This is a genomic window from Curtobacterium sp. 260 (assembly GCF_030803485.1).
GTDB lineage: Bacteria > Actinomycetota > Actinomycetes > Actinomycetales > Microbacteriaceae > Curtobacterium.
Genome location: NZ_JAURUY010000019.1, coordinates 1 through 43760, shown reverse-complemented (window position 1 = coordinate 43760; position 43760 = coordinate 1). Strand labels below are relative to the sequence as shown.

45 protein-coding genes are annotated in these 43760 nt (G+C 72.8%); 23 read left to right on the top strand and 22 right to left on the bottom strand.

The annotated features are described in order from the left end of the window. Positions 1-146: 146 nt before the first annotated feature. Complete coding sequence (locus J2X59_RS15200) at positions 147-1073, bottom strand: SDR family oxidoreductase (protein ID WP_251159986.1); 927 nt, start codon at positions 1071-1073, stop codon at positions 147-149. A gap of 158 nt (positions 1074-1231) precedes the next feature. Here J2X59_RS15200 and J2X59_RS15195 point away from each other — a divergent pair, with 158 nt between their 5' ends. Further along, positions 1232-2029 (top strand): hypothetical protein, encoded by a 798-nt coding sequence (locus tag J2X59_RS15195; RefSeq protein WP_326497227.1) that lies wholly within the window; start codon positions 1232-1234, stop codon positions 2027-2029. 60 nt (positions 2030-2089) lie between these two features. Here J2X59_RS15195 and J2X59_RS15190 read toward each other — a convergent pair whose 3' ends face one another. From J2X59_RS15190 to J2X59_RS15175, 4 genes are all read right to left on the bottom strand, one after another. After that, positions 2090-2875: an endonuclease/exonuclease/phosphatase family protein gene (locus J2X59_RS15190; RefSeq protein WP_326497226.1), complete on the bottom strand. Its 786-nt coding sequence runs from the start codon at positions 2873-2875 to the stop codon at positions 2090-2092. A 55-nt stretch (positions 2876-2930) separates the two neighbouring features. Then, complete coding sequence (locus J2X59_RS15185) at positions 2931-4424, bottom strand: LCP family protein (protein ID WP_326497225.1); 1494 nt, start codon at positions 4422-4424, stop codon at positions 2931-2933. 82 nt (positions 4425-4506) lie between these two features. Further along, complete coding sequence (locus J2X59_RS15180; protein WP_326497224.1) at positions 4507-5157, bottom strand: GntR family transcriptional regulator; 651 nt, start codon at positions 5155-5157, stop codon at positions 4507-4509. 12 nt (positions 5158-5169) lie between these two features. Continuing rightward, on the bottom strand, positions 5170-7299 hold the full coding sequence (locus tag J2X59_RS15175; protein ID WP_326497223.1) for an MMPL family transporter: 2130 nt from the start codon (positions 7297-7299) through the stop codon (positions 5170-5172). 83 nt (positions 7300-7382) lie between these two features. On the opposite strand from J2X59_RS15175, the gene J2X59_RS15170 reads away from it, so the two are divergent. Continuing rightward, the gene (locus J2X59_RS15170) at positions 7383-7781 is read left to right on the top strand and encodes a MarR family winged helix-turn-helix transcriptional regulator (RefSeq protein WP_271826904.1); all 399 of its coding nucleotides are present in this window, start codon (positions 7383-7385) and stop codon (positions 7779-7781) included. A 66-nt stretch (positions 7782-7847) separates the two neighbouring features. After that, a complete protein-coding gene (locus J2X59_RS15165; RefSeq protein ID WP_326497222.1) occupies positions 7848-8882 on the top strand; it encodes an LCP family protein in 1035 nt (344 codons plus the stop codon). Positions 8883-8963: 81 nt separating this feature from the next. Here J2X59_RS15165 and J2X59_RS15160 read toward each other — a convergent pair whose 3' ends face one another. The 6 genes from J2X59_RS15160 to J2X59_RS15135 form a co-directional block, all read right to left on the bottom strand. Further along, a complete protein-coding gene (locus J2X59_RS15160) occupies positions 8964-9662 on the bottom strand; it encodes a transglycosylase family protein (protein ID WP_326497221.1) in 699 nt (232 codons plus the stop codon). A 361-nt stretch (positions 9663-10023) separates the two neighbouring features. Continuing rightward, a complete protein-coding gene (gene rlmC, locus J2X59_RS15155; protein WP_326497220.1) occupies positions 10024-11175 on the bottom strand; it encodes a 23S rRNA (uracil(747)-C(5))-methyltransferase RlmC in 1152 nt (383 codons plus the stop codon). A gap of 7 nt (positions 11176-11182) precedes the next feature. Continuing rightward, positions 11183-12058 (bottom strand): SMP-30/gluconolactonase/LRE family protein, encoded by an 876-nt coding sequence (locus J2X59_RS15150; RefSeq protein WP_326497219.1) that lies wholly within the window; start codon positions 12056-12058, stop codon positions 11183-11185. Positions 12059-12095: 37 nt separating this feature from the next. After that, positions 12096-12716, bottom strand: a complete 621-nt coding sequence (locus J2X59_RS15145) for a DedA family protein (RefSeq protein ID WP_326497218.1) — start codon at positions 12714-12716, stop codon at positions 12096-12098. A gap of 37 nt (positions 12717-12753) precedes the next feature. Further along, positions 12754-13440, bottom strand: a complete 687-nt coding sequence (locus tag J2X59_RS15140; RefSeq protein WP_326497217.1) for a FadR/GntR family transcriptional regulator — start codon at positions 13438-13440, stop codon at positions 12754-12756. Next, on the bottom strand, positions 13437-14156 hold the full coding sequence (locus J2X59_RS15135; RefSeq protein ID WP_326497216.1) for an SDR family oxidoreductase: 720 nt from the start codon (positions 14154-14156) through the stop codon (positions 13437-13439). The genes J2X59_RS15140 and J2X59_RS15135 overlap by 4 nt, the downstream gene beginning before the upstream one ends. 71 nt (positions 14157-14227) lie before the next feature. Between J2X59_RS15135 and J2X59_RS15130 the strand changes: the two genes are divergently transcribed. From J2X59_RS15130 to J2X59_RS15100, 7 genes are all read left to right on the top strand, one after another. Continuing rightward, positions 14228-14983 (top strand): SDR family NAD(P)-dependent oxidoreductase, encoded by a 756-nt coding sequence (locus J2X59_RS15130; RefSeq protein WP_251159994.1) that lies wholly within the window; start codon positions 14228-14230, stop codon positions 14981-14983. Between the two features lie 133 nt (positions 14984-15116). After that, positions 15117-18044: a Na+/H+ antiporter subunit A gene (locus J2X59_RS15125; RefSeq protein ID WP_326497215.1), complete on the top strand. Its 2928-nt coding sequence runs from the start codon at positions 15117-15119 to the stop codon at positions 18042-18044. Next, positions 18041-18466 carry a Na(+)/H(+) antiporter subunit C gene (locus J2X59_RS15120; protein ID WP_209684376.1) on the top strand — a complete coding sequence of 142 codons (426 nt, stop codon included), beginning with the start codon at positions 18041-18043 and terminating at the stop codon, positions 18464-18466. The genes J2X59_RS15125 and J2X59_RS15120 overlap by 4 nt, the downstream gene beginning before the upstream one ends. Further along, positions 18463-20166: a Na+/H+ antiporter subunit D gene (locus tag J2X59_RS15115; protein WP_326497214.1), complete on the top strand. Its 1704-nt coding sequence runs from the start codon at positions 18463-18465 to the stop codon at positions 20164-20166. The genes J2X59_RS15120 and J2X59_RS15115 overlap by 4 nt, the downstream gene beginning before the upstream one ends. Then, positions 20159-20740 carry a Na+/H+ antiporter subunit E gene (locus J2X59_RS15110; protein WP_066651579.1) on the top strand — a complete coding sequence of 194 codons (582 nt, stop codon included), beginning with the start codon at positions 20159-20161 and terminating at the stop codon, positions 20738-20740. Before J2X59_RS15115 ends, J2X59_RS15110 begins: the two co-directional genes overlap by 8 nt. Next, on the top strand, positions 20737-21078 hold the full coding sequence (locus J2X59_RS15105; RefSeq protein ID WP_066651577.1) for a hypothetical protein: 342 nt from the start codon (positions 20737-20739) through the stop codon (positions 21076-21078). The genes J2X59_RS15110 and J2X59_RS15105 overlap by 4 nt, the downstream gene beginning before the upstream one ends. Then, complete coding sequence (locus J2X59_RS15100; protein WP_326497213.1) at positions 21075-21431, top strand: cation:proton antiporter; 357 nt, start codon at positions 21075-21077, stop codon at positions 21429-21431. The genes J2X59_RS15105 and J2X59_RS15100 overlap by 4 nt, the downstream gene beginning before the upstream one ends. Position 21432: 1 nt before the next feature. Here J2X59_RS15100 and J2X59_RS15095 read toward each other — a convergent pair whose 3' ends face one another. The 3 genes from J2X59_RS15095 to J2X59_RS15085 all read right to left on the bottom strand — a co-directional run bounded on the left by J2X59_RS15095 (position 21433) and on the right by J2X59_RS15085 (position 24349). Then, positions 21433-22404, bottom strand: a complete 972-nt coding sequence (locus J2X59_RS15095) for an NAD-dependent epimerase/dehydratase family protein (protein WP_326497212.1) — start codon at positions 22402-22404, stop codon at positions 21433-21435. A 48-nt stretch (positions 22405-22452) separates the two neighbouring features. Next, positions 22453-23691, bottom strand: a complete 1239-nt coding sequence (locus J2X59_RS15090) for an MFS transporter (protein ID WP_326497211.1) — start codon at positions 23689-23691, stop codon at positions 22453-22455. Positions 23692-23908: 217 nt separating this feature from the next. Next, positions 23909-24349 carry a MarR family winged helix-turn-helix transcriptional regulator gene (locus J2X59_RS15085; protein WP_066651571.1) on the bottom strand — a complete coding sequence of 147 codons (441 nt, stop codon included), beginning with the start codon at positions 24347-24349 and terminating at the stop codon, positions 23909-23911. A 46-nt stretch (positions 24350-24395) separates the two neighbouring features. Between J2X59_RS15085 and J2X59_RS15080 the strand changes: the two genes are divergently transcribed. Then, positions 24396-25631: a multidrug effflux MFS transporter gene (locus J2X59_RS15080; protein WP_326497210.1), complete on the top strand. Its 1236-nt coding sequence runs from the start codon at positions 24396-24398 to the stop codon at positions 25629-25631. A gap of 52 nt (positions 25632-25683) precedes the next feature. Here J2X59_RS15080 and J2X59_RS15075 read toward each other — a convergent pair whose 3' ends face one another. Next, a complete protein-coding gene (locus J2X59_RS15075; RefSeq protein WP_326497209.1) occupies positions 25684-26409 on the bottom strand; it encodes a phosphatase PAP2 family protein in 726 nt (241 codons plus the stop codon). A 106-nt stretch (positions 26410-26515) separates the two neighbouring features. Then, entirely contained in the window at positions 26516-26824 is a 309-nt protein-coding gene (locus J2X59_RS15070) for a Dabb family protein (protein ID WP_081984546.1), read from the bottom strand. Positions 26825-26950: 126 nt separating this feature from the next. Between J2X59_RS15070 and J2X59_RS15065 the strand changes: the two genes are divergently transcribed. Next, entirely contained in the window at positions 26951-27307 is a 357-nt protein-coding gene (locus J2X59_RS15065; RefSeq protein ID WP_326497208.1) for a VOC family protein, read from the top strand. 69 nt (positions 27308-27376) lie between these two features. Here the strand turns inward: J2X59_RS15065 and J2X59_RS15060 are convergent, their stop codons facing one another. Then, a complete protein-coding gene (locus tag J2X59_RS15060) occupies positions 27377-28264 on the bottom strand; it encodes an SDR family oxidoreductase (RefSeq protein WP_326497207.1) in 888 nt (295 codons plus the stop codon). 129 nt (positions 28265-28393) lie between these two features. Between J2X59_RS15060 and J2X59_RS15055 the strand changes: the two genes are divergently transcribed. Continuing rightward, positions 28394-29212, top strand: a complete 819-nt coding sequence (locus J2X59_RS15055) for an SDR family oxidoreductase (RefSeq protein WP_326497206.1) — start codon at positions 28394-28396, stop codon at positions 29210-29212. Between the two features lie 90 nt (positions 29213-29302). On the opposite strand, the gene J2X59_RS15050 is transcribed toward J2X59_RS15055, so the two are convergent. Continuing rightward, complete coding sequence (locus J2X59_RS15050) at positions 29303-30034, bottom strand: S1 family peptidase (protein ID WP_066651557.1); 732 nt, start codon at positions 30032-30034, stop codon at positions 29303-29305. Between the two features lie 134 nt (positions 30035-30168). Here J2X59_RS15050 and J2X59_RS15045 point away from each other — a divergent pair, with 134 nt between their 5' ends. Both J2X59_RS15045 and J2X59_RS15040 read left to right on the top strand, forming a co-directional pair. Beyond that, on the top strand, positions 30169-31707 hold the full coding sequence (locus J2X59_RS15045) for a M81 family metallopeptidase (protein ID WP_326497205.1): 1539 nt from the start codon (positions 30169-30171) through the stop codon (positions 31705-31707). Further along, positions 31707-32441, top strand: coding sequence for a copper homeostasis protein CutC (locus J2X59_RS15040; RefSeq protein WP_326497204.1), 735 nt, complete (start codon positions 31707-31709; stop codon positions 32439-32441). Before J2X59_RS15045 ends, J2X59_RS15040 begins: the two co-directional genes overlap by 1 nt. A 20-nt stretch (positions 32442-32461) precedes the next feature. On the opposite strand, the gene J2X59_RS15035 is transcribed toward J2X59_RS15040, so the two are convergent. Continuing rightward, positions 32462-33088 (bottom strand): metal ABC transporter ATP-binding protein, encoded by a 627-nt coding sequence (locus J2X59_RS15035; protein WP_326497203.1) that lies wholly within the window; start codon positions 33086-33088, stop codon positions 32462-32464. Between the two features lie 50 nt (positions 33089-33138). On the opposite strand from J2X59_RS15035, the gene aztB reads away from it, so the two are divergent. Genes aztB through J2X59_RS15015 form a run of 4 tightly spaced genes read left to right on the top strand, consistent with a single transcriptional unit; the run spans position 33139 to position 37308 of the window. After that, positions 33139-34002 carry a zinc ABC transporter permease AztB gene (gene aztB, locus J2X59_RS15030; protein WP_326497202.1) on the top strand — a complete coding sequence of 288 codons (864 nt, stop codon included), beginning with the start codon at positions 33139-33141 and terminating at the stop codon, positions 34000-34002. After that, the gene (locus J2X59_RS15025) at positions 33999-35195 is read left to right on the top strand and encodes an ABC transporter (protein ID WP_326497201.1); all 1197 of its coding nucleotides are present in this window, start codon (positions 33999-34001) and stop codon (positions 35193-35195) included. The genes aztB and J2X59_RS15025 overlap by 4 nt, the downstream gene beginning before the upstream one ends. Next, positions 35192-36097, top strand: a complete 906-nt coding sequence (locus tag J2X59_RS15020; RefSeq protein WP_326497200.1) for a metal ABC transporter substrate-binding protein — start codon at positions 35192-35194, stop codon at positions 36095-36097. The genes J2X59_RS15025 and J2X59_RS15020 overlap by 4 nt, the downstream gene beginning before the upstream one ends. A gap of 26 nt (positions 36098-36123) precedes the next feature. After that, entirely contained in the window at positions 36124-37308 is a 1185-nt protein-coding gene (locus J2X59_RS15015; protein WP_326497199.1) for a hypothetical protein, read from the top strand. Positions 37309-37387: 79 nt separating this feature from the next. On the opposite strand, the gene J2X59_RS15010 is transcribed toward J2X59_RS15015, so the two are convergent. Then, the gene (locus J2X59_RS15010) at positions 37388-38002 is read right to left on the bottom strand and encodes a GNAT family N-acetyltransferase (protein ID WP_251154260.1); all 615 of its coding nucleotides are present in this window, start codon (positions 38000-38002) and stop codon (positions 37388-37390) included. Between the two features lie 78 nt (positions 38003-38080). Here J2X59_RS15010 and J2X59_RS15005 point away from each other — a divergent pair, with 78 nt between their 5' ends. Next, complete coding sequence (locus J2X59_RS15005) at positions 38081-38689, top strand: TetR/AcrR family transcriptional regulator (protein ID WP_326497198.1); 609 nt, start codon at positions 38081-38083, stop codon at positions 38687-38689. Between the two features lie 35 nt (positions 38690-38724). On the opposite strand, the gene J2X59_RS15000 is transcribed toward J2X59_RS15005, so the two are convergent. Together J2X59_RS15000 and J2X59_RS14995 are read right to left on the bottom strand one after the other, a co-directional pair. Continuing rightward, positions 38725-38985: a hypothetical protein gene (locus tag J2X59_RS15000; RefSeq protein WP_066651540.1), complete on the bottom strand. Its 261-nt coding sequence runs from the start codon at positions 38983-38985 to the stop codon at positions 38725-38727. 120 nt (positions 38986-39105) lie between these two features. Further along, positions 39106-39960 (bottom strand): helix-turn-helix transcriptional regulator, encoded by an 855-nt coding sequence (locus tag J2X59_RS14995; RefSeq protein WP_066651538.1) that lies wholly within the window; start codon positions 39958-39960, stop codon positions 39106-39108. Positions 39961-40047: 87 nt separating this feature from the next. On the opposite strand from J2X59_RS14995, the gene J2X59_RS14990 reads away from it, so the two are divergent. From J2X59_RS14990 to glgX, 3 genes are all read left to right on the top strand, one after another. Further along, positions 40048-40830: an SDR family NAD(P)-dependent oxidoreductase gene (locus J2X59_RS14990; RefSeq protein WP_209684528.1), complete on the top strand. Its 783-nt coding sequence runs from the start codon at positions 40048-40050 to the stop codon at positions 40828-40830. 155 nt (positions 40831-40985) lie between these two features. After that, the gene (gene msrA, locus J2X59_RS14985; RefSeq protein WP_326497197.1) at positions 40986-41507 is read left to right on the top strand and encodes a peptide-methionine (S)-S-oxide reductase MsrA; all 522 of its coding nucleotides are present in this window, start codon (positions 40986-40988) and stop codon (positions 41505-41507) included. A gap of 112 nt (positions 41508-41619) precedes the next feature. After that, on the top strand, positions 41620-43638 hold the full coding sequence (glgX, locus tag J2X59_RS14980) for a glycogen debranching protein GlgX (RefSeq protein ID WP_326497196.1): 2019 nt from the start codon (positions 41620-41622) through the stop codon (positions 43636-43638). Positions 43639-43760: the final 122 nt, after the last annotated feature.

Genomic DNA, 43760 nt, shown 5'->3' with positions numbered 1-43760 from the left:
GGGGGGGCGGGGGGTGGGGGTGCGGGGGGGGGGGGGGGGCGGGGGGGGGGGGGGCGGGCGGGGGGGGGGGGGGGGGCCCCCCCCCCGCGGGGGGGGGGGGGGGGCCCCCGCGCCCCCCCCGCCTCCAGTCCGTCACCTGGTCGCGACTACGGCGTGGGCATGCCGCCGTCGACGTGGAGCGTCTCGCCGACCACGTAGGACGACTCGCCGCTCGCCAGGAACACGAACGCCGGCGCGAGCTCGGCGGGCTGGCCCCAGCGGCCCAGGTAGGTCTGCTCACCGGCGGACGGGAGCGCCTCGGGCGGCTGGCCACCGGCCGGCTGCAGCGGGGTCCAGATCGGGCCGGGAGCGACGGCGTTGACGCGGATGCCCTTCGGTGCGAGCTGTGCCGCGAGCCCCTTGGCCATGTTGTTCACGGTCGCCTTCGTGGCGGCGTAGTGCACGAGGTGCGGTGACGGCGCGTACGCCTGGATCGACGTCGTGTTGATGATCGTCGAACCGGGCTGCATGTGCGGCACGGCCGCCTTCGTGATGCGGAAGGTCGCGTAGGCGTTCGTCTTGAAGGTCTCGTCGAACTCCTCGTCCGAGATCTTCGTGATGTCGTCGACGTTCTGCTGCTTGCCGGCGTTGTTCACGAGGATGTCGAGCCCGCCGAGGCCGTCGACGGTCTTCTGGACGAGCTCCTCGCAGAACGCCAGGTCCTTGATGTCACCGGGGATCGCGACGGCCTTGCGGCCCGCGTCCTCGATGAGGCCGACGATGCGGTCCGCGTCCTCCTGCTCCTCGGGCAGGTACACGATGGCGACGTCGGCACCCTCGCGGGCGTAGGCGATGGCGACGGCGGCGCCGATGCCCGAGTCGCCACCCGTGACGAGCGCCTTGCGGCCCTGCAGGCGGCCGGAGCCGCGGTAGGTGTCCTCACCGTGGTCGGCGGGCACGTTCTGCGCCATCTCCTCGTCGGTGCCGGCACCCTGCAGGTACTGCTCGTCCGGCTTCTTGTCGGCGTACATCTTCGTGGGGTCCTGCATCGCGTACTGGTCGAGACCCGCCTGGTCGTTCTGCTGCTCCGTCATGGCCTGGACGGTACGCACCGGGGTACCGCTGTCCGTCCAGCCGGGTGTCCCCCGCGACGCGTCCGTGACACATCCCCAAGATCACGAACACGTGACGACCGGGCTGCGATTCGGTAACACCTGTCGTCCTGTCCGGCTCCGGGCCGTACGGTCGACTGGTGACTTCCCGCACTCTGCTCGCGCTCGGCGCTGCCGTGCTCGCCTTCGCGGCCGGCACGGTCGGGTCCGATGCCCTGGCGGCGGGGGGCGTGGCACCGGCGGCGGCAGCGGAGGACCGCAGCGACGTCGCGGACATTGTCCAGCCACCGATCCGGGTCACCGACCGCGAACTGCGCCGGGTGGACACGGTCGAGCTCGACGCCGAGTCCCTGGTCCTCCGGCACGCCGACGACACCGTCGCGGACGTCCCCATGCGCGACGCGAGGTCGACCGTCTCGCTGCTCAACCGGCTGCTCGGTACCCCGTCGCGCACGCAGACCGCGGTCGGTGACGGCGGCGCGTGCTTCCCGGCGGGGACGACCTACACCTGGGGCGGGGCGGTCCGCGTCGCGGCGCTCCGTACGCCGTCCGCCGTCGGCAACGCGGTCGAGATCCGAGTCCTCAAGGACTCGGTACGGGGCCGGACCGGCGACCGTGTCGAGCTGACCGGTCCTGACGGGGTCCAGGTCGGCGACGACGTCGCGGACGAGATCGCGACGGCTCCGCGCTCCGACAAGGTGTCGTTCGGGTCCGGCGACTCCCGGGCGTGGCAGCTGCTGCTCGAGGCCGGTTGGGCTCCCGACGAGCGTCCGACCGGCGACGACCCCCGCGCGGAACACGACGACGCGACAGACGGTCCGACCCACGACACGGGCGAGGACGCGCAGGGCACGAACGGCGTCTCGGCGCTGACGAACGACACCGAGGTGACGGTCATCGGGTCCCCGATGCCGGTGCACGCGCGCCGGTCCTGCTGACGCGTCCCGCACTGCACGACGGCCGCACGGTCACGACCCGCCCGGCTCAGGCCACGCGGCTCAGGCCACGCGCAGGGACGCCACCACCGGGAAGTGATCGCTCGCGGCCCACGTCTCCGGCCCGTCGTGGTCCATCACGACGCGCTCGGCCGTGACGTCGCCGCGGGTCAGCACCCAGTCGATCCGCTCGCCGGAGTCGACCGGTGCCTGCCACCCGTTGAAGGACGCGGTGCGGTCACCGGGGTCACCCGCGTCCGACCAGGCGTCCCGGTACCCGGCATCGGTGAAGACCCGGGAGGCCGGACCCGCGCCCCACGGTTCGTTGCAGTCACCGGCGAAGACGACGGGGCCGTCGACCGGAGCGAGCCGCTCGACGACGAGGGCGGCGCTGCGCCGACGGACCTCGTCCCCGTGGTCGTTCTCCTCGTGGTCGAAGTGCGCGGTGAGGAGCGTGAAGGCGGCCCCCTCGGCGTCGAGGAAGCGCGCATGGTTGGCGACCCGTGGGTACAGGCTCCCCCAGGTGTTCGACACCGGCTCGTCCGGGGTGTCGGAGAACCAGAAGGTCCCGACGTCGACGGGGCGCAGCCGGTCGCGGCGGAAGAACACCGCGGCGTGCTCCCCCGCGGAGCCCCCCTCGCGGCCCTGCCCGACGGCGTCGTGGTCAGGCAGCCCCTGTCGGAGGGCGTCCATCTGGTGGTCGAACGCCTCCTGCACGCAGAGGACGTCGGGGTCGTGCCGTCGGATGACCTCGAGCACCAGCGGCAGGCGCGCTGGCCAGTCGTGCCGCGGATCCGGGTTCTTCACGTTGTAGGTCATCAGGGTGATCGGACGCGCGACGTGGCTCACCGGTCGACCCTACCGACGTGCTCCCACGGGTGACCCCAGGGTGGTGCCGGGTGCGTCAGTTGATGCAGACGCCTTCCTTGCCGTAGGTCTTCACGTCGGTGGAGCTCGGCGTCGGCTCGGACTCCGCCGGCTTCGACGCCTCGGCCTCGGGCGTCTCGTCCGCCGGGGCGGAGGCATCGTCGCTCGGAGCGGCCGGGGCGGTGACGGTCTTCCCGTCGGATCCGAGGACGAGCGTGACGCCCGACACCGTGGTCGACCGCACGGCGACCGCACCCGGCACCACCGCGGCGACGGCCTTGGCCTGCGCCTCCTGCCCGGCGGGGTACTGCACCTGGGTCTTCTGCGTCGTGTCCGAGGACCCCGGCGTCCCGACCTGGAAGCCGCGGGCCGTCAGGTTCGCGGTCGCCGTCGCGGCGGCGCCGGTGGTCCCGCTGCCGTTCAGCACGGTGACCGTCGTCGCGGCGGGCTCGGCAGCCCTGGCCTTCGTGTACTCCTCCGGCTCACCGACGAGTCCCTGCACGAACGCGGGCAACCCGACGGTGTCGACCTCGACGATCGACAGCGGCGCGCCACCCACCGTGATGGTCGGGGTGCCGAGCGTCGGGATCGTGGCGGACTGGATGTTGCCGGGGCGCAGGTTCCGCATCTGGCTCGCCAGCGACACCAGGTCGGTGTCCGTCTGGATGGAGCTCCCGACCGCGCCGAGGATGTTGTTCATCTTGATGGGGTTGAGCAGGGTGCCCGCGGAGAGCACCTTGCGGGCCTCCTGCGACAGGAAGTACTGCTGGCGCACGTTCCGGTCGAGGTCACCGTTCGGCAGCCCGTGCCGCTGACGGACGAACGACAGCGCCTGCTTGGCGTCGAGCTCCGAGGTGCCGGCCGGCAGGTCCACACCCGAGTACGGGTCGTTCACCGCGTTGTTCAGGCACACCTCGACCGGCCCGAGCTCCTTGACCACCTGGTAGAAGCCGAGCAACGACACCCGGACGTAGTGGTCGATGGTCAGGCCGCTGAGGTCCTGGATCGTCTGGATGAGCAGCTTCGCACCGCCGGTGTCGCCGCCGCCGTTGAGCGTGCCGTAGTAGAACGCGCTGTTGAGCTTGCCCTTGCCGACACCGGGGATCGGGACGTACGAGTCGCGCGGGAACGAGATCATCGTCGCCTGGGACCCGTCGGCGTTGATGTGCAGCACGATCATCGTGTCGGTGTTCGTCGCACCGCCGTCGTCCTCGGTGCTGAGCTCGGCCATCTGCTCGGGCGTCGCGTTGTCCGGGCGGTGGTCGTCACCGACGAGCAGGATGTTCTGCGCCTGACCGTCCACGTCGTCGTCGTCGTCCGACCGCGGACTGATCGCGTCGATCTTCGTGACGCCGCTGTTCAGGCTCGTGAAGGCGAACGCGGCGTAGCCGCCGGTCAGCACGAGGCCCATCGCCAGGACGCCGGCGACCGCGGGGAGGACCACGCCGCTCCCACGCTTCTGGCGCCCGTGGCGCGGCGGCACGTGGCCGCGGCGGGCACGGCGCGTCGTCTGCTCGGGTTCGATGCTCACCCGGAAACCATAACGGCACAGCGTGGAACGGACAGGGAGATCCCTGAGGGTCCGTGCCCGACGCTGTACGCCCGGCGCTCGGTCAGTCGCGCGTGGGCAGGAGGTGGATCGCCTCCATCGCGAGTTGCGCGGCGATCGCCTCGCCCGCGGCCACGGCGTCACGGAGCTTCAGGATCTCGGGACGGATGACGTCGGGCGGGACGAGCTCGGAGAGCTCGGGCACACGGAGCCGGAAGGCGAGGCCGTCGGTGGTCGAGCGGCACAGCTGCGCGAGCGAGGCGTTGCCGCAGCTCTCCGCCCACATCGAGTAGACGTCCGCGCCCTCGCGCGCGACCTCGGTCTGCTGGTCGGCGTCGAGCCGCGCCAGGACGTCGTCGAGCACGGCGGTGACCCGGTCCCGCTCGGCGTCCGAGAACCGTGGGACGGCCAGGCGGACGACCCCGCCGTAGATGACGCCGAGCGTGCGGCAGGCGTCGAGCAGCTCGGCCTCGGTCGGTGCGGCGACGCGGGTGTAGCGGTTCGGCGCCATCTCGATGAGTCCGGCCCGTGCGAGTTCTGCCAGTGCTTCACGGATCGGGGTCCTGGAGACGCCGAGCCACGCGATGAGGTCGTCGTCGTTCAGTCGTTCGCCCGGTTCGAGCGTGCCGTCCATGATCGCGTCGCGGATCTTGTCCTGCACGGTGTCACGGAGCAGCTTGCGCTCTGCGGCCGGCTGCGTGGAGGGAACTGGCATGCCACCAGCGTGTCACATGTGACGCGCTGCGCGCGAGAGGCGCGACGGCCACCACGCCCGGCGCCCCAGGTCGATCACGAGCGCGGGGACGAGCAGCGACCGGACCACGACGGTGTCGAGCAGGACGCCGAACGCCACCACGAAGGCGATCTGCGCGAGGAACAGGATCGGGATGACGCCGAGCGCCGCGAAGGTCGCGGCCAGCACGATGCCCGCCGAGGTGATCACTCCGCCGGTGGCCGCGAGCCCGCGCAGGACCCCCTCACGCGGGCCATGCCGCAGGGACTCCTCGCGCACCCGGGTCATGAGGAAGATGTTGTAGTCGACGCCGAGCGCCACGAGGAACACGAACGCGTACAGCGGGACGGACGGGTCGGCCCCGGGGAAGTGGAACACGTGGTCGAACACCAGTGCGCCGACGCCGAGTGCGGCCGCGAAGGACACCACGACACTGCCGACGAGGACCAGCGGGGCGACCACGCTGCGGAGCAGCAGCACGAGGATCAGCAGGATGACCGCGAGCACCACGGGGATGATGACCGAGCGGTCGCGGATGCCGGTGTCGTTCGTGTCGAGGGCGGTCGCCGTGACGCCACCCACGACCGCGTCGGGGTCCACCCGCTCGACGGCGACGCGGAGGTCGCGGACGGTCCGTTCGGCGGCGCTCGAGTCGGCGGGGTCGACGAGCGTGGCCTCGAGCAGGACGTCCCCGCGCGACACCGTCGGCTCCGTCGTGCCCGTGGCGGCCCCGGCGGCGGCGTCCGACCCCACGGGGACGGTCCCCGAGGGTGAGTCGGTGGAGGCGGCCACCACCCCGTCGACCCCGCGGACCGAGCGGACGGCGTCGACGAGGGCGTCCAGGTCACGCTCGGCGCCGATGACCTGGGCCGGGCTGCCGGAACCCCCGGGGAAGTGGTCGGCGAGGACCCGCTGGCCGTCCCGCGCCTGGGACGACCCGATCACCAGGTCGCTCTGCGGGACACCGTCGGCACGGAGCCCGACGAGGCCGCTGCCCATCGCCAGGAGCGCCACGGTGCAGACGATCCAGACCGTGCGGGACCGGCGCGCGACGAGGCGCCCCACCCGTGCCCACAGTCCGGTCGCGTCCGGACCGGTGGTCGGGCGGCCACCGGAGCCGAAGGCCGGGCGCAGGGGCCAGAACGCCGCCCGACGGAACGCCAGCAGCAGGGCGGGCAGCAGGGTGAGGGCGGCGAGCAGGCTGAAGGCGATCCCGATCGCGGCGACCGGCCCGAGCGCCTTGTTCGAGTTGAGGTCCGACAGGAGCAGGCAGAGCACCCCGACGATGACGGTCCCGCCCGAGGCGACGATCGGCTCGAACGCGCCGCGGAGCGCGGCCCGGGTCGCCTCCCAGCCGGTGCGGTGCTCGCGCAGTGCCTCGCGGTAGCGCGCCGCGTAGAGGAGCGCGTAGTCCGTCGCCGCGCCGATCACGAGGATCGACAGGATGCCCTGCACCTGCCCGTTGACCGTCACGACCCCCGCCTTCGCCAGGGCGTACACCACGAGGATCGAGGCGCACAGGGCGAAGGTCGCCGTCCCGAGCACCAGGAACGGCAGCAGCGGCGACCGGTAGACCACGATCAGGATGACGAACACCGCGGCGAGTGCCACCCCGAGCAGCAGGCCGTCGATGCCCGCGAACGCCTCGGTCAGGTCGGCCGTGAAGCCCGCCGGACCGGTGACGTACCCGGCGACGCCGGCGGGCAGCGCCTCGTCCACCGTGGTCCGGATGGCCGAGACGGCGTCCCCGGTCTCCGCGTCCTCGGTCAGCGTCGCGATGATCTCGGCGGCGTCGCCGTCCTCGCTCGTGATCACGGGGCTCGTGCCCTGCACGTCGTCGCGCTCGCCGATGGTGTCGGCGATCCGACGGGCCGCAGCGAGGTCGTCGGACGTCAGGCCGCCGTCGCGGTCGAGGACGACGATGGCGGGTGCCTCCGAGGCCTGTCGGAAGTCGGCGGCACGCTCCTGCACCTTCGTCGCGTCGGCCGAGGCCGGCAGGAACGACGTCTGGTCGTTCGTGGCGACCTCGGAGATCTTCCCGAAGACGGGACCGCCGACGCCGGCCACGACGAGCCAGACGAGGACGACGAGTGCGGGCAGGACGATGCGGAGGAACCGGGACACGTCGGTGAGCGTACACCGATCGTCAGCATGCTTACTATCTCTGCGCCGACGCCGCCGGGACGACCCGCCCGTAGACTCCGATCATGCACGAACCCGCGGAGCAGTGGCCGCTCGGACGCCTGCTCTCCGCCGCGGCGCGTGCCGTCGAGCGGGAGTGGGACGAGCGACTCCGGGCGATCGGGCTGACCCACGCCGCCCTCGTCGCGATCGACATCCTGCTGCGGACCGGCCCGACGGGCGCGGACACCATCGCCAGGACCGCTCGCGTGCAGCCCCAGACCATGTCGCGGACCCTCGAGCGGGCCGAACGGGACGGCCTGGTCGAGCGGACCGCGCACCCGGAGGACCGCCGGCGTCGCGTGGTGTCCGTCACCGACGAGGGTCGCCGCGCATGGGAGACCGCACAGCACATCGAGCGGGAGGTCCTCCCCGAGGACGCGGAGCTCCGTCGGCGGCTGACCGGCGTCCTGCACCGCTCGTGACACTGAAATACCACATGCGGTAGACTCTCCGGGTCGGCGCAGGGCCGACCCGACCCGAGGAGTCCGATGTCCGAGCGTCGCGCCGCCCGAGCCGCGGCAGCAGCCACAGCAAGAACGGCCCGAAGGCCGCGCAGGCACCCCGCGCTCGTCGCGCTGGTCGCCACCACCGGCACCCTGGTCGGCATCGCCACCGTGCTCGCGGTCGTCGCAGCGGTCTTCGTCGGCAGTCTGACCCGGAGCTTCGACGGCCACACCGAGGCGATCGCGGACCCCTTCCCCGCGGGCGACCGGCCCGCACCTTCCGGCGGCGCCGAGGACATCCTGCTCATCGGGTCCGACTCGCGGGCCGGACTGGCCGACGGCGACCAGCCCGCCGGCGGGCGGTCGGACACGCTGATGCTCGCCCACGTGCCCGCCGACCGCCGCCACGTGTACCTCATGTCGATCATGCGCGACTCGTGGGTCGACGTCCCCGGCCACGGCCAGGCCAAGATCAACGCCGCGTACTCCTGGGGCGGCATCCCGCTCACGGTGCAGACGGTCGAGCAGCTGCTCGACGTCCGGATCGACCACGTCGCCGAGGTCGACCTCGCCGGGTTCGCCGACATGACGGACGCACTGGGCGGCGTGACGGTGCAGTCGCCGCGGGACTTCACGGCGCGGGGCCACCACTTCGTCAGCGGTGCGAACCGGCTCGACGGCGAACAGGCCCTGGCCTTCGTGCGGGAGCGGTACGCGTTCGCCGACGCCGACCACACACGCGTCCGGAACCAGCAGGCGTTCCTGCGCGGGGTGTTCGACCAGGCCCTGTCGCGCGGCACCCTGACGCACCCGGGGCGACTGCAGGAGTTCGTCACCGCGACGAGCGAGCACCTGGCGGTGGACCCCGGGCTCGACGCGGCGACGATCGTCCGTCTCGGGTGGTCCCTGCGCGGGGTCCGACCGGACGACCTGGTCACGTTCACGATGCCGACCGCGGGCAGCGGGACGACCCCCGACGGCCAGTCGTTCGTCCGGTTGGACGACCACGACCGCGCCGCGATCTCGAGCGCCCTGCGGTCCGACGACCTGCAGCGGTGGCTCGAGGATCGCCCGAACTGACGGTCGCGCCGGCGAGTCCCGGACAGCACGAGACCCCCGCGGCAGGTGCCACAGGGGTCTCGTGTCGGATCGGGAGCTCGATCAGGCGGGGAGCTGGAGCTCCTGGCCGGCGTAGATCAGGTTCGCGTCGTCGATCGTCGACGTGTTCGCGGCCCACAGCTTCATGTAGCCACCGTCGATGTTCAGCTTCGTCGCGATCTTGTCGAGCGTGTCGCCCGACTCGATCGTGTACGTCTTGCCGCTCGTCGCGACCGCGGCCGGCTTGCTCGACACGGCCGCCTTCGGAGCGGCCTGCGTGGTCGCCTTCGGTGCAGCCGGCGTGGTCGCCTTCGGTGCAGCCTGCTGCGGCGCGGTCTGCTGCGGCGCGGCCTGCTGCGGTGCAGCCTGCTGCGGCGCGGCCGGGGCCGGAGCGGCGGCCTGCGGAGCGGCACCCGTGGTCCCGCTCAGGCCGAGCTTCGCGGAGCAGGCCGGCCATGCACCCCAGCCCTGGGACGCGAGGACGCGCTCGGCGACGGCGATCTGGGCCTCGCGGCTCGCGGAGGCCGGGTTGCCGGCGCCGCCGTTCGCCTGCCAGGTGCCGAGGTTGAACTGCAGGCCACCGTAGTAGCCGTTGCCGGTGTTGATGGCCCAGTTGCCGCCGGACTCGCACTGTGCGAGGGCGTCCCAGGTCGAACCGGATGCGGCGTTCGCGGGCGCTGCCGCCAGGCCGACACCGGTCGCGGCGATGCCGGCGAAGGCCAGGCCACCGACGATGGTGCGGGTACGGGAAAGCTTCTTCATGGTTGATCGCTCCACCGGGACCACGGACCTGGTGCCCGCCTGAGCGGACCCGGTCGCCACTGCCCGTCCCGACCGATCGCGGTCGTGTCGTGGGGTGCGCCGCCGGGGGCAGTGGTCTCGTGCCGGTGGCGCTGGTCGGCAACCATAGGAAATTCGTGACTGTTATCAAACCGAGACAATGAGTTCTACCCGTGAGTGCTATGTCCCCCACCGGTCTTCCTGAGTGCCCCGATCACCATGGGCATGCAGATCGGTCTGTACCCGGGTACGTGACCTTGGCAGTTTCCTGGCAATGCTGCGGACGGGAGGCCCCTGGCGGCCTGGCAGCGAGCCTCCCGACCGCTGGCTGGTCGCGTCCTGGTCAGCGCCTGGACAGCAGCGTCACGGCCTCGAGGTGGCCGGTCTGCGGGAACATGTCGAGCACGCGCGCCCGCCGCAGGCGGAGCGACGGCATGCGCGCGAGGTCCTTCGCGAGGGTGACCGGGTTGCAGCTCGAGTAGACGACGTGCTCGACCTCGGACTCCTCGAGCCAGGTCGCGAGCGTCTCGCCGATGCCCCGGCGCGGCGGGTTCACCACCACCAGCTCGGGCAGCGCGTCCGGTCGGGCCCGGAGGGCGTGCTCCGTCGCGTCGTCCGCGGCGAAGCGGACGTCGATCAGCCCCGCCTCGCGCGCGGACTGCTTCGCGGAGCGGATCGCCTCCCGGCTCGTCTCGATCCCCGTGACGGCACGACCCGGGCGCGCTGCGTGCAGGGCGAACCCGCCGACACCGCAGTACAGGTCCCACATCGAGGCCGGCCCGACCTCGTCGATCCACGCCGACGCCTGGTCGTACAGCTGGCTCGCGACGCTCGTGTTCGTCTGGAAGAAGCTCTGCGGTCGGAGGTGCATCGCGATCGAGCCGAACCGCATCGGCAGCGTCTCCTGCTCGGTCAGCACGACCTCGCGTTCCCCCTCGGTGACGGCCTTGTGCTCCGGGAGCAGGTTCGCGGTGACCACGACCGCCTCGGGCAGGACCCGCCGCAGGGCGTCGAGGCGCTCACGCAGTCGTGGCAGCTGCCCTTCGGAGCGCAGCACGAAGCGCACCATGAGCTCGCCGTCCGGGGACTCGGTCACGAGCACGAACTTGAGCTCGCCCCGACGTGCGGCCACGTCGTACGGGATCAGCCCCGTGTCGGCGACGAAGTCCGCCAGGACCGGGAGCGCCCGTCGGATGCCCGGCGTGCAGATGCCGCAGTGCCGCAGGTCCACGCCGCGCTGCCGGTGGTCGAGGATCCCCACCGTGGGGCGCTGGACCGTGCCGCCGACGACCATCTTCGCCTTGTTGCGGTACCCGGACTCCGGGCTCGTGATCGCGGGCAACCACTCGATCGCCCCCGGGCCCCCTGCGGCCTCGACGGCGTCCCGCAGGAGTTCCCGCGTGCGGATCTCCTTGTCGAGCACCTGGTCGCCGTAGGGCTGTCCCATGAGTGTGCACGAGCGGCACACCCCCCGGTCGAAGTAGTCGCACTGCATGGCCGGGTCAGGATACGGCAGCGGCGTCCCGCGTCGTCGTCGCGATGCGGTACAGCGAGGTCGTCGCGGTCACGAAGAGCGTCGTGCCGTCGTCGCCGCCGAAGCACAGGTTCGACACGACCTCGGGCACGGCGACGTCGCCGATGCGGGCGCCGTCGGGTGCGAAGACCGTCACGCCCCGGTGGGTCGAGGACCACACGTTGCCGTGGACGTCGACCCGGATGCCGTCCGGCACGCCCTCGCCCTCGCCGAGCCGGGCGAACACCCGGCCGTTCTTCACGCGGTGGCCGTCGACGTCGTAGGCGCGGATGACCGGCTCGTGGGCGGACGAGCTGGCGACGTGGAGCACGCGCTCGTCGGGCGAGAACGCGAGACCGTTCGGTTCGTCGACGTCGAGCACCACGGGGCGCAGGTCCTCGCCGTCCGGTCCGCACCGGAACACCCAGTGGTCGCCGTACTCCCGCTCGCCCGGGTGTCCCTCACGCGGCTGGGTGATGCCGTAGGCCGGGTCGGTGAACCAGATCGAGCCGTCCCGCGTGACGACGACGTCGTTCGGCGAGTTCAACCGACCGTCCGCCCAGCCGTCGACGACCGCAGTGACGACGCCGCCCCGGTCGCGCTCGACGCGTCGCCGCCCGTGCGAGCACTGCACGACGGAGCCGTCGCGGTCCAGCGTGCGGCCGTTCGTGAACTCGACGTCCGACGCGTACACGGTCGTACCGCCGGTCTTCTGGTGCCACTCGAGGATCCGGTCGCCCGGGATGTCCGACCAGCGGACCGTCCGGTCGGACGGGATCCAGCACGGCCCCTCGGCCCAGGTGCTGCCGGTCGCGAGGCGCTCGACGGCGTCGGGGTCGGGGACGAGTTCGGTGAGGCTCGACACGGGTCCTCCTTCGGACGGTGCCCTCCACGCTACGGCGTCAGGCGGTCGCAGCGGCCTCGGCGCGGCGCCGCACGGCCTTCTCGACCGCGGAGATCGCGAGGCCGAGCAGGATCGACGCGACCACCGCGAGGGTCGTCACGAGGAACGGCTGCTCCCGGCTCCAGTGCCCGGTGGCCGCCGCGATCCCCACGCAGTAGGCCGCCCACACCACGTCGGCGACGAGGCAGCTGACCAGGAAGCGCCGGAGGTCGAGCCCGCTGTCCGCACCGACCAGGTTCGTCGTGAGGCGCCCCATCGGGATGAAGCGGCCGAGGACGGCGATGCGTCCGGGGGCCTTCCGGTACCGGGCGTCGATCGACTCCCGCGCCTTCCTGATCTTCGGCCGGCTGAACCACGACCGCGAGCCGAGGTCGACCGTCCGCGCCAGGTGCCAGAGCGCGACGTCGCCGAGCACCATCCCGATCGTCGCCGCGACCACCAGGACGAGCACGGGCAGGAACCCTCCGTCACCACCGACGAGCAGCGTGCCGATCGCGACGACGAGCGCCTGGCTCGGCAGGAACACCGCGACGCTGCCGGCGGCCAGCACGAGCCCGACCACGAGGAAGGCCCAGGGCGTCCCGACGAGCTGGAGCACCATCTCCTGCGCTGCGTCCACCGTTCACCTCCGTCGACGCGGGGTGCGCCGACAACGATCATCCCAGGTCCGGGCCCGGCCGGTGCTCGGTGCGCCGCACGATCTCGCGCATCACGTCGGCGGCCTCGTCCGACCGACCCCCGACGACCGCCTGCACGAGCGCGACGTGCAGGCCGACGTCGTGGCGGTCCGGCCGGATGCTCCCGCGCTCACGGAGCGCCTCCCCCACGACGCGGTGCAGCCGTCGGTACAGCGCGTTGCCGGACAGCTCCAGCACGAGGGAGTGCAGCCGGACGTCCGCGATCGTGAAGTCGACCCGGCGGTCCTCGGCCGCGGTGGACGCGAGCTCGTCCGCGGTGGCGAGGAGCGCCTCCCGTCCGGCCGAGCAGTCCTCGAGCGGTGCTCGTCGGGCCGCCGCGGCGGCCGCTGCCGGTTCCACGGCGACCCGCAGCTCGCGGAGCTCGACGGAGACCTGCGCCGCGTCGGGCCCCCGGAGCCGCCAGCGGACGACCAGCGGATCGAGGACGTCCCAGTCCGTGGGGTGGGCGACGACCACGCCGACGCGGGGGCGCGCACTGAGCATGCCGAGCGCGACGAGGACGCGGACCGCCTCACGGACGATGCTGCGGCTCGCGCCCGACCAGGCCACCAGGTCGTCGGTGCTCCGACGGCTCCCCGGCGCGAAGGTGCCGGTGACGACGGCGGTTCCGATCCCGTCGAGCACCCTGTCGAAGGCGCTCGTCACCGCTGCGCGACGGGTGACAGGACGAGCTCGTCGATGCAGACGTGGGCCGGCGCCCCGAGCACGAAGGCCACCGTGCGGCCGACGTCGTCGGGCTGCAGCATCCGAGCGCGCGCCGCCGCGTCGGGGACCTCGGGACGCTGGTCCAGGAAGTCCGTCGCGACGTCGCCCGGGCACAGGTGGGTGGCCCGCACGCCGTGCTCGGCCTCCTGCTGGTTGAGCGTCCGGACGATCGAGCCGAGGGCGGTCTTGCTCGCCGAGTACGCGACACCGGCACCGGGTTGGAAGGACCAGCCCGCGTAGGACGACACCACCACGACGACACCGCCCGCGTCCCGGAGCGCCGGCAGAGCAGCGTCGACCACCGTCACCACGGCGGTCGTGTTCGTGTCGAGGACGGCGCGGACGTCGGCGAGCGACTGGTCGTCCCACCGTCGCGCCGGCGAGTTCAACCCGGCTGCCAGCACCAGGCCGTCGATCCGGCCGTGCCGTCCGAGCACGGCGTCGCGTGCTGCGGGCACCGCGTCGCCGTCCGTCACGTCGAGCGGCACGACGTCCGCCGTCCCGCCGACCGCGCGGACCTCGTCCGCGACCTGCTCGAGTCGGTCCCGGCGACGCCCACTGAGCACCACCGTCCACCCGTCACGGGCTGCGGCCACCGCGCTCGCCGCCCCCATCCCGCTGCCGCCACCCGTGGTCCAGAGCACCTTCGCCGTCATGCTCGAATAGTATGATGATTCAAGGCACGGGCGCCCACCGTTGCCGGGACAGACCGACGACGGGAGCGACGATGCACCTCGACCTGACCGACCGCGTGGTGGTCGTCACCGGAGCCGGCCGGGGGATCGGCCGGACACTCGCGGCGCGGTTCGCCACCGAGGGGTGCCGCGTCGTCGCGTTCGACCTCGCCTTCGACGACGCCGGTGACGACGGCGTCGACCGTGTCGTCTGCGACGTCGCCGACCCGGCCTCCGTGCGTGCGGCCGTCGACGAGGTCGTCCGCCGGCACGGCACCGTCGACGTGCTCGTCAACAACGCGGGCATCAACGTCACCGGGACCGTCGCCGAGCTCGGCTGGGACGAGTGGCGACGGTGCATGGACGTGAACCTCGGGGGCACCTTCCTGGTCAGCCAGGCGGTCGCGCCGGTGATGCAGGCGGCCGGGCGCGGGCGGATCGTCAACGCCGCGTCGTTCGCGGCGATCGTGCCGAGCGTCGGCAGCGCGGCCTACGCGGCGTCGAAGGCCGCGGTGGTCTCGTTCACCCGCGTGCTGGCGTCGGAGCTCGGCCCGTGGGGCATCACCGTGAACGCCTACGCGCCCGGCATGGTGCCGACCGCGATGAACGGGTTCGCCGAGATGCCGCAGGCCGAGCAGGACCGGCTGCTCGACACCCTGTCGCTCCGGCGGTGGGAGACGCCCGACGACGTCGCCGACCTCCTGGTCTTCCTGGCGAGCGACGCGTCCGCCTACGTCACGGGCACACTGCTGGACGTCTCCGGCGGCAAGCTCGCGACGCAGATCCCGGCACGAGCGCACGGTCGCTGAGGCCGGACGCGGAGCAGAGTGGAGGGAACGCTCGCTCCGGCTGTCCGGTCGCTCAGGAAGTTGCCATCCGCCTCTCCGTAGGCTGTGAGGGCCCAGTGAGCCGGACTGCAGCCCGACCCCGAGGAGGTGCCCGATGGTCTCCGTCCTCGTCGCGTTCGCGATCGTCGCCCTGATCGTCCCCGCCCTGACCCCGCTGATGGGGCGCCGCGTGTTCTACGTCGCCGCCCTCGCCCCCGCCGCCGCCGCGGTGCTGACGATCGCCCAGAGCGACGCCGCACTCCACGGCGGGGTCACGAGCCGGTGGCAGTGGATCCCGGAGCTCGACCTGGCGCTGTCGTTGCGGATGGACGCCCTGTCGTGGGTCCTCGCCCTGGTGGTCTCCGTCGTCGGTGCGCTCGTGCTCGTCTACTGCGCGTCGTACTTCGAGCGGGACGAGCCCGGACTGGGCCGGTTCGCGTCCGTCCTGACCGCCTTCGCCGGGTCGATGTACGGCCTCGTCGTCGCCGACGACGTGATCGTGCTCTTCGTGCTCTGGGAGGCCACGACGGTCTTCTCGTACCTGCTCATCGGGCAGGACGCCGACAAGCGCGCGAGCCGTGCCGCCGCGATGCAGGCCCTCGTCGTCACGACCGCCGGCGGGCTGGCGATGCTCGCCGGACTCGTCGCCCTGTCCGTGACCGCGGGGACCACGAGCCTGTCGGGCATCATCGCGCAGGCACCGGAGCTCGTCGAGCGTCCGGGGCCGCTCGTGCCGGTCGCGGTGGTCCTCGTGCTCCTGGGCGCCCTGACGAAGTCGGCGATCGTCCCCTTCCACTTCTGGCTCCCGGCAGCGATGGCGGCGCCGACCCCGGTCAGCGCGTACCTGCACGCCGCGGCGATGGTGAAGGCCGGCATCTACCTGGTCGCCCGCCTGGCCCCGGCGTTCGCGCTGCTGACCGGCTGGCGCGAAACGATCACCGTGCTCGGCGTGCTCGGCATGCTCATCGGCGGCTACCGCGCGCTGCGCCAGACCGACGTGAAGCTGCTGCTCGCCTACGGGACGGTCGCGCAGCTCGGCTTCCTCGTGCTCGCCGCCGGGTGGGGCGCCCCGGCCGTCGCCCTGGGCGGGATCGCACTGCTCGTCGCGCACGCCACGTTCAAGTCGACGCTGTTCCTGGTCGTCGGAGCCGTCGACCACGCGACCGGCACCCGCGACCTCCGGAAGCTCAGCGGTCTCGGGCGGAAGCTGCCGTGGCTCGTCGTGGTCAGCGTCCTCGCGCTCGCGTCGATGGCGGGCATCCCGCCGACGATCGGCTTCGTCGCGAAGGAGGCCGTCCTGACCGGCTTCGTCGAGGAGCTCCACGGACCGCAGGCGGCCTGGGCGTGGATCGCGCTCGTCGGGGTGACCCTCGGCTCGCTCCTCACCGTCGCGTACTCGCTCCGCTTCCTCTGGGGCACGTTCGCCCGGAAGTCCGGCGTGGCCGACACCGAGCCGCACGGCCTGCACGGACTCGGTGTCGTGCCGTCCGTCCTCGCCGTCGCCGGACTCACGCTCGGCCTGCTCACGCCCGTCGTCGCGCACGGCGTCGAACCCGCTGCCACCGCCGCGGCCCTGCCCGAGGGCGAGGTTCCGCACCTGGCGCTCTGGCACGGCCTGGAGCCCGCGCTCGGCCTCTCCGCGATCACGCTCGTCGGCGGCGTCCTCCTGTTCCTGGCACGACGCCGGGTCGAGGCCCTGCAGCACCGACTCTCCGGGTCACCGAGCGCGGCCGACACCTACCGGAAGACCATGCGTGGGCTCGACCGCCTGGCGACCGGGCTCACGGCCGGCGTCCAGCGCGGTTCGCTCCCCTACTACCTGACCGTGATCCTGTCGGTGTTCGTCGCCGGCGCCCTGGCGAACCTGGTGCTCGGCGGCCCGTGGGCGTTCCGCGTGCGCTTCGCCGACTCGTGGGGCCAGGTACCGGTCGTCGCCGTGATGGCCGTCGCCGCGATCGCGGTGCTGACCGCGAAGACCCGGTTCGCCGCCGCCGTGCTCGTCGGCGTCACCGGCTACGGGATGTCCGTGCTCTTCGTCCTGCACGGTGCGGTCGACCTCGCGCTCACCCAGCTCGTGGTCGAGACCGTCACGCTCATCGCGTTCGTGCTGGTGCTCCGCCGGCTCCCCCCGCGGATCGCCACGGCCAACCCGTCGCGCTTCCGGATCGTGCGGGCCCTGTTCGCCGGCCTCGCGGGAGCCACCCTGGCCGTCGTCGTGGTCGTCGCGGCCTCGGCACGGAACAGCACCCCGATCTGGCCGGACATCCCGGCGCTCACGAAGTCCTTCGGTCACGGCCTGAACGTCGTGAACGTCGCCCTCGTGGACCTGCGCGGCTGGGACACGCTCGGTGAGCTGACCGTCGTCGTCGCCGCGGCCACGGGTGTCGCGAGCCTGATCTTCCTCGATTCGCGCGAGGACACCCTGCCGCGGCTGCGCGACCTGCCGGCGACCGTGACCAGCGACAAGCACCGCCCGGACGGCGAGCCCCGCGCCTGGCTGCCGACGAGCGCGGCGATCCCGACCGGTCGCTCGGCCCTGCTCGACGTGGTCGTCCGCCTGCTCTTCCACGGCCTCGTCGTGCTCTCGCTCTACCTGCTCTTCGCCGGGCACAACACGGCCGGCGGCGGCTTCGCCGGCGGACTCGTCGCCGGCATCGCGCTGGCCGGTCGGTACCTGGCGGGCGGTCCCGCGGAGCTCGGCGCCGCCGCGCCCGTCCGCGCCGGTCGCCTGCTCGGCCTCGGCGTCGCCACCGCGGCCACGACCGCGATCGTCCCGCTGTTCTTCGGGAAGGAGGCCCTGTACTCCGCGTTCTTCGAGGCGACCGTCCCCGTGCTCGGGCACGTCGAGTTCGTCACCGCGACGTTCTTCGACATCGGGGTCTACCTGGTGGTCGTCGGGCTCGTCCTCGACGTGCTCCGGAGCCTCGGTGCCGAGGTCGACCGGCAACGGCTCGAGGACTCGCGGGCGCGCATCACCGACACCACGGAGGGCGACGTCGACGACAACGCCGCCGCCGCGACCCCGGAGGGGAGTGCCGTATGACCATCACCCTGGTCCTCGTCATCGCGATGGCGGTGCTGTTCTCGTGCGGCGTGTACCTGCTGCTGGAGCGGTCGCTGACCCGGATGCTGCTCGGGTTCCTGCTGCTCGGCAACTCCCTGAACCTGCTGTTGCTCATCATGTCCGGCGCGGCGGGCAAGCCCCCGATCGGCGGCTCGTCCGAGGGCATCACCGACCCGCTCCCCCAGGCGTTCGCCCTGACCGCGATCGTCATCACCTTCGCGGTGAGCGCGTTCCTGCTCGCCCTCATCCACCGCTCGTGGAAGCTGTCCCGCGCCGACGAGGTCGAGGTCGACGAGGCCGACGTCGCGATCGGCAAGGACCGCGACGACGATCCCGCGGACGACGACCCCGAGATCGACACCGACCCCGAAGCGGTCCAGAACGAGGAGGCCTCGCGATGACCTGGCTCGTCCCCCTGCTCGTCCTCGTCCCGCTGCTCGGCGCCGCCATCGCGCTCGGCCTCCTGCGGCACCAGAAGCTCCAGCGGGCCATCACGGTCGCGGTGCTCGCGGTGGCCGTGGTCGTGGCCGCCACGCTCATGGTGCTCGTCGACCAGCACGGCACCATCGTCGTGCAGGTCGGCGGGTGGCAGGCACCGTACGGCATCTCGCTCGTCGTCGACCGGCTGAGCGCCCTGCTCCTCACCGTGAGCGCGAGCGTGCTCCTGCTCGTGCTGCTCTTCTCGATCGGCCAGGGACTCGCGGCCGACGACGAGGACGCCCCCGTCACGATCTACTACCCGACCTACCTGGTGCTGGCCGCCGGAGTGCTCGACGCGTTCCTGGCGGGCGACCTGTTCAACCTCTACGTCGCGTTCGAGATGCTCCTGGTGGCGAGCTACGTGCTCATCACCCTGGGCGGCAGCGAGCAGCGCGTCCGCGCCGGCACGACCTACATCATCACGAGCCTGATCGCCTCGGCGCTGTTCCTCGCATCCATCGGCCTGGTCTACGGCGCGACCGGCACCGTGAACATCGCGCAGATCTCGGAGCGCGTCGCCGGGCTCCCCGAGCACGTGCAGCTCCTGCTCCACACGATGCTGCTCATCGCCTTCGGCATCAAGGCCGCGGTGTTCCCGCTCGCCTTCTGGCTGCCGGACTCGTACCCGACCGCACCGGCCCCGGTCACCGCGGTGTTCGCCGGACTCCTCACGAAGGTCGGCATCTACGCGATCATCCGGCTCGAGACGATCATCTTCCCGAGACCACAGCTCAACACGGTGCTGCTCGTGGTCGCGGTGCTCACGATGATCGTCGGTGTGCTGGGGGCCGTGTCGCAGACCGACGTGAAACGACTGCTGTCCTTCACGCTCATCAGCCACATCGGCTTCATGGTGATGGGCGTCGGGCTCGGTTCCGTCGTCGGCACCGCCGCGGCCGTGTTCTACACGGTGCACCACATCGTCGTGCAGACCACGCTGTTCCTGGTGTCGGGGGTGATGGAACGCGTGGGCGGCACGACCTCGACCCGGTCGCTCGGCGGGCTGCTCAAGGCCGCACCGCTCCTCGCCGCGCTCTACCTGGTCCCGGCGTTCAACCTCGGAGGCATCCCGCCGTTCTCCGGGTTCATCGGCAAGCTCGGCCTGTTCCGCGCCGCGGCCGAGGACGGCTCCCCGATCGCCTGGGTGACGGTCGGTGCCGGCGTGGTGACGAGCCTCCTGACCCTGTACGCGCTGATGCGCGTCTGGGACGCCGCCTTCTGGCGGCCCAAGCCGGCCGCCGAGGCGGCGGCACCGCACGCCAGCACGGCCGAGCCGCACGCGCACCTGCGGTCGCCGGAGCCGGCGCCGCTGACCGTCTCCGAGGAGACGGGCGAGGCGTACCACCCGGGAGGCTCGACCACCGTCACCGACGCGGCGCACGCGAGCAGTGCCTCCGGTCCGGCCACCGGCCAGACCCCCGCGGTCGAGCCGTCGGTGCACACGCCGCTGCCCCGGATGCTCGTCGCCGTCACGACGGTGGCGGTCCTCGGGTCGGTCGCGCTCACCGTCGTCGCCGGTCCGCTCTACGGTTACGCGACCCGCGCAGCGGAGTCACTCGAGTCGCCGGACCGCTACGTGCAGGCCGTCCTGGGCAGCACGGACGGAGGCGCTGATGAGTGACACCCGCCGCATCTCGAACGCCCGACGGATCGCCCTCGCCTGGCGCTACGACGTGCCGCTCGTCGCCGGACTGACCGTGCTCTGGGCGCTGCTGTGGGGATCCTGGAGCGTCCTGACGCTGCTGTGCGGCGTGGTCGTCGCGCTCCTCGTCACGCAGCTGCTCCCGCTGCCGCCCGTCCCCCTGTCGAAGCGGTTCTCGCTGCCGCGCGCACTGTGGTTCCTGGTGGTGTGGGCCGGGCACGTCGTCGTCGCCTCGTTCCGGGTGGCCTGGGCGGCCGTCCGACCGCGCGGCGTCCGGCAGAGCTCGATCGTGCTCGTGCAGCTGCACACCACGTCGGAGATGACCTTCACGCTCGCCACCCTGGCGATCTCCCTCGTGCCCGGGTCGTACGTCGCCGACGTCGACCTCCCCCGCCGTCGCCTGCTCATCCACGTGCTCGACACCGAGCGCCGTGAGCAGGTCGACCAGGAGCGGCGGACCGTCGCACGCATCGAGGAGCTCGTCATCCGCGCCATCGGGTCGAAGCAGGACGTCTCCGAACTCGCCGAGCCGCTGCCGGAGGTGACCCGGTGAGCGCCGCGGTCGTCGTCATGGCCGTCGGGATCGCGCTCGTGCTCGTCCTGCTCGGCGCCACGCTCGCGCTGGCCGTCGGGCGGATCGTCCGCGGACCGACGATCCTCGACCGGATGATCGGCTCCGACATGGTGCTCACCACCGCGCTCGTGGTGATCGCCGCGGCGATGGTGGTCCGGCGCGACCTGACCGCCGTCCCGGTGCTGGTCGTCATCGCGGCGACGAGCGTCTTCGCGACCATCGCCGTCGCACGGATCGTCACGCCCTCGTCGGACCCGTCCGACGAGGGGATCGACGTGACCACGCCGGAGCACGCCGCCGAGGAGGAGTCGAAGTGATCGAGATCCTGCAGTCCTTCGTCGACGGGGCCGGCGTCCGCGCGTGGATCGCCCTCGTGCTGATGCTCCTCGCCGCGGCGCTGTCGTTCGGCGCCGCCGTGGGCATCGTCCGGTTCCGGGACCCCCTCGTCCGGCTGCACGCGATGGCGAAGCCGCAGGTGCTCGGGTTGGCGCTCGCCCTGGCCGCGATCGTCGTGGCGGTGTGGACCTGGACGGCGTTCTGGGTCGTGCTGCCGGTGCTCGTGTTCCAGCTCTTCCTGGTGCCGGTGTCGACCCACATGATCGCGCGTGCCGGGCTGCGGTCGAACGACTACCGGCACGAGGACCTGCTGGTCGACGACACCGAGGACTGACTCACCCGGCGACGCGGACCGCATCCTCGTCGTCGTCCGAGAGCCCGGCGCCGTGCGGGTGGACCGGCTGGAGCTGCTCCCACGCGAGCGTGTCCGCCAGCGTCTCGGCGAGCGGCCTCCGGGTCAGCCCGGCCGCACGCGCGCGGTCTGCCGGTCGGTCGTTCATGCCCTGGTGGTCGTCGTCGGGGATCCACAGCGGCAGGGACCGCTCCCCCGCCCACGGAGCCACCCCGCGCGCGAGGAGCACCTCGTCCGGCAGCGGCTCGACCGGGACGTCCACGGCCGCTGCGACCCGTGCTTCCTCGAGGTGCTGCCCCAGCGTGACGACCTCGCCGGGGACGTCGTGGACACCCGCTCGTCGGCCCTCGGCCGCTCCGACGAGCCATCCCGCCAGATCGCGGACGTCGATCACCGAGGTGGGTCGATCCGTGCGCGCCGGGACCACCACCGCGCGGCCGATCTCGGCTGCACGGGCGAACCGCCACGGCCAGTAGCCGGAACGTCCGGTGTGGTCACCTGGTCCGCCGACGAGCCCGGCCCGCGCGATCGAGGCGCGCTCGGGGCCGAAGGCGTCGAGGACCGCACGTTCGCACGCCACCTTCGCGGCGCCGTACTCGGCGGGGTCGTCCGACGGCTCGAGCACGGCGGCGTGCTCGTCGGCACCGCGCTCGGCCTGCGAGGCGTAGACGCTCACGGTCGACACGAGGACGTACCGGTCGGCGACGGGCTCGAGGTCACGGGCTGCGCGACGGACGTGCTCCGGGGTGCGGGAGACGTCGACGACCGCGTCCCATCGCTCGCTGGCGACCCCGGTCAGGGCGTCGTCGCGGTCCCGGTCGGCCCGCACGAGTCGGGCGCCGGTGGGGACGTCCGAGCCGCGCGCGACGCACGTGACGTCGTGGCCGGTGTCGAGGGCGTGCTGCACGACGGTCCGGCCGAGCCAGGCGGTGCCGCCGAGGACGAGGATGCGCATGCAGTCCAGCCTGCACCGAGCGGCGACCGACGGCGCGCGGCGACCGGGTCAGGCGGTCGCGGCCGCCGGAGCGCCCTCGCGGCGGGCGAGCAGCAGGTCCGCCACGGCGGCGACGACGACCAGCGCGGCGGCGTACGCGGGGAACGCCATCGCGGCACCGGTGCCCGCACGCTCGGCGACCTCGCCGACCACGGCCGACGCGACCGACTGTCCGACGATGACCGCCGAGCCGAGGATCGTCATCGTGGTCGCCGAACGGCCGACTGGCGACCGGTCCGATCCCAGGCTGTACTGCGCGACGAGCGTCGGGCCGATGCCGATGCCCATGACACCGAGCACGAGGACGACCGCCACGACGGAGTCCGCCCGGCTGAAGGCGATCGCGCCGCCCAGCAGCACGACCCCGAACACGAGCCAGCGCCAGGTGACACCGAACCGCTGTGGGAACGCCGCCGATCCGAGTGCGAGTGCGGCGGATCCGATCCCCATCACGCCGTACAGCAGGCCGGCCTGGGACGCCTCGCCCTGCTGTTCCGTGAAGGCCGTCAGCGAGGTCAGCGTCGACCCGAAGAAGAGGCCGATGCCGAGGATCCCGACGACGACCACGAGGAGTCGCGGACGGAGCAGCTGCCGGGCCGGGGCGCGCGTCTCCTGTGCCGGCCCACCGACGACGAGGGCGCCGGTCGGGTGCAGCGCGAAGGCGGTGACGAAGACGAAGGTCAGTACCGATGCACCGGCCACGGCCACCCACGGCGCGATCGTGCTCGCGAGCAGGCCGACCAGGAACGGTCCGACGATGAAGACGGTCTCGTCCGCGGCCGACTCGTACGCCATCGTGCCGCTGAAGACCTTGTCGCGGCGTGCCGGGGACATGCGCTGGCGGATGATCGCCACGAGTCGCGTGCGGGACATCGGTGCGACCTGCGGTGCGGTCGCGCCGATCAGGAACGACATCGCCAGGACCGCGAGGTCGGGCGCGGTGCTCGCGACCACGATCGGCAGGACGCCGAGCAGGACGGCGTTCGCGAGTCCGACGGGGACGAGGACGGCCCGCTGGCCGAAGCGGTCGGCGGCCGCACCGACGAGCGGCCCGAAGATCGCCGAGCCGATGCCGACGAAGGCGGAGTTGATGCCGCCGAGGGCGACGGAGTCACGGGACGCGACGACGAGGGTGAGGACACCGACGACCATCATCGCGAAGGGCAGACGGGCGATGAACGCGATCGGGAAGTACCACCGACCGGCGAGGGAGACGAGGGACGCGTCGGAGCGTCGGGGTTGGAGCATGAGGGGGTGTGCCTTCTGGGGCCCGGCCTGATCCGGCGGCGGGCCCATCGGGTGCCGCCGCTGTCCGTCGGTGGGGCCGACGGCCGGTAGATACACACTGCTTGCTGTTGTGTCCCTCCAGGGTACCAAGCCCGTCCGGACGGCACGCGGGGTCGGGACCTGCCACGGGTCGGCCGGGAGGCGCGTGGCGGGGCCGCCACGCGCCTCCCGGCCGTCGTCAGCCGCGTCGCAGGCCGTCGTCGATGCGTGCCAGCAGGTCAGCCGCGGCGCCGAGGCCGCTGTCGTCGCCACCGAGGGCGGCGCGGAGCCGACCCGCCCAGTGCGCGTGCAACCGCGCGATGCTGTCGTGGGCGAGGGCGGTGGGGTGCAGCTGCACGGTCCGGGCGTCGCCCGGATCGGTGCGGCGCTCGACCATGCCCTTCGCGACGAGCGAGCGGAGCGCGACGCTGCAGTTGCTGCGCTGCAGCGCCGTGGCGTCGGCCACGGCACTCGGGGACGCACCCGGGTTCCGGTGCACCCAGCGCATCACGAGCGCCTCGGTGCCGGTCAGCGGGACGATGTCGAGCGCGTGCGGGCCGTGCGGGTCGACCTCGCGACCGATGCGCAGGACGACGTCGGCGAACTCGGCGAGGGCGTCGTCGGAGACCGCTGGTGCCATGTCGTCACTGTACCGTCCAGCGACAATGAGTTATGGTTTCATAACCATGACGACGGACACCGGATCCATCCGCGCCACCACGGCGACGCCCTCCACCCGCCCCACGGGCATCACGACTCCCCTGCTGCTCGTGCTCGGCTTGCTCAGCGCGGTCGCCCCCTTCGCGACCGACCTCTACCTGCCGGCGTTCCCGCGGATGACCACGGAGCTGTCCGCCTCGGCGACGACCGTGCAGTTCACCCTGACGGCGTTCCTGGTCGGCGTGACCGCGGGGCAGCTCGTGTTCGGGCCGCTGTCGGACCGTTTCGGCCGCGTGCCCCCGCTCCTCGCCGGCGCCGCGCTCTGCGTCCTCGCGAGCGCCGCAGCGGTGCTCGCGCCGAACGTGGCGGTGCTCGTCGTCGCCCGGCTGCTGCAGGGCCTCGGCGGGGCGGCCGGCATGGTGATCGGCCGCGCCGTGATCTCCGACCTGGCGACCGGCAAGCCCGCCGCCCGCGCCTTCTCGCTCATGATGATCGTCGGCGGGGTCGCGCCCGTGGTGGCACCGCTCCTCGGCGGTCTGCTCACCGGACCGATCGGGTGGCGCGGACTGCTGACGATCGTGCTCGGCCTGTCGGTGCTGATGCTCGTCGCCGTGCTCGCCGTCGTTCGGGAGACGCACCTGCGCTCGCGGCGTGACGCGCTCCGGGCCGAGCGCGTGGCGTCCGGTTCCCCGCTGCGGGCCCTGAGGTCGCGGACCTTCGTCGGCTACACCGCGGTCTTCGGCTTCGCGTTCGCGGTGATGATGGCGTACATCTCGGCGTCACCGTTCCTGTACCAGGGCATGCTCGGGCTCGACACCGTCGGCTACGGGCTCGCCTTCGGTCTGAACGCACTCGCGCTGATGGGCGTGAGCATCCTGTCGGCGAAGCTCACCGCGACCCGCTCGGTCGAGGGCGTCCTGACGCTCGGCATCGCCCTCGTGGTGGCGTCCACCGTGGCGTTCGCGCTGCTCGTCGTGACCGGGGCACCCGTCCTCTGGCTCGCGGTGCCGCTCTTCACGGCGGTCGGGTCGCTCGGCCTCGTGCTCGGGAACGCGACGGCGCTGGCGCTCAGCGCGGTCCCCGGGGTCGCCGGCAGCGCCTCGGCCGTGCTCGGCGCCCTGCAGTTCGGGCTCGCGGCGCTCGTGTCGCCGCTCGTGAGCATCGGGGGCGAGGACACGGCGGCGCCGCTCGCGGTCGTCATGCTCGCGGCCGCCGTGGTCGCCGTCGTCGCGCTCGTGGCGGCGCGGCGCAGCCGGGCGTAGCAGCGCAGCGTAGCCGGGCGTAGCGGCGCGGGGCCGCGGGGCCGTGCGCCGCTCAGTGGCGGCGCCCGAGCGGTACCGCGGCACCCTCACGCGGGCGGAGGAACGGGATGCGGGGCATCGCCCAGTCGACCCACACGACCCGGGCCGCCGGCGCGACCGCGAGCGCCCAGAGGATCGAGGCCGCCGCGTCCGTCGGGTAGTGCACGGCGTCGATCGAGACCGACAGGAACACGACCACGATCGCCACGACACCGGCGACCCGGGCGACCTGGTGCCACCGCGTCTCGCGGACGACCCACACGAGCGCGATCACGAACGCCGTGATGTAGACCGTGTGCCCGCTCGGGTACCCGGGGTCGGGCTGGACGGGGAACGGGTGCGGCAGCAGTGCCACGTCGGGCCGGGCGCGGTGGACGATCTCCTTGACGACGGCGGACGGCAGCCACGTGATCGCGATCGTCATGCCGAAGCCCAGGGCCGGACGGAGGTCCCGTGCCCGCCACCAGATGACACCAGCGACGACGAACGTGATCGCGATCGCCGGCACCGGGCTGATGACGTGGTAGACCGCCGTCGTGAACGTACCGAGCGCGCCGGTGTGCAGCGTGTTGAACGCCTTCGCGAGCCCCGCGTCCACCGAACCGAGGAAGAACCCGATCACCGTCAGCACGACCACGGCCCCGATGCCGATCGTGACGGTCGCCAGCGGGTGGGGGTTCGGCTCGAGGATGCCGACGACGTCGGCCCTCCTGCGGCGGCGCTCGGGCTCGGTGCTCATCCGCCCATCGTCCCAGGGAGAGCCGCTCGTGCCCGGCACGCGCGGCCCGCGCAGATCAGAGACCGCTCAGCCTGACGCTCGTGGCCCGGCGGAGGACGTCCCCGGCTCAGTCCTCGACGTCGAACACGACGACGCGGCTGCTGCCGGCGCCGATGTGGTCGGCGACCGGACGGTGCTCCGGGTGCGGCAGGTACCCGGCGAGCGCCTCGCGGTCACGGAAGCGCACGGTGAGCATCCAGTCGAACCCGCCCTCGAGGCCCTCGGTGCTGATGCTCGGCCCGGAGTGCACCGACTCCACCCCGTCGATGCGGGGCAGGTGGTCACGGCAGAGCGCATCCGCCTGGACGGCGTGCTCGCCGACCCCGTCCCGCGCTGCGTCCCACTGCACCAGCACCACGTGCGTCACACCAGCCATGCCCTGCTCCCGTCGTCACGGCCCACACTGCCACCCGAGCACTGGGACACCACCCCGCCTGTGTCCGCACGCAACCACGCGACCTACCGTCGGCCGGGTACGAGACGGCACGACGAGAGGAACACCATGGCAAGCGGAGTGGCAGCGGTCTGGGTACCGGTCAGTGACATGCAGCGCGCGGTCGCGTTCTACCGTGACGCGCTCGGCCTGACGGTCGCGAGCGAGGACGACGACTGGAGCGAGATCGACGCGCACGGCCTGCGCATCGGCCTGAACGGTCGGGAGTCGGCGGGCCCGTCGAGCGGCGGCGGCGCGGTCGTCTCGTTCCAGCCGGACGGCAGCATCGAGGATGAGGTCGCCGACCTGCGGTCGAAGGGCGTCGAGTTCGCGGGTGACGTCAGCGAGCACCCGTGGGGCAAGATCGTGCCCTTCAAGGACAGCGAGGGCAACGACCTGCAGCTGTACTCGCCGCCGCAGGGCTGACGCGACGACCCGCAGACGGGAGGCGCGGTGCCAGCTGGCACCGCGCCTCCCGTCCTCATACAGCGCCGTCTAGAACGCGGGCGTCCCGCCGGCGATCGTGATGGTCGAGCCGGACTGGTAGCTCGACTCCGGGCTGACGAGGTGCACGTACGCGGCTCCGAGCTCGGCCGGCTGGCCGGGGCGGCCGAACGGCGACTGCTCGCCGAAGTGCGACACCGTCTCGGCGTCGTCGGACCCTGGCTGCAGCGGCGTCCACACCGGACCCGGCGCGACCGAGTTGACACGGATGCCCTTCGGGGCGAGCTGCTGCGCGACGGCCTCGGTGAAGGTCTTGACCGCGCTCTTCGAGATCGCGTAGTCGATCTTGTCGGGCGACGGGGTCGCTGCCTGGATCGATCCGGTCGTGACGATCGTCGAGCCGGGCTCGAGGTGCGGCACTGCGGCCTGCGTCAGCCAGAACAGCGAGTAGATGTTCGTCTTGAACGTCGAGTCGAAGTGCTCGGTGGTCAGCGACAGGATGTCGTCGTTGCTGTCCATGCGACCGGCGACCATGACGAGGGTGTCGAGCCCGCCGAGCTCGTCGACCGCCTTCTGCACGAGGTCCTTGCAGTACTGCTCGTCGGAGATGTCCCCGGGGACGAGGACGGCCTTGCGGCCCTCGGACTCCAGGAGGTCGCGGACCCGCTCGGCGTCCTCCTGCTCGTCGGGCAGGTAGGAGAGGACGAGGTCGGCACCCTCACGGGACATCGCGATGGCGGCGGCGCGGCCGATGCCGGAGTCCGCACCGGTCACGATGCCGCGGAAGCCGGTCAGCCGTTCCTTGCCGACGTAGCTCTGCTCGCCGTGGTCGGGCTCCGGGTCCATCTTCCACGCGGCACCCGGCAGGGACTGCTCCTGCTTCGGGAACGGCGGCTTCGGGTAGAGGGAGTTCGGGTCGCGCTTCTCGTACTGGCTCATGGGGCCATGGTGCTCGCGGGCTGCTCCGTGCCGGTCCAGTCGGCCTCCTGTCACCCGGGCACCCAGGTCGCGCCCGGGCGACGGGCGTTGCCTGCTCGCGGTCACCCGATCAGCAACTGGAGGCAGCGAATGGCCAAGACCTGGTTCATCACCGGAGCATCGAAGGGCTTCGGCCGCGAGTGGGCGGAGGCCGCCCTGGAGCGCGGGGACTCCGTCGCGGGCACTGCCCGGGACACCGACGACGTGCAGGCACTCGTCGAGCAGTACCCGGACACCTTCCTGGCGATCCGGCTCGACGTCACCGACAAGGCCGCCGACACCGCTGCGGTGCAGCAGGCCGCGGAGCACTTCGGCCGGCTCGACGTCGTCGTGAACAACGCGGGTTTCGGCCACTTCGGCATGGTCGAGGAGCTCACCGAGGACGAGGTCCGCGCGCAGCTCGAGACGAACTTCTTCGGCGCGCTCTGGGTCACGCAGGCGGCACTGCCGATCATGCGCGAGCAGGGCTCGGGCCACATCGTGCAGGTCTCGAGCATCGGCGGCATCAGCGCGTTCCCGACGGTCGGCGCGTACCACGCGTCGAAGTGGGCGCTCGAGGGCCTGTCCCAGTCCCTGTCGCAGGAGGTCGCGGGGTTCGGCATCTCCGTCACCCTCGTCGAGCCGGGCGGCTTCTCGACCGACTGGTCCGGCCCGTCCTCGAAGCACAGCGAGGAGCTCGACGCCTACGCGGACGTCCGCGAGGCCGCCTCGAAGCGTCCGTCCGCATCGGACCCGGGCAAGCCCGAGGCGACCCGCTCGGCGATCCTCAAGGTCGTCGACGCCGAGCAGCCGCCGCTGCGCGTCTTCTTCGGCAAGGCGCCGCTCGGCATCGCCGAGCAGGACTACGAGTCGCGGCTCGCGACGTGGCGCGAGTGGCAGCCGGTCGCCGAGGAGGCACACGGCGCCTGAGCGCCCACGTCGCCGACGTCGCCACGTGTCGGACGGGAGGCTCCCCACCAGCTGGTGGGGAGCCTCCCGTCCGACGGTGGGTCGCGTCGGTCAGACGCCCGCCGTCGACCGGATCCACGAGGACGACTGCGACAGCAGTGCGTAGTTCGACCCGGCCGTCGTGTCCGCACCGGGGTCGGCGCTGTCGCCGGTGGAGCACACCGCGACGACCTTGCCGTTGACCAGGAGCGGGCCGCCGGAGTCGCCGTGGTTCGACGCTCCGGTGACGCCGGTGACGTGCTGCGCCTTGCCGCTGTAGGCGTCGCGCGTCGCACCCGTGAGCGACACGGTCGCCTGGTACAGCCCGTCCGACTGCTGCGCGTTCGCCCGCAGGCCGTAGCCCTGGATCACGCCGGTCCCGCTCGACTTCGCCGCGGCGGTCAGGTCGAGGGGGGCGTAGGTCGACAGCGCGTAGGTGCTGCGCAGGTGCACGAGCGCGATGTCCCCGGCCGGCGCGGCGCTGACGCGGTCGATCGCGACGGCGGTGCCGCGGTTCGTGGTGGAGTTCGAGTGGTAGACGTTCATCGCGCCGATGCCGTCGATGCAGTGGCGGGCGGTGACGATCCACGAGGCGTTGATCTGCTCGCCGGTGCAGTTGCTGACGTACCCGGACGGGATGGTGCCGCCGGACGCCTCGAGCTGGACGGCCCAGGTGGTCGTGGGTGCCTTCTCACCGCCGACGACCTCGGTGCCCGCGGGCAGCGCGGAGGCGGGGGTGGCGGCGAACACGCCGCCGGCGACGACGGCCACGGCGGCGAACGCCGCTGCGAGGGTGTGCTTCACGGGGACTCCTCTGTTCCTGGCTCCTGCACCGTTGCAGGATGCAACTGCGGTCATCCTGAGCCTCGTCCGGGGGCCGCGCCAGTCCGCACTTCCACCGACACCGGCCCTCCGCGGCCGCTGCCTATGCTGATCCCGTGCCCGACCCCGCCGTCACCGCCGCCGCTCCGGACGCACGTCGCCCGGTGATCGCGATCGCCGGACTCGCGATCGAGACCTCGACCTTCACGCCCACCCGGACCCTCGCGCCCGCCTTCCACCCGGACCGCGGTGACGAGGTCGTGGCGCGGTACCCGTTCCTGGCGTCGTACGCGGACTCAGCCGACTTCCGCGGGGCGCTCATCGGCCACGCACTGCCCGGCGGGGTCGTCGCCCGGCAGGCCTACGAGGAACTCGCCGACGAGATCGTCGCGCGCCTGACGGCGATCGGGCCGGTCGACGGCCTCTGGTACGACATCCACGGCGCGATGGTGGTCGAGGGGCTCGACGACGCCGAGACCGACCTGCTCGGCCGCATCCGCGCGGTCGTCGGGCCGGACGTCATCGTGTCGGCATCGATGGACCTGCACGGCAACGTCACGCGGGAACTCGCGCACCAGGTGGACCTCGTCACCTGCTACCGCATGGCCCCGCACGAGGACGCCCTCGAGACGAAGGAGCGCGCGGTCCGGAACCTGGTCGACGTGCTCGCCACCAGGCCGGTCGGAGGACAGCGCCCGGTGAAGGCGTGGATCCCGATCCCGGTGCTGCTGCCCGGCGAGCAGACGTCGACCCGCATCGAGCCCGCGGCGTCGATCTACGGGCAGGTGCCGGAGGTCGAGCAGGAGGACGGCGTCCTCGACGCGGCGATCTGGGTCGGGTACGCCTGGGCCGACCAGCCACGCGACCGTGCCGTCACCGTGGTCACCGGGTGGGACCGCGACGTCGTGGCCGCGGGCGCCGAGCGCCTGGCCCGAGCGTTCTGGGACGCCCGCGAGGACTTCGCGTTCGTGGCACCGACGGGCTCCTTCGACGAGTGCCTGGCCGCCGCCCTCGCACCCGGGGCCGCGCGTCCGTTCTTCGTGTCGGACTCCGGTGACAACCCGACAGCCGGCGGTTCCGGTGACATGACCTGGGGTCTCACGCAGGTGCTCGCACACCCGGCCTTCGCCACCCCTGACGGCCCCACCGTCATCTACGCGAGCGTCCCCGGCCCGGCCGCCGTCGCCGAGGCGGTCGCGGCCGGGGTCGGTGCGACCGTGACGGTGACGGCGGGCGCCGAGGTCGACGACGTGCACGCGGGGCCGATCACGATGACCGGCCGGGTGCACGCGGTCAAGCACGGCGACCGGGACGCCGAGACCGAGGTCGTGCTGCAGGTCGGCAGCGTCTTCGCGATCCTGACGACGCTCCGCAAGCCGTACCACCACGAGCACGACTTCACCGATCTCGACCTCGACCCGCGTCGGGCCGACGTCGTCGTCGTGAAGATCGGCTACCTCGAGCCGGAACTCTTCGACATGGCGGCCGACTGGATGCTGGCGCTCACTCCGGGAGGGGTCGACCAGGACCTGCTCCGCCTCGGGCACCACCGGATCGAGCGGCCGCTGTTCCCCTACGATCGGGAGTTCGCGACGCCGCCGGACCTGTCCGCGCGCATCGTGCCGCCGTCGAACGAACCCCTCGGAGCCGCCTGATGACCGTCGCCCTCGAGATCGCCGTGACGTCGCCCGCTGGGGCCCTGGTCGCCCGTGACGGGGGCGCCGACCGGGTCGAGCTCTGCATCGGCCTGGAGCTGGGCGGCCTGACGCCCTCGCAGGCCCTGGTCGAGGCCACGCACGAGACCGGGATCCCGGCGCACGCCCTGGTGCGCTGCCGCCCCGGGGGCTTCACGTACGACGACGACGAGCTCGCGCTCATGGAGCGGGAGGTCCGCACGGTCCTGCACTCGGGAGCGGCCGGGGTGGTGGTCGGTGCCCTGCGCCCGGACCGGACCCTCGACGAGGACGCCCTCCGCCGCTTCGTGGCCGCCACCCGCTCGGTCTCCGCGCACGCCGAGGTCACCCTGCACCGCGCGGTCGACCACGCCGCCGACCCGGTCGCGACGGTCGCGCGGCTCGCCGACCTCGGCGTCACGCGGGTGCTGACCTCCGGCGGCGCCGCGAGCGCTCCGGCGGGAGCGACGACGATCGCGCGCATGGTCGACGCCGCCGGGCCCGTGCAGGTGATGGCGGGGGCCGGGGTCCACGCGCGGGACATCGGAGCACTGGTCGCGACCGGGGTCGCCGCGGTGCACCTCTCCGCCAAGCGGTCGGTCGCGGGCGGTCACGACGGCGTCCCGATGGGCAGCGGCGACGACGGTTCCGGCCACACCGTCACGGACGCGGCGGTGGTGGCAGCAGCGCGGACTGCCCTCGATCAGTCGGCCTGACGGCGGTCCCGGCGGAGCCGTCAGCCCAGGGCCACGACCCGGTCCGCAGCGGCGATCGCGACCGGGTCGTGCGCCGCGTGGACGACGACGACACCCGCGGCGGCCTCCGCGGCGAGCGCCGCCGTCACGAGGGCCGCGGACGCCGCGTCGACGCCCGCCGTCGGCTCGTCGACGAGCAGGACCGGCGCGCGCTGCGCGAGACCGAGGGCGACGAGCGTGCGCTGCCGCTGCCCGCCGGACAGCTCGTCGAGCGGCCGATCGGCGAGGTCGGTGATGCCCATCCGGTCCAGCTGCGCGTCGACGACCGCGTGGTCCGCCCGTCCGAGCGGTCGCCACCAGGGCCGTGCCCGCCAGCGCCCCATCGCGACGGTCGACCGCACGGTCAGCGGGAGCGCGGACGACGGGACCGCCTGGGTCACGTACGCGACTCCGCCGGACGGGAGGCCCGACACGGCCCCGCCGACGGGCGTCACCACTCCGGCGAGCGCGTCGAGCAGCGTCGACTTGCCGGATCCGTTCGGTCCGGTGAGCGCCGTGACGACCCCGGCGGGGAACGTCGCGTCGAGACCGTCGAGCACCGTCCGGTCACCGCGTCGGACGACGCGGTGCGTGACCTCGAGGGCAGGGGGAATCGCGGTGGTGAGCACCTGAGCACGCTATCAGTATCGATAGTCGTTTTCATGTAGCGTCTCCCAGCGTGACCTGGCTGACCGACCCGTTCTCCGTCGACTTCATGCTGCGCGCCCTCGTCGGCGGCACCCTGGCGGCGGTCCTCTGCGCGGTCGTCGGCACGTGGGTGCTCGTGCGGGGCATGGCGTTCCTCGGCGAGGCACTCGCACACGGCATGCTCCCGGGCGTCGCGGTCGCCACCCTCACCGGGATCCCCGCCGTGCTCGGAGCGGCCGTGAGCGCGGGTGTGATGGTGGTCGGCGTCGGCGCACTCCGTCGTCGCGCCCGGCTGTCGTACGACACCTCGATCGGGCTGCTGTTCGTCGGCATGCTCGCCCTCGGGGTCATCATCGTGTCCTCGTCCCGGTCCTTCGCCACCGACGTCACCGCGATCCTGTTCGGGGACGTCCTCGCCGTGACCCGGACCGACCTCGGCGGGCTCGCCGTCGCGGTCGCCGTCGCACTCGTCCTCGCCGCGGCGTTCCACCGGCCCTTCACCGCGGCCGCCTTCGACGTCCGGAAGGCGGCGACGCTCGGCCTCCGTCCCCGACTGGCCGAGGTCGTGCTCGTCGGGCTCGTCACGCTCGCGGTCGTCGCGTCCTACCGCGCGGTCGGGACGCTCCTGGTCGTCGGGCTCCTGCTCGCGCCCGCCGCCGCGGCCCGGGCCTGGACCCGGCAGGTCGGGTCGACCATGCTCCTCGCCGCGGTGATCGGCAGCGCCGCCGTCACCACCGGCCTGCTCGTCTCCTGGCACGCGGGGACCGCCGCCGGCGCGAGCATCGCGGCGGTCGCCGTCGCGGGCGTCGCCGTCTCCCGCGCCCTCGCCGCCCTGCTGCCGCACCGGGGGCGGCGGACGACCACGACCACACCAGCACCACGAGAGGGAGCATGACGAACCCCACCACCACCACCCGTCGCGTCGCGGCGCGACGCATGACCACCGCAGCGGTGGCCGCCGGACTCGCGCTCGGCCTGACCGCCTGCTCGACCACGGGCACCACCGGACCAGCTGCCGACGACGCGACCGGCACGGCGAAGCCCCACGGCTACGTCGAGGGCGCGAGCGAGGCGCAGGAGCCGCAGGTGCGCCTCCTGGCCGTGTCCGCCGCCGGCGAGACGGCGGTGCACGACCTGCTGAGCGGCGAGACCACGGCGCTCGACGACGTCGAGGCACCGGAGCACTCCGCGACCGACGGGCGGTTCCTCGTCAGCAGCACCGAGGACCGCACCACGATCGTCGACGGCGGTTCGTGGACCGTCGACCACGGCGACCACACGCACTACTACGCGGCCGAACCGCGCGTGGTGGGCTCGATCGACGGCGGCGGGCCCGTCGAGGTGCACTCGTCGGAGACGATGACGACCATCACCTGGCCGGAGCATGGCGAGGGCGTCGTCCTCGACCGGGCCGCACTCGGACAGGGCGACGTCGAGGAGACCGTCCGGATCGACGCGACCGTCCTGCTGCCGTTCGGCGAGCAGCTGGTCGCGGGCACCGACGACGGCGTCCGGGTGCTCGACGCCGACGGCGAGCCGACCGGCGCCGAGGCCGCGTGCACCGACCCCGCGGGCGGCATCGTCACCCGGGCCGGCGCCGTGGTCGGCTGCTCGGACGGGGCGGTCGTCCTCGGCGAGGACGGCGAGACCACCACCGTCGCGCTGCCCGACGGGGCCGCACGCCCGACGGCGTTCTCCGCCCGCGCGGGTCGACCGACGGTGGCCGGGCTCGCCGGCGACCGGGGCGCGTGGCTGCTCGACAGCCGCGAGGGCACCTGGCGACTCGTCGAGACCGAACGGCCCCTGCGCGCCGTGACGGCCGTCGACGACGAGGACGAGCACGTCGTCGGCGTGGACGACCAGGGTCGAGTCGTGGTGATCGCGGCGACGACGGGCACGGTCGCCACCACCGAACCGCTGCTCGACCCGGGCGAGCAGCCGCTCCTGCAGCTGGACGCCCAGCGCGCCTACGTCGCCGACGCCTCCGGGCAGCAGGTGCACGAGATCGACTTCGCGGACGGTGCACGCCTCGCGCGGTCGATCGACCTGGCCGCGGCGCCCGTCGCGTTCGCCGAGGTCGGACTGTGACCCGCCGGTTCCGCGCCACCGCCGCGCTGGCCGTGGCCGCCGGACTCGTCGCGGCGACGGCGGGGTGCTCGTCCGCCGGGTCGGACCGCCCGGTCGTCGCGGTGACGACGAACATCCTCGGCGACGTCGTCACCGAGGTGGTCGGGGACGCGGCCGAGGTGATGGTCCTCATGCCGGCGGGCGCCGACCCGCACTCGTTCGAGGTCTCCGCACAGGAGGCCGCCCGGCTCCGGAGCGCCGACCTCGTCGTCGAGAACGGGCTCGGGCTCGAGGAGGGCGTCGCCCGCCACGTGGAGGCCGCCGCCTCCGACGGTGTCCCGGTGTTCACGGCCGGCGAGCACGTCGACGCGCTCGAGTGGACGACGGAGGACGACAGCGGCCCTGATCCGCACCTCTGGACCGACCCCGCACGCATGGTCGACGTCGTCGAGGCCCTCGACGACGCCCTGCGGGACGCGGGCGTCGAGCCGAGCGGGACCGACGCGTACCTCGACGAGCTGGCCACGCTCGACACGGACATGTCCGACGCGTTCGCGGGCATCCCGGAGGACCGACGGGCACTCGTGACGAACCACCACGTGTTCGGGTACCTGGCGGACCGGTACGACTTCCGGGTCGTCGGCGCCGTCATCCCGAGCGGGACCACCCTGGCGTCGCCGAGCGCGGCGGACCTGCGCGACCTCGCGTCGGCGATCGACGAGGCGGGCGTCCCGACGATCTTCGCCGACCTCTCGCAGCCCGCACGGCTGGCCGAGGTGCTGGCGGACGAGGTGGACGTGCACGTGGCGATCCGTCCGCTCGCCACCGAGTCGCTGACCGAGGACGGTGTCGCCTCGACCTACCTCGGGATGATGCGGTCGAACACGGCGGCGATCGTCGACGGCCTGTCGATTTCTAATTGAGAATGAGAATCAGTACAGTGAACGGCATGACAACTCTGCGCACCACGCTCGCGCCCGCAGCCCTGCTCGGCGCCGCGGCCCTCGTCCTCACCGGCTGCTCGACGGGCCCCGCCGACGCGGAGGCCGAGGGTACCCGCACCACGGAGGCCGCATCCGCCGAGGGCGACCGCATCGTCCTCACCTACGACGGCGGCCTGCTCACCCTCGACCAGGACCTGCGGGTCGTCGCCGACGACAGCATCGACGGCTTCACCCGCGTGAACCCCGCCGGGGACGGCCGCCACGTGCTCGTCACCGTGCCCGAGGGCTTCCGGGTCCTCGACACCGCCGCAGACCCGGCCCTGACCGACGCCGTCTTCCCGGCCGACACCGGCGGCCACGCGGTCGTGCACGGCGAGAAGACCGCGCTCTTCGCGGACGGCAGCGGTGACGTCACGGTGTTCGACCACGACGACCTCGACGGCGCCACGCTGCCCGAGGTGGAGACCACGGAGTCCGAGGCGGCACACCACGGCGTCGCGATCGTGCTCGAGGACGGCACGCTCCTCAGCACGATCGGCACCGAGGAGGAGCGCACCGGCGTCCGCGCCCTCGACGAGGACGGCACGGAGCTCGCCCGCTCGGAGGAGTGCCCGAACGTGCACGGCGAGGGAGCGGTGCAGGGCGAGGTCGCGGTCTTCGGCTGCACCGACGGCGCCCTCGTGTACCAGGACGGCGCCTTCACGAAGATCGACGCCCCGACCGAGTACGGCCGCACCGGCAACCTGTTCACCACCGAGGACTCGTCCGTGGCCGTCGGTGACTACAACGACGACCCCGACAGCGAGGGCTACCTGCTCGACCAGGTCGCACTCATCGACGCCGCGTCGGGCGAGTACCGCGTGGCCGACATGCCCGAGGGTGTGGGCTTCACCTTCCGCGACATCGCGCGTGGTCCCGGTGACGAAGCCGTGATCCTCGGCTCCGACGGCGCCCTGCACACCTTCGACGAGCAGACGGGCGAGCCGATCGACACGTTCGATGTCATCGACGCCTGGGAGGGTCCGACCGAGTGGCAGGACGCCCACCCCGCACTGAAGGTCGCGGGTGACGTCGCGTACGTGACCGACCCGACCGAGCGGAAGATCCACGCGGTGGACCTCACCACCGGGGAGGTCGTCGCGTCGAGCGACGAGCTGCCGGGCGTCCCCAACGAGATCGCGGTCGCCTGACGGCCGACGTCACCACCCGACGGACGGGAGGCGCGGTACCGGCTGGCACCGCGCCTCCCGTCCGTCCGTCGGTCGCGGCTCAACCGACCGCCGGTCGCCACATCGAGACCGGAGCGGCCGCCCGGAAGCCGGTGATCGGCGCACCGTCCCCGAAGCCGTGGCGACGGTAGAGCCGGCGGTTCTGCGGCGTCGAGGACTCGAGGTACGCGTGCTGCGCGAGGGCGTCGACCCGGCGCAGCGCGTGGTCGAGCAGGAGCCCGCCGACCCCCTGACCTCGGGCCGCGGCAGCGACACCGATCTCGGCTAGGTACCAGTGCGGCGCATCGGGGCGGGCGCGGTCCATCCGTCGGAGGTGCCGCAGCGCGCGGAGGGCACCGCCGGTCCCGAGGACCCGGAGGAGTGCCGGGACCTGCCGGACGAACGCCAGCGTGCCGCCGACGTGCGGCCGAGGCGCCTGCCAGAACGCGGCGCCGAGCAGCCGGCCCTCGTCGACCGCGACGTCGAGCGCCCGGGCGCGTTCGGGGACGGCCCGGACGAGCGCGGCGAAGAGGGCGCCGAGCACGACGACCCGGTCCTCGCCCGGACGCGGCGGTCGGACCTCACCGAGGACGGGGTCGGCAGCGAAGGCCTCGGCGAGCACGGCCGCGGCGGCGGGCACCTCGGACGGGGATGCGGGACGGACGGTGATCGACACGGGGACTCCTCCACTTTCGGCCATTTGGCCAGATCAGCTTGCCGACCACTCCTGCGGACGCCCCGTACGCTTCCTGTGATGACGCAGGACCAGCAGACGCGGTCGTACCGCCCCCGAGGGGAACGGCGTGACGAGCTCCTCGACGCGGCTGCCCTCGTCGTGCGCGACCACGGGGTGACCGGCCTCACCACGCGGGCGGTCGCCGAGCGCGCCGGCGTGGCGCACGGGGTGGTGCACTACGTCTTCGGCGCGCGGCGGAACCTGGTGGTCGCGCTCCTCGAACGCCAGGCACGGGACGTCCTCCCTCGCGTGCTCGCCGCTGCCGACGCGCGGCACGACCTCGCCGACGCGATCGATGCCGGAGTGGCCGCGTACCTGGACCTGGTGCGCCGGGAACCCGAACGCTTCCGCCTCCTCGAGGCCGTCAGCGGCACCGCCCTCGACGGTGACGACGCGCTCGTCGCCGCCGAGCGAGCCCTCTGGCGCGACGGGGTGGCGGCCGGCATCACCCGCTGGACCGCGCGGCACGGAGTCGAGCTCGCCGAGCCGACCGCGGTGGCGGCGGACGCGGTGCTCGCCCTGGTCGACGGCCTCGGGCGCGCGGCGTGGGGCGACCCGGACGGCACGTCGACCGATCGTGCACGCGCGGTGCTCGTCCGCGGCCTGGCGCACGCGCTCATCCGCTGAGCACCGGCGGGCCGGGTGGACGAACTCGCTCGTGATCAGCGCCAGGTCCGCGCGACCACCCAGCCGTCGCCCTCGGGGACGATGTCGACGACGACGGCGTCCCCCTCGGCGCTGACCTGGAAGCGCCACCCCACCGTGCGCTCCGGCGCGTGGGTCATCGCCGACGGCAGGAACTCCGCCGTCGCGGTCAGTCGCGTCGGACTGTCGCTCACCCGCCAGCGTCGGTCCCGCCACACCATCCGGTCCGGCACCCCGCGCTCCCACCACACCGTGGCGACCTCGTGCGTCAACATCATCCCGACCTCCCGATTCGAACGTGTGTTCGAATGGTAGGCGATCGCAGGACGACACGCACGTGCGGGGTCGACGGGTGCGCACCGCGTCCACCGACGTCGTCACCGCCGGCCCGTCGTGGCTCAGCCGCGCTCGGCAGTCTGCGTGGCGAGCATCCCGAGGAGCGCGAGGGCATCGGCGTCGGGGGATCCCGGCGCCGCGGTGTAGAGCACGAGGAACTGGTCGCCGTCGACGAGCGCGAGGCTGTCGCAGTCGACCGTGACCGGTCCGACCGACGGGTGGTGGAAGGTCTTCGTGAGCACCGGAGCCGGCTGCACGTCGTGTCGTGACCAGAGCCGCGCGAACTCCGCGTTCCCCGTCCGGAGCTCGTCGACGAGCGCGACCACCTCCACGTCCGTCGGGTGCTGCGCGAGCGTCGTCCGCAGCTGCATCACCACCTGGTGCCGGAACTCGGCGCCGTCGGAGATGCCGTACGGCGGCTCGGACGCCCCGCCCGTCCCGCCGACGGGGAAGGCCTGCCGGGCGAGGTTGCGGCCCCGACGGTCCCGCAGGGCGAAGTCCTCCAGGAGCGCGGCGGCCAGGGGGTTCCACGCGAGGACCTCGAAGTCGGCGGCGAGCACGATCGCAGCGGTCAGCGGCAGACGGTCGACGACCGCCAGGATGCTCGGCCGCACCTGACGCCGGATGCTCGCGGTCCGTGTCCGGGCGGTCCCGGCGAGCAGGTGGAGGTGGTCGGACTCGGCGTCGGTGAGGCGCAGCGTCCCCGCGATGCCGGCCAGCACCTCGGCGGAGGGCCGAGGGGCTCGTGCCTGCTCGAGCCGGACGTAGTACTCGGTGGAGATGTGGGCGAGGACCGCGACCTCCTCGCGGCGCAGCCCGGGTGTGCGCCGGCGGGTCCCCGACGGGAGCCCGACGTCCTCCGGCCGCAACCGCTCGCGCCGTGCGCGGAGGAACGCGGCCAGCTCCTGCTTGTCCATGTCCCGATCCTCCCCCCGCGGGCACGTCGCCGTCCTGGTACCGGGTGTACCTGGCTGCGCGGCCACCGCGGGACGGACGCTGACGGCATGAACGATCACACCACCACCCGTCCGAACGGCCTGCTCACCGGCAAGGTCGTGTTCGTCTCCGGCGCCAGCCGCGGCATCGGTGCCGCCGCCGCCCGGCTCTTCGCCGACGAGGGCGCCGCAGTCGTCCTCGCCGCGCGGAGCACCGGGTCCCTCGAGACCGTCGTCTCCGGGATCCGCGACGCCGGCGGCACCGCGGACGCCGTCGCGCTCGACCTCGCCGACCCGGCGAGCATCCGGGCCGCCGTCGACCGGGTCGACGAGCTGCACGGGCGACTCGACGGCGCCTTCAACAACGGAGCCGCGATCCAGCAGCCCGGCCCGCTGGACGCCACGAGCGACGAGGACATCGACACCCAGTTCGCGGTCAACTTCCGGGGCCACTGGGTCGCGATGACCGCCGAGGCCGCCCTGATGCGCCGCTCCGGCGGCGGGGCGATCGTGAACACGTCGAGCATCGGCAGCCGCCGGGCGAACCCGGCCCTGCCCGCCTACGGGGCGATGAAGCGCGCCCTGAACAGCATCACCGAGACCGCGGCCGTGACGTGGGCGCCCGAGGGCATCCGCGTCAACGGCATCACCCCGGGCGGCACCGCGACGGACATGATCGCCGCGTGGGAGGCGGCGACGCCGGGGATCACGGAGCAGATCGACGCCTCGGTCCCGCTCGGCAGGATGGCCCGCCCCGAGGAGGTCGCCGAAGTCGCTGCCTGGCTGCTCAGCGACCGGGCATCGATGGTGACCGGTGCGAGCATCCCCGTGGACGGCGGCGCCGGGGCCTGACGCACACGCGGTACCCGCTCTGCTGGACGTGGGCCGTCCGTGCACCGACGATCGAGGCGCACGATGGACCACGACCCGGGAACACGCGCCCGGGGTCGCCGGTTGCACCCGGTGATGCCGCAGCCAGCGGCAACGACGACGCCCAGGAGGCCAGCATGACCACGACCGAGACCGCCATCCTCGCCGGCGGGTGTTTCTGGGGAGCGCAGCAGCTCCTCCGCCGCCGACCCGGTGTCATCAGCACGCGCGTCGGCTACTCCGGCGGCGACACCCCGAACGCCACGTACCGGAACCACGGCGACCACGCCGAGGCCGTCGAGATCGTCTTCGACCCGTCGCAGATCTCGTACCGCGACCTGCTCGAGTTCTTCTTCCAGATCCACGACCCGTCCACGAAGGACCGGCAGGGCAACGACGTGGGTCGCAGCTACCGTTCGGCGATCTACTTCACGAACGACGAACAGCGCCAGGTCGCACTCGACACCATCGCGGACGTCGACGCCTCCGGCATCTGGCCGGGCAAGGTCGTCACCGAGGTCGAGCCCGCGGGCGACTTCTGGGAGGCCGAGGAGGAGCACCAGGACTACCTCGAGAAGTACCCCGCTGGGTACACCTGCCACTTCGTGCGTCCGGGCTGGAAGCTCCCGCACCGCGACGAGGCGACCACGACGGTCTGACGTCGCGTCGTGACGGACGGGAGGCGCGGTGCCAGCCGGCACCGCGCCTTCCGTCCGTCACGGGGTACGCGGGCGACGTGAGGACACAGTCGCCGACCGCTAGAAGTGCACTATGACCACTTCCTCCCGCACCCCGCTCGGCGTCACGCTCGTCGACGGCGGCGCCAACGTCGCGCTCTTCTCCAGCACCGCCGAGCGGGTCGAGTTCTGCCGCTTCGACGAGGACGGCACCGAGCACCGCACCGAGCTCCGCAACCGCACCGGCTACACCTTCCACGACGTCGTGCCGGACGTGACCGTCGGCACCCGCTACGGCTTCCGCGTGCACGGCGCCTGGGACCCGGCGAACGGCCTGCGCCACAACGCCGCGAAGCTCCTGCTCGACCCCTACGCGACCGCCGTCGACGGCTCGTACGAGTGGGGCCAGGCCCTCTTCGGCCACGACATGGAGGACCCCGAGCAGATCGACGAGACCGACTCGGCGAGCGCCATGCCGAAGTCCGTCGTCGCGGACCGCGAGTTCGACTGGGACGGCGACACGCTGCTCCACACCCCGTACCGCGACACCGTCGTCTACGAGGTGCACGTCAAGGGCTTCACGAAGCAGCACCCGGACGTGCCCGAGGAGATCCGCGGCACGTACGCGGGCCTGGCGCACCCGGCCGCGATCAAGCACCTGACCGACCTGGGCGTCACGGCCGTCGAACTGCTGCCGACGCACCAGTTCGTTCAGGACTCGACCCTGGCCGACAAGGGCCTCCGCAACTACTGGGGCTACAACAGCATCGGCTTCTTCGCCCCGCACGACGAGTACTCGTCCTCGGGCACGGCGGGCCAGCAGGTCACCGAGTTCAAGGAGATGGTCAAGGCCCTGCACGCCGCGGGGCTCGAGGTCATCATGGACGTCGTCTACAACCACACCGCCGAGGGCAACCACATGGGCCCGACGCTGTCCTTCAAGGGCATCGACAACCAGTCGTACTACCGCCTGGTCGAGGGTGACGAGGCGAACTACTTCGACACGACCGGCACGGGGAACTCGCTCAACGTGTCGCACCCGTCCGCGCTCGGGCTCATCACGGACTCGCTCCGCTACTGGGTCGAGGAGATGCACGTCGACGGCTTCCGCTTCGACCTCGCGACGACCCTGACCCGTCAGGACGGCGAGGCCGAGAAGCACTCCGCGTTCCTCGACATCATCCACCAGGACCCGGTGCTCCGCGAGGTGAAGATGATCGCCGAGCCGTGGGACACCGCCGGCTACCAGGTGGGCGGGTTCCCGGCCGACTGGTCGGAGTGGAACGGCAAGTACCGCGACGACCTCCGCGCGTTCTGGCGCGGCGACGAGGGCACGCTCGGCGACGCCGTGCAGCGCACGCTCGGCTCCCCCGACGTGTACGAGGGCTCCCGTCGCTCCCCGCTCTGCTCGGTGAACTTCGTCACCGCGCACGACGGCTTCACGCTGGCCGACCTGACGATGTACGCCGAGAAGCACAACGAGGCCAACGGCGAGGACAACAACGACGGCGAGAGCAACAACACGTCCTTCAACGGCGGCATCGAGGGCCCGACCGACGACGGCGCGGTGAACGACTACCGCGACCGCCAGCGCCGGAACTTCCTCGGCACGCTCATGCTCTCCGCGGGCATCCCGATGATGCTCGGTGGCGACGAGATCGCCCGCTCGCAGGGCGGCAACAACAACGCGTACTGCCAGGACGACGAGATCTCGTGGTTCGACTGGGAGGCCGCCGACCAGGACCTGCTCGCCTTCACGACCGCGGCGATCGCGTTCCGCAAGCAGCACGAGGCGCTCCGTCCGCTCTGGTACCGCACGGCCCCCGGCGACTCGGAGTCGACGGTGCAGGTGCTCCGCGCGGACGCGCAGGGCTTCGAGGACGGCGACTGGGCCGACGCGGGCAACCGCGCGGTGATCCTGGTGCTGCAGCAGGGCGACGACACCGTCGCGGTGCTGCTGAACGCCTCGGGGACGACCGTCGAGTTCACGCTGCCCGAGAAGCCGGGCGGCGGCACGTGGTCGCTCGGCCTGTCGAGCGACCACGACCAGGCCGTCGAGGGCGACGCGGCGACGCTGCTCGTGCGCGACGCGTCGTTCACCGCACTGGTCTAGTCCCCGGACGCACGGACACGAGGACGGGAGGCGGGGGGGCCGCGGGGCCCCCCCCCCCCCCCCCCCGGGGGGGGGGCGCCGGGGAGGGGGACGGGGGTGTGAGAGGAAAAAAAAGTGGAAGA

Coding starts and splice junctions, on each gene's coding strand:
- J2X59_RS15200 (WP_251159986.1), bottom strand. CDS start 1,073: ATGACGGAGCAGCAGAACGACCAGGCGGGTCTCGACCAGTACGCGATG.
- J2X59_RS15180 (WP_326497224.1), bottom strand. CDS start 5,157: ATGCCAGTTCCCTCCACGCAGCCGGCCGCAGAGCGCAAGCTGCTCCGT.
- J2X59_RS15170 (WP_271826904.1), top strand. CDS start 7,383: ATGCACGAACCCGCGGAGCAGTGGCCGCTCGGACGCCTGCTCTCCGCC.
- J2X59_RS15165 (WP_326497222.1), top strand. CDS start 7,848: ATGTCCGAGCGTCGCGCCGCCCGAGCCGCGGCAGCAGCCACAGCAAGA.
- J2X59_RS15160 (WP_326497221.1), bottom strand. CDS start 9,662: ATGAAGAAGCTTTCCCGTACCCGCACCATCGTCGGTGGCCTGGCCTTC.
- rlmC (WP_326497220.1), bottom strand. CDS start 11,175: ATGCAGTGCGACTACTTCGACCGGGGGGTGTGCCGCTCGTGCACACTC.
- J2X59_RS15135 (WP_326497216.1), bottom strand. CDS start 14,156: ATGACGGCGAAGGTGCTCTGGACCACGGGTGGCGGCAGCGGGATGGGG.
- J2X59_RS15130 (WP_251159994.1), top strand. CDS start 14,228: ATGCACCTCGACCTGACCGACCGCGTGGTGGTCGTCACCGGAGCCGGC.
- J2X59_RS15125 (WP_326497215.1), top strand. CDS start 15,117: ATGGTCTCCGTCCTCGTCGCGTTCGCGATCGTCGCCCTGATCGTCCCC.
- J2X59_RS15120 (WP_209684376.1), top strand. CDS start 18,041: ATGACCATCACCCTGGTCCTCGTCATCGCGATGGCGGTGCTGTTCTCG.
- J2X59_RS15115 (WP_326497214.1), top strand. CDS start 18,463: ATGACCTGGCTCGTCCCCCTGCTCGTCCTCGTCCCGCTGCTCGGCGCC.
- J2X59_RS15110 (WP_066651579.1), top strand. CDS start 20,159: ATGAGTGACACCCGCCGCATCTCGAACGCCCGACGGATCGCCCTCGCC.
- J2X59_RS15095 (WP_326497212.1), bottom strand. CDS start 22,404: ATGCGCATCCTCGTCCTCGGCGGCACCGCCTGGCTCGGCCGGACCGTC.
- J2X59_RS15090 (WP_326497211.1), bottom strand. CDS start 23,691: ATGCTCCAACCCCGACGCTCCGACGCGTCCCTCGTCTCCCTCGCCGGT.
- J2X59_RS15085 (WP_066651571.1), bottom strand. CDS start 24,349: ATGGCACCAGCGGTCTCCGACGACGCCCTCGCCGAGTTCGCCGACGTC.
- J2X59_RS15080 (WP_326497210.1), top strand. CDS start 24,396: ATGACGACGGACACCGGATCCATCCGCGCCACCACGGCGACGCCCTCC.
- J2X59_RS15075 (WP_326497209.1), bottom strand. CDS start 26,409: ATGAGCACCGAGCCCGAGCGCCGCCGCAGGAGGGCCGACGTCGTCGGC.
- J2X59_RS15070 (WP_081984546.1), bottom strand. CDS start 26,824: ATGGCTGGTGTGACGCACGTGGTGCTGGTGCAGTGGGACGCAGCGCGG.
- J2X59_RS15065 (WP_326497208.1), top strand. CDS start 26,951: ATGGCAAGCGGAGTGGCAGCGGTCTGGGTACCGGTCAGTGACATGCAG.
- J2X59_RS15060 (WP_326497207.1), bottom strand. CDS start 28,264: ATGAGCCAGTACGAGAAGCGCGACCCGAACTCCCTCTACCCGAAGCCG.
- J2X59_RS15055 (WP_326497206.1), top strand. CDS start 28,394: ATGGCCAAGACCTGGTTCATCACCGGAGCATCGAAGGGCTTCGGCCGC.
- J2X59_RS15040 (WP_326497204.1), top strand. CDS start 31,707: ATGACCGTCGCCCTCGAGATCGCCGTGACGTCGCCCGCTGGGGCCCTG.
- J2X59_RS15025 (WP_326497201.1), top strand. CDS start 33,999: ATGACGAACCCCACCACCACCACCCGTCGCGTCGCGGCGCGACGCATG.
- J2X59_RS15015 (WP_326497199.1), top strand. CDS start 36,124: ATGACAACTCTGCGCACCACGCTCGCGCCCGCAGCCCTGCTCGGCGCC.
- J2X59_RS15005 (WP_326497198.1), top strand. CDS start 38,081: ATGACGCAGGACCAGCAGACGCGGTCGTACCGCCCCCGAGGGGAACGG.
- J2X59_RS15000 (WP_066651540.1), bottom strand. CDS start 38,985: ATGATGTTGACGCACGAGGTCGCCACGGTGTGGTGGGAGCGCGGGGTG.
- J2X59_RS14995 (WP_066651538.1), bottom strand. CDS start 39,960: ATGGACAAGCAGGAGCTGGCCGCGTTCCTCCGCGCACGGCGCGAGCGG.
- J2X59_RS14990 (WP_209684528.1), top strand. CDS start 40,048: ATGAACGATCACACCACCACCCGTCCGAACGGCCTGCTCACCGGCAAG.
- msrA (WP_326497197.1), top strand. CDS start 40,986: ATGACCACGACCGAGACCGCCATCCTCGCCGGCGGGTGTTTCTGGGGA.
- glgX (WP_326497196.1), top strand. CDS start 41,620: ATGACCACTTCCTCCCGCACCCCGCTCGGCGTCACGCTCGTCGACGGC.